The organism is Thiomonas sp., from assembly GCF_034007205.1.
Taxonomy (GTDB): domain Bacteria; phylum Pseudomonadota; class Gammaproteobacteria; order Burkholderiales; family Burkholderiaceae_C; genus Thiomonas.
The window spans coordinates 55,930-110,812 of record NZ_JAVERI010000005.1 but is presented as its reverse complement, the minus strand read 5'-3'; the positions used below and the strand labels follow the sequence as shown (position 1 = coordinate 110,812).

Annotated in this window: 51 protein-coding genes, 2 pseudogenes and 1 riboswitch (2 of these 54 running past the window's edge); of the genes and pseudogenes, 29 read left to right on the top strand and 24 right to left on the bottom strand. The window is 66.5% G+C overall.

The genetic code is table 11. From position 1 onward, the window contains the following. On the top strand, positions 1–575 hold the 3' portion of the coding sequence (gene metK / locus RBR52_RS05875; RefSeq protein WP_320376264.1) for a methionine adenosyltransferase. It extends 619 nt beyond the left edge of the window; 575 of the gene's 1,194 nt are visible here — the last part of the coding sequence; its start codon lies beyond the left edge, outside the window; the stop codon is at positions 573–575. Between the two features lie 18 nt (positions 576–593). Here the strand turns inward: metK and pip are convergent, their stop codons facing one another. Next, entirely contained in the window at positions 594–1,544 is a 951-nt protein-coding gene (gene pip / locus RBR52_RS05870) for a prolyl aminopeptidase (RefSeq protein ID WP_320376263.1), read from the bottom strand. Between the two features lie 48 nt (positions 1,545–1,592). On the opposite strand from pip, the gene RBR52_RS05865 reads away from it, so the two are divergent. From RBR52_RS05865 to RBR52_RS05855, 3 genes and pseudogenes are all read left to right on the top strand, one after another. Further along, positions 1,593–1,919 carry a pyrimidine/purine nucleoside phosphorylase gene (locus tag RBR52_RS05865; protein WP_320376262.1) on the top strand — a complete coding sequence of 109 codons (327 nt, stop codon included), beginning with the start codon at positions 1,593–1,595 and terminating at the stop codon, positions 1,917–1,919. 16 nt (positions 1,920–1,935) lie between these two features. Further along, complete coding sequence (gene argG, locus RBR52_RS05860) at positions 1,936–3,276, top strand: argininosuccinate synthase (protein WP_320376261.1); 1,341 nt, start codon at positions 1,936–1,938, stop codon at positions 3,274–3,276. 59 nt (positions 3,277–3,335) lie between these two features. Continuing rightward, positions 3,336–3,878, top strand: a pseudogene (locus RBR52_RS05855) (aminotransferase class I/II-fold pyridoxal phosphate-dependent enzyme); the annotation flags it as partial. Between the two features lie 70 nt (positions 3,879–3,948). Here RBR52_RS05855 and RBR52_RS05850 read toward each other — a convergent pair. Together RBR52_RS05850 and istA are read right to left on the bottom strand one after the other, a co-directional pair. Next, positions 3,949–4,305, bottom strand: a pseudogene (locus RBR52_RS05850) (ATP-binding protein); the annotation flags it as partial. Then, positions 4,298–5,818 (bottom strand): IS21 family transposase, encoded by a 1,521-nt coding sequence (istA, locus tag RBR52_RS05845; protein ID WP_320376260.1) that lies wholly within the window; start codon positions 5,816–5,818, stop codon positions 4,298–4,300. The gene istA and the pseudogene RBR52_RS05850, both read right to left, overlap by 8 nt. 88 nt (positions 5,819–5,906) lie before the next feature. On the opposite strand from istA, the gene RBR52_RS05840 reads away from it, so the two are divergent. From RBR52_RS05840 to RBR52_RS05830, 3 genes are read left to right on the top strand one after another with little or no spacing between them, the layout of a single operon-like run. After that, on the top strand, positions 5,907–6,275 hold the full coding sequence (locus RBR52_RS05840; protein WP_320376259.1) for a lysophospholipid acyltransferase family protein: 369 nt from the start codon (positions 5,907–5,909) through the stop codon (positions 6,273–6,275). A 51-nt stretch (positions 6,276–6,326) separates the two neighbouring features. After that, positions 6,327–7,313: an aldo/keto reductase gene (locus RBR52_RS05835; protein ID WP_320376258.1), complete on the top strand. Its 987-nt coding sequence runs from the start codon at positions 6,327–6,329 to the stop codon at positions 7,311–7,313. Beyond that, a complete protein-coding gene (locus RBR52_RS05830) occupies positions 7,310–8,119 on the top strand; it encodes an SDR family oxidoreductase (protein WP_320376257.1) in 810 nt (269 codons plus the stop codon). Before RBR52_RS05835 ends, RBR52_RS05830 begins: the two co-directional genes overlap by 4 nt. 484 nt (positions 8,120–8,603) lie before the next feature. Here the strand turns inward: RBR52_RS05830 and RBR52_RS05825 are convergent, their stop codons facing one another. Further along, on the bottom strand, positions 8,604–9,617 hold the full coding sequence (locus tag RBR52_RS05825) for an IS110 family transposase (protein WP_320376256.1): 1,014 nt from the start codon (positions 9,615–9,617) through the stop codon (positions 8,604–8,606). Positions 9,618–9,869: 252 nt separating this feature from the next. Here RBR52_RS05825 and RBR52_RS05820 point away from each other — a divergent pair, with 252 nt between their 5' ends. The 7 genes from RBR52_RS05820 (at position 9,870) to metF (ending at position 17,149) form a co-directional block, all read left to right on the top strand. Beyond that, a complete protein-coding gene (locus RBR52_RS05820) occupies positions 9,870–10,121 on the top strand; it encodes a type II toxin-antitoxin system Phd/YefM family antitoxin (protein WP_320376255.1) in 252 nt (83 codons plus the stop codon). Then, positions 10,111–10,554, top strand: coding sequence for a putative toxin-antitoxin system toxin component, PIN family (locus RBR52_RS05815; protein ID WP_320376254.1), 444 nt, complete (start codon positions 10,111–10,113; stop codon positions 10,552–10,554). The genes RBR52_RS05820 and RBR52_RS05815 overlap by 11 nt, the downstream gene beginning before the upstream one ends. A 154-nt stretch (positions 10,555–10,708) precedes the next feature. Continuing rightward, positions 10,709–11,452 (top strand): trehalose-phosphatase, encoded by a 744-nt coding sequence (otsB, locus tag RBR52_RS05810; protein ID WP_320376253.1) that lies wholly within the window; start codon positions 10,709–10,711, stop codon positions 11,450–11,452. Next, on the top strand, positions 11,449–13,260 hold the full coding sequence (locus tag RBR52_RS05805) for a glycoside hydrolase family 15 protein (protein ID WP_320376252.1): 1,812 nt from the start codon (positions 11,449–11,451) through the stop codon (positions 13,258–13,260). The genes otsB and RBR52_RS05805 overlap by 4 nt, the downstream gene beginning before the upstream one ends. Continuing rightward, positions 13,260–14,639, top strand: a complete 1,380-nt coding sequence (locus RBR52_RS05800) for an alpha,alpha-trehalose-phosphate synthase (UDP-forming) (RefSeq protein ID WP_320376251.1) — start codon at positions 13,260–13,262, stop codon at positions 14,637–14,639. The genes RBR52_RS05805 and RBR52_RS05800 overlap by 1 nt, the downstream gene beginning before the upstream one ends. A gap of 55 nt (positions 14,640–14,694) precedes the next feature. Then, positions 14,695–14,814: riboswitch (S-adenosyl-L-homocysteine riboswitch) on the top strand. Between the two features lie 59 nt (positions 14,815–14,873). After that, positions 14,874–16,292, top strand: a complete 1,419-nt coding sequence (gene ahcY, locus RBR52_RS05795; RefSeq protein WP_320376250.1) for an adenosylhomocysteinase — start codon at positions 14,874–14,876, stop codon at positions 16,290–16,292. Positions 16,293–16,297: 5 nt separating this feature from the next. Continuing rightward, a complete protein-coding gene (gene metF, locus RBR52_RS05790; protein WP_320376249.1) occupies positions 16,298–17,149 on the top strand; it encodes a methylenetetrahydrofolate reductase [NAD(P)H] in 852 nt (283 codons plus the stop codon). On the opposite strand, the gene RBR52_RS05785 is transcribed toward metF, so the two are convergent. Further along, complete coding sequence (locus tag RBR52_RS05785) at positions 17,146–18,366, bottom strand: MFS transporter (protein WP_320376248.1); 1,221 nt, start codon at positions 18,364–18,366, stop codon at positions 17,146–17,148. The genes metF and RBR52_RS05785 overlap by 4 nt on opposite strands. Before the next feature lie 123 nt (positions 18,367–18,489). Between RBR52_RS05785 and apbC the strand changes: the two genes are divergently transcribed. The 3 genes from apbC to RBR52_RS05770 are packed head-to-tail and all read left to right on the top strand — an operon-like array spanning position 18,490 to position 24,206. Then, positions 18,490–19,581 carry an iron-sulfur cluster carrier protein ApbC gene (gene apbC, locus RBR52_RS05780; RefSeq protein ID WP_320376247.1) on the top strand — a complete coding sequence of 364 codons (1,092 nt, stop codon included), beginning with the start codon at positions 18,490–18,492 and terminating at the stop codon, positions 19,579–19,581. A gap of 21 nt (positions 19,582–19,602) precedes the next feature. After that, on the top strand, positions 19,603–23,223 hold the full coding sequence (locus tag RBR52_RS05775) for a hydantoinase B/oxoprolinase family protein (protein ID WP_320376246.1): 3,621 nt from the start codon (positions 19,603–19,605) through the stop codon (positions 23,221–23,223). Positions 23,224–23,252: 29 nt separating this feature from the next. Continuing rightward, complete coding sequence (locus tag RBR52_RS05770) at positions 23,253–24,206, top strand: 1-phosphofructokinase family hexose kinase (RefSeq protein WP_320376245.1); 954 nt, start codon at positions 23,253–23,255, stop codon at positions 24,204–24,206. Positions 24,207–24,257: 51 nt separating this feature from the next. On the opposite strand, the gene purD is transcribed toward RBR52_RS05770, so the two are convergent. Both purD and RBR52_RS05760 read right to left on the bottom strand, forming a co-directional pair. Then, positions 24,258–25,541: a phosphoribosylamine--glycine ligase gene (purD, locus tag RBR52_RS05765; RefSeq protein ID WP_320376244.1), complete on the bottom strand. Its 1,284-nt coding sequence runs from the start codon at positions 25,539–25,541 to the stop codon at positions 24,258–24,260. Positions 25,542–25,555: 14 nt separating this feature from the next. Beyond that, a complete protein-coding gene (locus RBR52_RS05760) occupies positions 25,556–26,278 on the bottom strand; it encodes a YebC/PmpR family DNA-binding transcriptional regulator (RefSeq protein ID WP_320376243.1) in 723 nt (240 codons plus the stop codon). Positions 26,279–26,399: 121 nt separating this feature from the next. On the opposite strand from RBR52_RS05760, the gene RBR52_RS05755 reads away from it, so the two are divergent. Continuing rightward, positions 26,400–27,893 carry a helicase HerA-like domain-containing protein gene (locus RBR52_RS05755; RefSeq protein WP_320376242.1) on the top strand — a complete coding sequence of 498 codons (1,494 nt, stop codon included), beginning with the start codon at positions 26,400–26,402 and terminating at the stop codon, positions 27,891–27,893. A gap of 14 nt (positions 27,894–27,907) precedes the next feature. Here RBR52_RS05755 and RBR52_RS05750 read toward each other — a convergent pair whose 3' ends face one another. Beyond that, complete coding sequence (locus RBR52_RS05750) at positions 27,908–28,273, bottom strand: glutelin (protein ID WP_320376241.1); 366 nt, start codon at positions 28,271–28,273, stop codon at positions 27,908–27,910. 180 nt (positions 28,274–28,453) lie between these two features. On the opposite strand from RBR52_RS05750, the gene RBR52_RS05745 reads away from it, so the two are divergent. Beyond that, positions 28,454–30,223: a glutamine--tRNA ligase/YqeY domain fusion protein gene (locus RBR52_RS05745; RefSeq protein WP_320376240.1), complete on the top strand. Its 1,770-nt coding sequence runs from the start codon at positions 28,454–28,456 to the stop codon at positions 30,221–30,223. 326 nt (positions 30,224–30,549) lie between these two features. Then, a complete protein-coding gene (locus tag RBR52_RS05740) occupies positions 30,550–31,146 on the top strand; it encodes a DUF3365 domain-containing protein (protein ID WP_320376239.1) in 597 nt (198 codons plus the stop codon). 33 nt (positions 31,147–31,179) lie between these two features. Here the strand turns inward: RBR52_RS05740 and RBR52_RS05735 are convergent, their stop codons facing one another. Both RBR52_RS05735 and RBR52_RS05730 read right to left on the bottom strand, forming a co-directional pair. Continuing rightward, positions 31,180–31,584 (bottom strand): hypothetical protein, encoded by a 405-nt coding sequence (locus RBR52_RS05735; protein ID WP_320376238.1) that lies wholly within the window; start codon positions 31,582–31,584, stop codon positions 31,180–31,182. Between the two features lie 154 nt (positions 31,585–31,738). Next, positions 31,739–32,980, bottom strand: a complete 1,242-nt coding sequence (locus RBR52_RS05730) for an MFS transporter (protein ID WP_413818294.1) — start codon at positions 32,978–32,980, stop codon at positions 31,739–31,741. 148 nt (positions 32,981–33,128) lie between these two features. Between RBR52_RS05730 and trhA the strand changes: the two genes are divergently transcribed. The 3 genes from trhA (at position 33,129) to RBR52_RS05715 (ending at position 38,245) form a co-directional block, all read left to right on the top strand. After that, the gene (gene trhA / locus RBR52_RS05725) at positions 33,129–33,791 is read left to right on the top strand and encodes a PAQR family membrane homeostasis protein TrhA (RefSeq protein ID WP_320376237.1); all 663 of its coding nucleotides are present in this window, start codon (positions 33,129–33,131) and stop codon (positions 33,789–33,791) included. Between the two features lie 91 nt (positions 33,792–33,882). After that, positions 33,883–35,724, top strand: coding sequence for an electron transfer flavoprotein-ubiquinone oxidoreductase (locus RBR52_RS05720; protein ID WP_320376236.1), 1,842 nt, complete (start codon positions 33,883–33,885; stop codon positions 35,722–35,724). Positions 35,725–35,968: 244 nt separating this feature from the next. Continuing rightward, the gene (locus RBR52_RS05715; protein ID WP_320376235.1) at positions 35,969–38,245 is read left to right on the top strand and encodes a putative bifunctional diguanylate cyclase/phosphodiesterase; all 2,277 of its coding nucleotides are present in this window, start codon (positions 35,969–35,971) and stop codon (positions 38,243–38,245) included. Positions 38,246–38,272: 27 nt separating this feature from the next. On the opposite strand, the gene RBR52_RS05710 is transcribed toward RBR52_RS05715, so the two are convergent. The 11 genes from RBR52_RS05710 to phnG form a co-directional block, all read right to left on the bottom strand. Beyond that, entirely contained in the window at positions 38,273–38,938 is a 666-nt protein-coding gene (locus RBR52_RS05710) for a DapH/DapD/GlmU-related protein (RefSeq protein ID WP_320376234.1), read from the bottom strand. A gap of 5 nt (positions 38,939–38,943) precedes the next feature. Next, positions 38,944–39,750, bottom strand: a complete 807-nt coding sequence (gene phnE / locus RBR52_RS05705; RefSeq protein WP_320376233.1) for a phosphonate ABC transporter, permease protein PhnE — start codon at positions 39,748–39,750, stop codon at positions 38,944–38,946. A 77-nt stretch (positions 39,751–39,827) separates the two neighbouring features. Next, positions 39,828–40,772, bottom strand: coding sequence for a phosphonate ABC transporter substrate-binding protein (phnD, locus tag RBR52_RS05700; protein ID WP_320376232.1), 945 nt, complete (start codon positions 40,770–40,772; stop codon positions 39,828–39,830). Between the two features lie 41 nt (positions 40,773–40,813). Beyond that, the gene (phnC, locus tag RBR52_RS05695) at positions 40,814–41,686 is read right to left on the bottom strand and encodes a phosphonate ABC transporter ATP-binding protein (protein WP_320376231.1); all 873 of its coding nucleotides are present in this window, start codon (positions 41,684–41,686) and stop codon (positions 40,814–40,816) included. Positions 41,687–41,817: 131 nt separating this feature from the next. Next, a complete protein-coding gene (locus tag RBR52_RS05690) occupies positions 41,818–42,972 on the bottom strand; it encodes an alpha-D-ribose 1-methylphosphonate 5-triphosphate diphosphatase (RefSeq protein WP_320376230.1) in 1,155 nt (384 codons plus the stop codon). After that, positions 42,969–43,685, bottom strand: coding sequence for a phosphonate C-P lyase system protein PhnL (phnL, locus tag RBR52_RS05685; protein ID WP_320376229.1), 717 nt, complete (start codon positions 43,683–43,685; stop codon positions 42,969–42,971). The genes RBR52_RS05690 and phnL overlap by 4 nt, the downstream gene beginning before the upstream one ends. Further along, on the bottom strand, positions 43,682–44,485 hold the full coding sequence (phnK, locus tag RBR52_RS05680) for a phosphonate C-P lyase system protein PhnK (protein WP_320376228.1): 804 nt from the start codon (positions 44,483–44,485) through the stop codon (positions 43,682–43,684). The genes phnL and phnK overlap by 4 nt, the downstream gene beginning before the upstream one ends. Next, positions 44,472–45,365: an alpha-D-ribose 1-methylphosphonate 5-phosphate C-P-lyase PhnJ gene (locus RBR52_RS05675; protein ID WP_320376227.1), complete on the bottom strand. Its 894-nt coding sequence runs from the start codon at positions 45,363–45,365 to the stop codon at positions 44,472–44,474. Before RBR52_RS05675 ends, phnK begins: the two co-directional genes overlap by 14 nt. Then, the gene (locus RBR52_RS05670; protein WP_320376226.1) at positions 45,362–46,483 is read right to left on the bottom strand and encodes a carbon-phosphorus lyase complex subunit PhnI; all 1,122 of its coding nucleotides are present in this window, start codon (positions 46,481–46,483) and stop codon (positions 45,362–45,364) included. The genes RBR52_RS05675 and RBR52_RS05670 overlap by 4 nt, the downstream gene beginning before the upstream one ends. Positions 46,484–46,487: 4 nt before the next feature. Then, positions 46,488–47,117, bottom strand: coding sequence for a phosphonate C-P lyase system protein PhnH (gene phnH / locus RBR52_RS05665; RefSeq protein ID WP_320376225.1), 630 nt, complete (start codon positions 47,115–47,117; stop codon positions 46,488–46,490). Then, the gene (phnG, locus tag RBR52_RS05660) at positions 47,114–47,608 is read right to left on the bottom strand and encodes a phosphonate C-P lyase system protein PhnG (protein ID WP_320376224.1); all 495 of its coding nucleotides are present in this window, start codon (positions 47,606–47,608) and stop codon (positions 47,114–47,116) included. Before phnG ends, phnH begins: the two co-directional genes overlap by 4 nt. A 104-nt stretch (positions 47,609–47,712) precedes the next feature. Between phnG and phnF the strand changes: the two genes are divergently transcribed. The 3 genes from phnF to phnN all read left to right on the top strand — a co-directional run bounded on the left by phnF (position 47,713) and on the right by phnN (position 49,974). Beyond that, a complete protein-coding gene (phnF, locus tag RBR52_RS05655) occupies positions 47,713–48,456 on the top strand; it encodes a phosphonate metabolism transcriptional regulator PhnF (protein WP_320376223.1) in 744 nt (247 codons plus the stop codon). Positions 48,457–48,742: 286 nt separating this feature from the next. Continuing rightward, a complete protein-coding gene (locus RBR52_RS05650; protein ID WP_320376222.1) occupies positions 48,743–49,423 on the top strand; it encodes a DUF1045 domain-containing protein in 681 nt (226 codons plus the stop codon). Next, entirely contained in the window at positions 49,420–49,974 is a 555-nt protein-coding gene (phnN, locus tag RBR52_RS05645; protein WP_320376221.1) for a phosphonate metabolism protein/1,5-bisphosphokinase (PRPP-forming) PhnN, read from the top strand. The genes RBR52_RS05650 and phnN overlap by 4 nt, the downstream gene beginning before the upstream one ends. Before the next feature lie 3 nt (positions 49,975–49,977). Here phnN and RBR52_RS05640 read toward each other — a convergent pair whose 3' ends face one another. Further along, positions 49,978–50,928 carry an alpha/beta hydrolase gene (locus RBR52_RS05640; RefSeq protein ID WP_320376220.1) on the bottom strand — a complete coding sequence of 317 codons (951 nt, stop codon included), beginning with the start codon at positions 50,926–50,928 and terminating at the stop codon, positions 49,978–49,980. 208 nt (positions 50,929–51,136) lie between these two features. Here RBR52_RS05640 and recJ point away from each other — a divergent pair, with 208 nt between their 5' ends. Further along, positions 51,137–52,873: a single-stranded-DNA-specific exonuclease RecJ gene (gene recJ / locus RBR52_RS05635; RefSeq protein ID WP_320376219.1), complete on the top strand. Its 1,737-nt coding sequence runs from the start codon at positions 51,137–51,139 to the stop codon at positions 52,871–52,873. Between the two features lie 2 nt (positions 52,874–52,875). Here recJ and RBR52_RS05630 read toward each other — a convergent pair whose 3' ends face one another. After that, complete coding sequence (locus RBR52_RS05630; protein WP_320376218.1) at positions 52,876–53,304, bottom strand: DUF1841 family protein; 429 nt, start codon at positions 53,302–53,304, stop codon at positions 52,876–52,878. Positions 53,305–53,406: 102 nt separating this feature from the next. Between RBR52_RS05630 and RBR52_RS05625 the strand changes: the two genes are divergently transcribed. Both RBR52_RS05625 and RBR52_RS05620 read left to right on the top strand, forming a co-directional pair. Next, on the top strand, positions 53,407–53,997 hold the full coding sequence (locus tag RBR52_RS05625; protein ID WP_320376217.1) for a malonic semialdehyde reductase: 591 nt from the start codon (positions 53,407–53,409) through the stop codon (positions 53,995–53,997). A 77-nt stretch (positions 53,998–54,074) separates the two neighbouring features. Beyond that, entirely contained in the window at positions 54,075–54,698 is a 624-nt protein-coding gene (locus RBR52_RS05620) for a ParA family protein (protein WP_320376216.1), read from the top strand. 96 nt (positions 54,699–54,794) lie between these two features. Here RBR52_RS05620 and RBR52_RS05615 read toward each other — a convergent pair whose 3' ends face one another. Next, positions 54,795–54,883, bottom strand: the final stretch of a protein-coding gene (locus tag RBR52_RS05615) for a Crp/Fnr family transcriptional regulator (protein WP_320376215.1). The gene runs 727 nt beyond the window's last position; only the last 89 of its 816 coding nucleotides appear in the window; its start codon lies beyond the right edge, outside the window — the gene reads right to left on this strand; the stop codon is at positions 54,795–54,797.

Here is a 54,883-nt window from a genome sequence, read left to right as displayed (position 1 = left end):
TCGAGCACATCATCAAGCCCGTGCTGCCGCCGGTGTTCATGCGCGGCGAGGTGAAATACCTCATCAACCCGACCGGCCGCTTCGTCGTCGGCGGCCCGCAGGGCGATTGCGGCCTGACCGGGCGCAAGATCATCGTCGACACCTATGGCGGCGCGGCGCCACACGGCGGCGGCGCTTTCAGCGGCAAAGACCCGACCAAGGTCGACCGCTCGGCCGCGTATGCCGCGCGCTATGTCGCCAAGAACATCGTCGCCGCCGGGCTGGCCAGGAAGTGCCTGGTGCAGATTTCCTACGCCATCGGCGTGGCCCAGCCCACCAGCATCATGGTGACCACGCAGGGCACCGGGGTGATCGACGATGCCAGGCTCGAACAACTGGTGCGCCGTCACTTCGATCTGCGTCCGCGCGGCATCATCGACATGCTCGATCTGCGTCGCCCCATCTACGCCAAGACCGCCGCCTACGGCCACTTCGGCCGCGACGAGCCCGAGTTCAGTTGGGAGTCCACCGACAAAGCCGCCAGGCTGCGCGACGATGCCGGTCTGGGCGAGCTGCGAGCCGTGGCGACGGCGTAAAAGGGTGGTTTGGCGACGTCAACCGCCGGCGAAGCGGTCCGTCGCCTCGATCAGCCGCGACAGAATGCCCGGCTCGTTGTAGGCGTGCCCGGCGTCGGGCACGAGCTGGAAATCGGCCTGCGGCCAGGCGCGGTGCAGATCCCAGGCGGTGCGCATCGGCGTACACACGTCGTAGCGGCCCTGCACGATCACACCGGGTATGTCGGCCAGCTTGTGCGCATCGCGGATGAGCTGGCCTTCGTCCATCCAGCCCTGGTGCACGAAGTAATGGTTCTCGATGCGCGCGAAGGCGAGTGAGAACGCATCCTGCGCATGCTTTTCGGCACTGCTCGCGTCGGGCAGCAGGCGCAGGGTCTGCCCTTCCCACACGCTCCAGGCGCGGGCGCAGACCAGTTGTTCCTCGGGGTCGGCGCCCGTCAGCCGCCGGCGATAGGCGCCGATCAGATCGCCGCGCTCGGCTTCGGGAATGGGCGCCACAAACCCTTCCCACAGATCGGGAAACAGCCAGGAAGCGCCTTCCTGATAGAACCACAGCAGTTCCGCACGCCGCAGGGTGAAGATGCCGCGCAGGACCAGCGCCGACACCCGCGCGGTGTGCGTTTGCGCATAGGCCAGCGCCAGGGTGCTGCCCCAGGAGCCGCCGAGCACCAGCCAGCGATCCACCCCCAGCAGGGTGCGCAGCCGTTCGATGTCGGCCACCAGATGCCAGGTGGTGTTGTGCTCCAGCGAGGCGTGCGGGGTCGATCGCCCGCAGCCGCGCTGGTCGAACAGCAGCACGCAATAGCGCTGCGGATCGAACAGGCGGCGGTGCTCCAGCGCGCAGCCCGCGCCGGGGCCGCCATGTAGAAAGACGGCAGGCTGGCCCTGCGGATTGCCGCAGAGTTCCCAGTAAATCTGGTGACCTTCGCCGGTGTCGAGCAGGCCAGTTTTGAAGGGTTCGAGGGGCGGATAATAAGTGCGTAAGTTCATGGGAATGGCAGAATAGCGGCTCTCTTTTTCCCCTGCCCGGACCTCCCCATGAGCACCCCCCAGATCGACGGCGCATCCGTCAACCCCAAGGCCAATGTCTATTTCGATGGCAAGTGCGTCAGCCATGGCATCACCCTGGCCGATGGCCGCAAGGCCTCAGTCGGCGTGATCCTGCCCGCCACCCTGACCTTCAACACCGGCGCGCCCGAAATCATGGAATGCGTGGCAGGGGCCTGCGAATACAAACTGCCGGGCAGCGACGTCTGGGTGAAGTCCGGCGTGGGCGAACGGTTCAGCGTTCCCGGCAACACCGCATTCGACATCCGCGTCGCCGCAGGCGAAACCGCCTACCACTACATCTGCCACTTCGGCTGATCGGGGAGCACCGCTTATGGCCACCATCCTGCAGAACCTGCCCACCGGGCAAAAAGTCGGCATCGCCTTCTCCGGCGGCCTGGACACCTCCGCCGCCCTGCTGTGGATGAAGAAAAAAGGCGCCCAGCCCTACGCCTACACCGCCAACCTCGGCCAGCCCGACGAGAGCGACTACGACGACATTCCGCGCAAGGCCATGAGCTTCGGCGCCGAGAAAGCCCGTCTGATCGACTGCCGTGTGCAACTCGCGCTTGAGGGCATCGCCGCCATCCAGTGCAATGCCTTTCACATCAGCACCGGCGGCATCACCTACTTCAACACCACCCCGCTGGGTCGCGCCGTCACCGGCACCATGCTGGTGGCCGCCATGAAGGAAGACGACGTCCACATCTGGGGCGACGGCAGCACCTTCAAGGGCAACGACATCGAGCGCTTCTACCGCTACGGCCTGCTGACCAACCCGGCGCTCAAAATCTACAAGCCCTGGCTCGACCAGACCTTCATCGACGAACTCGGTGGCCGCAAGGAAATGAGCGAGTTCCTCATTGCCAACGGCTTCGACTACAAGATGTCGGTCGAAAAGGCCTACAGCACCGACAGCAATATGCTCGGTGCCACCCACGAAGCGAAAGACCTCGAACACCTGAGCAGCGGCATCCGCATCGTCAACCCCATCATGGGCGTGGCGTTCTGGAAACCGGAAGTGCAAGTGAAGGCCGAAGAAGTGACCATCCGCTTCGAGGAAGGCCGGCCCGTCGCGCTCAACGGCCAGAGCTTCGATTCGCCGGTGGACCTGTTCCTCAAGGCCAATGAAATCGGCGGTCGCCACGGCCTGGGCATGAGCGACCAGATCGAAAACCGCATCATCGAAGCCAAAAGCCGCGGCATCTACGAGGCCCCCGGCATGGCGCTGCTGCACATCGCCTACGAGCGCCTGGTCACCGGCATCCACAACGAAGACACCATCGAGCAGTACCGTATCAACGGCCTCAAGCTCGGCCGCCTGCTCTACCAGGGCCGCTGGTTCGACCCGCAGGCGATGATGCTGCGCGAAACCGCCCAGCGCTGGGTGGCCCGCGCCATCACCGGCGAAGTCACGCTGGAACTGCGCCGCGGCAACGACTATTCAATCCTCGACACCGCAAGCCCCAACCTCACCTACGCGCCCGAGCGCCTGAGCATGGAAAAGGTGGAAGACGCCCCCTTCAGCCCCGCCGACCGCATCGGCCAGCTCACGATGCGCAACCTCGACATCACCGACACCCGCGCCAAGCTGGGCATCTACGCCAGGACTGGGCTGATTTCGCTGGGGGAGGGGGCGAGTATGTTGCGGTTGGAGGGGGAGAAGGGGGATTGAGTGCGGGGTGCATGAGGCATGGGATTGCATCAATGCTAGACCTGACCCCATTGTTTCACGGCGAAGGCATTGCCGAAGACGGCGCGGTCATCCAGCAATTCCTCGCCGCTGGGCTCGACTTTTTCGTCGCCACCTCCTTCTCCAAGAGCTTCTCGCTCTACGGCGAACGCGTGGGCGCCCTGAGCGTGGTGTGCGAAAGCAAGGAAGAAGCCGGGCGCGTAGTGTCGCAACTCAAGCGCGTCATCCGCAGCAACTACTCCAACCCACCCACCCACGGCGCGCAGATCGTTGCCACCGTGCTGTCATCGCCCGAGTTGCGCGCGCAATGGGAGCAAGAGCTAGCCGGCATGCGCGAACGCATCCGCGCCATGCGCAGCACCCTGGTCGAAAAACTCGCCACCGCCGGCGTGAAGGGCGACCTGTCCTTTATTACCCGACAGAAAGGCATGTTCAGCTACTCCGGCCTTTCCGCCGCGCAGATGGAGCGGCTGCGCACCGAATTCGGCGTGTACGGCGTCTCCACCGGCCGCATCTGCGTGGCCGCGATCAATCTGCACAATGTCGACTACGTCGCCAAGTCTATTGCGGCGGTGATGCAGTAAAGAAGAGTCAGTAAACCTGACGGGGCCACGCCGTCAGTCTGGGTCGGGTCTGGATTTGCGGGATTAGATGCATTGATGCTAGACCTGACCCCGTTGTTTGCTTCGTCCCGGGCCCGCCCACCAGCACGATGTTGTGCGCGGCTTCGGTAAAGGCCATGCTGGCGAGTTGCCCCACCAGCTTGCGATCGACCCTTGAGGCGTCAAAGTCAAACCCCGCCAGATCGCGGTGCACCGGGAAGCGGGCCGAAAGGATCTGATGACGCACCGAGCGCACGGTGCGATCTTCCTGCTCGGCCTGCAGCAAATGCTCGACGAGCCACTGCGCGCCTTCCAGTGCGCCATTCTGCCCCAGCCCTTGCAAATCGGCCCAAGCGCCAGCCATGCCGTGCAGCCGCAACGCCTTGAATTCCGCAATGACCTCACGCATGATCACGCTCCTCGTCGCTCACCCGCAAGCGGTCATAGCGTGCCGTGTCGGCGCGGGGTGGATCGGTCATCGTCAAGAGCGTGGCGACCTCGGCAGGCCGGGGGCCGACTTGAAGCCGCCCCATGACGTTGACCACATGCTCCACGCTGATGCGCCCGGACGGGGTCGTGGCCTCCAGCACCAGATCGGCGGCCACCAGCACCGCCTCCAGTCCGCAGGCGGGCACCAGAGCCAGCACCTCGGCCATGAGCCGGTCGCCCCCGTCTTGCCGCAGCAGCGCCTGGCGCAGTTGCTGTAAGGCATGGGGGAGGTCGGCAAACGGTGCGCCGTTGCGCAAGGCTCCCGGTTTGCGTTGGATCAGCGGCACATAGTGCTGCCAGTCGTAGAGGGTCTGCCCGCGATTGGCCAGTCGGGCATGACGGGCAACGCACACGTCGTCATGCACCACGGCCACCTCGGTGGGATACAACCGGGTGCTTACCCGCCGCCCGGCGAACTCACAGGGCACGGAGTAACGATTGCCGACAATGGCCACCAGACAGGTGCTGCTGACCTTGACCGTGTTGTCCACATAGCCGTCGAACGCGGCGGGCATGGGCATGAGGTGGGGCTGCTCGTGCTCGAGCATCTCGGCCACGGTGAACTGACTGAACTCGGGATGGCAGATCTCCTGCCACAAGGCCCGGCAGCGCATGCCCAGCCAGGCATTGAGTTCGGCAAAGGAACGCCAAGGCGTTGACTGGGCCTCAATCCACACGCGCCGCCTGCTGTCCTGGACGTTCTTCTCGACGACCCCTTTCTCCCAACCGGAGGCGACGTTGCAGAAGTCGGGGTCGAACAGATAGTGGCTGCACATCGCGGCAAAGCGGGCGTTGACGTCGCGCTTCTTGCGCGGGTGCACTTTGTCGACGGCCGTCTTCATGTTGTCATAAATGCCGCGATGCGGCACGCCGCCGAAGGCGGCAAACGCCTGGGTATGGGCGTCAAACAGCATCTCGTGACCTTGGCTGGGATAGGCCACCAGCCAGAAGGCACGGCTGGCGCACAGCTTGACGTGGGCGACCTGCACGCGGTACGGAATGCCGCCCACCACCAAGCTCTCTTCGCTCCAGTCGAACTGGAAGGCTTCGCCCAGCGCAAACGTCAAGGGCACGAAGGCGTGCACAGGGATCGTGCCACTGGCCTGTCGCCAGGCGCGCAGAAGATCGGTGACGCGGCTGTAGGCGCCGTCATAGCCTTGTCGTCTCAACTCGGCATGCAACGCCTTGGCTGTGCGTCGCTGCGCTTTGGGACGCCGGGCATCAAGGGCCACGGCCTGCTTGAGCCACTCCACATAGGGCGCGAGCTTGCGCGAGGGTTGTGTTCGCCGCGCAGCATACTGTGGCACGACATCGCCCGGTTGGCGTAGCCAAGTACGGACCGTGTTGCGCGATAGCCCCGTACTGCGGACAATCTCTCGAACGGATTTGTTCTGGCGGAAATGCATCCGCCGGATCTTGCCAATCATGTCCATGGTGATCACTCCTGTTCCCCCGTGCCTAAAAAAGCAGCAGGGTAGGTGAAACACCCGGGTCAATTTTGCGTCGGCATAACCTTCAAAAGTGGGTCAATTTTCGTTCGGCACGAACAGTCTAGGGGTCCTGCGCGAAGGCCGGATCGTGTTGATGCACATGGATCAGAGCACGGCCAACGGCCTGCCGGTGCCGTTCTTCGGCCGACCGGCCTGGACTCCCACAGGACCGGTGGTACTGGCGCGGCGCAGCGGTGCACCCATCCTTCCCATGTTCATGTACCATCGAAACGGTGGTCATCGGTTGGCGATCCAGACGCCATATCCGCTCAGCCAACGGACCGATGACTCGACTCTGAGCGAGGACCTGCAGCGCCTGAGCGGGCTCATCGAGCAAGTCGTGCGAGCCGAACCGCAAGAATGGTATTGGGTGCACCGGCGCTGGAAACAGCCGTCGTGAACTCGGTCGAAAGTCCGTTTGATCAATTTTAAAGAAAGAGGAACCTTACCGATGCACACACGCAAACTTGGCCAAGAGGGTCTCGAGGTTTCCGCACTCGGCCTGGGCTGTATGGGCATGTCGGACTTCTACGCCGACCGCGACGAAGCCGAAGCGCTCGCGACGATCCACCGCGCCATCGACCTGGGTGTCACCTTCCTCGACACCGCCGACATGTACGGCCCGTTTACCAACGAGATCCTGGTCGGCAAGGCGATCGCGGGCCGCCGTGACCGGGTCGTGCTGGCGACCAAGTTCGGCAACGTCCGCAACGAGAAAGGCGAGTTTCTCGGCATTCGCGGCGACGCCGAATACGTGCGGCAGGCCTGCGAGGCGTCGCTCCAGCGCCTGGGCGTCGACCACATCGACCTCTATTACCAGCACCGCGTCGATCCGAACACGCCAATCGAGGAAACGGTGGGCGCGATGGCCGAGCTCGTGAAGGCCGGCAAGGTGCGCTACCTCGGGCTGTCCGAAGCGGCGCCGCAGACCATCCGCCGCGCGCACGCCGTGCACCCGATCAGCGCGCTGCAGACCGAATACTCGCTGTGGAGCCGCGAACCGGAGGAGGAGATCCTGCCCACGGTTCGCGAGCTCGGCATCGGCTATGTCGCCTACAGCCCGCTCGGCCGCGGCTTCCTCACCGGGCAGATCCGCCGCATCGAGGATCTGCCCGAGGACGACTACCGCCGTCACTCGCCGCGCTTCCAGGGCGAGAACTTCCAGAAGAACCTCGACCTGGTGCGCGAGATCGAGACCATGGCGCGGGAGAAGGGCTGCACGCCGGCCCAGCTCGCGCTGGCCTGGCTACTCGCGCAGGGCGAGGACATCGTGCCGATCCCGGGGACCAAGAAGCGCAGCCGGCTGGAAGAGAATGTCGGCGCGCTCGAGGTACGGATCAGCGCCGAGGACCGCGCGCGCATCGACCGCATCCTGCCACCGGGTGCGGCCGCGGGCCTGCGCTACGACGCACCGCAGATGCAGGCGCTGAACCGGTGAGCCCAGGGCGGCTCGAGGGCCAGGTCGCCATCGTCACCGGCGGCGGCCGCGGGCTCGGCCGCGCGATGGTACTGGGCCTCGCCGCGGCGGGCGCACGCGTGATCGCGACCGCCGCGCGTGAGACGACCGAAGTCGAAGCCGTCGCCGCCGAGGATGCCAGCGGTCGCATCATCCCCATGATCGCCGATGTGACCTGCGAGCAGGACTGCCAGCGCGTCGTCGCGCTGGCGCAGGAGCGCTTCGGCCGGCTCGACCTGCTCGTCAACAACGCCGGCCGCGGGATGAAGTACGTCAGCGAGCGCTTTCTGACCGAGCCGACGCGGTTCTGGCAGACCGAGCCCGAGGTCTGGCGCCTGGTGATCGATACCAACGTCAACGGGCCGTTCCTGATGGCGCGCGCGGCGGTGCCGGGCATGATCGCCGCAGGCCGCGGGCGCATCGTCAACATCACCATGAACCACGCCACGATGCGCCGGCGCGGCTTCTCGCCCTACGGCCCGTCGAAGGCGGCGCTGGAGTCGGAGACCATCATCTGGGCGCAGGATCTCGAAGGCACCGGCGTGACGGTCAACGCGCTGCTGCCCGGCGGCGCCACGGCGACGGGCATGATTCCGGACGCATTGCCGCAGGAGGCGCGCGCGAATCTGCTCGATCCGGCCATCATCGTGCCGCCGCTGCTTTGGCTGGCCTCGGATGCCGCGTCCGGGGTCACCGGGCGACGGCTCGATGCCTCCCGCTGGCAGCCTGGCGTTGCGGAGGCCGCGGCCGCCGCGGCGATGGACGATGCCGGCTGGGCCGTTGCCTGATTCGGGGAGGTATCCGCAACATCATGTGCACGAGCGAACAGATGAGGGTCACCATTAGCCCTCTCCGTCACCCATTAGCCCTCTCCGTCAATAGGGGCGAACAAAAATCTGCGCTGTCAGGCGCATTCGTTTTTACTGCGTTTCTCGTAGCAACCGCGAAGCGGCACACTTGGTTCTCGATGTATCGGTTGCGCTCAGGCGCACCAGTCACCCATCAGGATCAAGGCCGGCGCGATGTTTTGCGTGACCCCTGGCGGCATCGCCGCCCCAGAAAACCCTCTGTTCCCCATTGCGTCCAATAGCGGCAGGCCGTGTTCCGACCCGCACAGATCTTTGGCTCGCCTTGCGGCGTCCTACCCAGTCCTGGTTCGCAATGCGGGCACCGTGTTGCATGTTGCTCGGGCGGGGCCGCTGTGCGCGTTCAATCAGGTCTTGTGGTTCTGCCAACCCCATGGCTGACTCGCGCGCAGCGCCCCATGGCTCTTTAACTGAAGGCGCGGACGGTCTCGAAGCGTTCTCCTGTCTTCATGACGTGATAGCAAGCCCGTGCCAGTTTGTGCGCCACTGCCTTGATCGCCACCACCGGCAGGGTCTTCCCGGCTTTCCTCTGGTACCAGCGCTTGATCTGCGCGTCGTAGCGCACTGCAAAGTGCGCCGCTTCGACGAAGGCCCAGGCCAGGTACTTGTTGCCACACTTGGTGTTGCCTTCACCCTTCTTCTTGCCGTTGGACTCATGTCGGCTATTGACGGTACGTGCGTAAGAGGCGAAGTCCCCCGGTGTTTGGAAGCGCCCGATATCCCCGGTTTCGAGCGCGATGGTCAGCGCGAGTACCTCGCCAATCCCGCTGACGGTGCGCAATGCATGGAACGCCGGTTGCAGGCGCGCCTGTTTGAGAATGGCGCCTTCCAGCGTGCCGATCTGCTCGTCCAGGCATTGCATGACCGCGAGGTTGCTCTGCAGGGCCAGCCGTTGTTCGGGCAACAGCGCGAGGGCTTCGATGTTGTCTGATTGCCAGCGCTTGATCTCGTTGCCGCTGGTTTGCACACCGAGGTTGCGGGCAAGCAGATTCTGCATGGAGAGTATCTGGGTGGTGCGTTGGCGCACGAGCTGGCTGCGCTTGCGCAGCAGGTCGCGCACGGCACGCGCATTGCGCGGATAGATGTAGCCGGTCGGCAATATGCCCAGCCGCAACAGGTGCGCGAGTTGCCGCGCATCGCTGAAATCGCCGCTGTGCTTGAGGCCGTCGTATTGCTTGACGGCGGCGGTATTGACGAGCCGCGTGTCATAGCCCGCATCCTGCAAGCCATCGACCAGCCAGTACCAGTTGAAGGTGGATTCCACAGCAACGGCATGGATCGGTCCACACGATTGCAGTGCTTCGACGATCATGCCCAGATCGTTCGGCAGGCGTTTGCGATAGACCTCCCGGTCATTCGCATCCAATACCACGACGACGCTGTTGTTTGAGTGCAAGTCAATCCCCGCGTACAGTTCCATTCCGGTCTCCAGGTTGATGAAGTCTTGTCAAAGGCTCGCACCCTGACGTTACGTCATCTTCGGGAGGCCGGCCACAGGCTAGATGTTTATCAGGTCTAGCTTCATAGCACTCTGTGCTGCAACGCAACCCTGACTGCGCGAACGGCGTTTGGGTGAGGGGACGAAGCCTTCACCACGTTGGCCGCGCGAATCGAGCGAATCGCGCGGTAAAATCTGGTCATTCTTGCATTGGATATGGAACAGGGGCCGCCCATGCAGACCTACACCGCCAACGAAGCCAAGACCCGTTTCGGCGAATTTCTCGACCGGGTGCAACGCGAGCCCGTGCGCGTCATGCGCCACGACCGGGTCGTGGGCGTGATGGTCAGCGCGCAAGACTACGAGGCCATGCGCGTCTTCTACGCCGATCGCCTGCAACACACTCTGGAACAGAGCGCGGCGCTGGCGCAGCGGTCCGGGTTGACCGAACAGGGATTGAACGAACTCCTGGCCGATGAAAGCTGAGCGCGATGTGCGCCGGGTCGTCATCGATACCAACGTCTGGATCAGCGCCGCGCTTTCGCCGTCGGGCGCGCCCGCACAAGTGGTGCACCGCGGCCTGCAGCGCGGGTGGGTCGTGCTGACTGCGCGCACCCATGCCGAACTCGAGGCTCGCCTTTGGAAGCCCAAGTTCGACCCTTACCTGTCCATCGAGATCCGGCAGCAACTCCTGCACGATCTGGGCGCCGCAGCCCTTTGGGTCGATGTTCCGCCCGGACTGGCTGCCCAGACGTTCAGCAGCGATCCCGACGACGACGCTTTCATCCACGCAGCCGAAGCGGCGCAAGCGTTGTGGCTGGTGACGGGCGACCAAGACCTGCTGCGGGTGAATTCGCCTCCCGACGGATTGCGCATCCTCACGCCAGCGCAGGCCGTGCGGCATGCAGAGTTTCCATAGCTCGGGCAAGGGATCGGGGTCAGGTCTGGCTTCATAGCATTCAGCTCGTAAAGTTAGAAGCTGGCCTGCAGCCCCAAGCGGCTCAAGGAGGGACTGTGCGCAGCATATGACGACGGTACGATATGCCGTCGCAGGATCTTTCCCGGAGGAACGGATGGAACTTCCGCAACCGAGCGGCAGACCGGCCTGGCTGTTCGACTTCGACGGCACGCTGGCCGAGATCGCGCCCACGCCCGATGCGGCCCGCGTGCCGCGCGGTTTGATCGACACGGTCGCGCGCCTGCTCGACCTCGAGGTGGCGATTGCCATCGTCTCGGGCCGTCCGCTGGCCGAGATCGATGCGCTGATGGCGCCGCTGCGCCTGCCGGCGGCGGGGGTGCATGGCGCCGAGCGGCGCGACGCTGGCGGGCGGGTGCAGCGCATCGCCGTGCCCGATCTGCGGCCGGCGCTCGACCTGCTCCATTCGTTTGGCGAGCGGCACGACGGGGTGCGCGTCGAGGTCAAGCCGGGCGCGGTGGCGCTGCATTACCGCCTGGCGCCGCAGTTGGAGCGGGACTGCATCGACATCATGGAACGCGCCGCGGCCGAGGTTCCGGCCATGGCGCTGCTGCGCGGCAAAATGGTCGTCGAACTCAAGCCGCAGGCGGTCGACAAGGGGCGCGCGGTGCGCGCCTTTCTCGCCGAGCCGCCGTTTCGCGGCCGGCAGGCGTGGTATTTCGGCGATGACGTCACCGACGAGGCGGCATTCGCCGCAGTCCAGGACGAAGGTGGAATCGCGGTCAAGCTCGGCGAGGGGCCGAGCGTCGCGGCGTACCGGCTGCCGGGGCCGGAGCAGATGCTGCGCTGGCTCGAGCGCGCGGCGGAGGGCTTCGAAGGGCAGCGCGGGGGTGGGCGATGAGCGCGGAAGTTTCGCTGCCCGCGGATCGCGCCAGCCTCGCGCTGGGGGTCGTCGGCAACTGCGCGGCCAGTGCGCTGATCGACCCGCAGGCGCGCATCGTCTGGAGCTGCGTGCCGCGGTTCGACGGCGATCCGGTGTTCTATGCCCTGCTCGGCGGTGACCAGGCCACCGAAGGGATGTTCGCGATCGAACTCGAAGGGCTGGTGCGCAGCGAGCAGTTCTACGAGCCGAACACCGCGGTGCTGCGCACCCGGCTGTTCGATGCCGCCGGCCATGGGGTGGAGGTGACCGACTTTGCGCCGCGGTTTTTTGCGCGCGGCCGGATCTACCGCCCGATCATGCTGGTGCGGCGGCTGCGGGTGCTGTCGGGCGCGCCGCGCATCCGCATCCGTCTGCGTCCGCGCTTTGGCTGGGGGCGCGAAGCGCCGCGCATCACCGAAGGCAGCCATCACCTGCGCTATGTCGGCGGCGACCAGGTGCTGCGACTGACCACCAGCGCGCCGCTGAGCTATATCCTGCAGGAGCGGCCATTCGTGCTGCACGAGACGATCAGCCTGGTGTTCGGGCCGGACGAGTCGCTCACCCAGAATGTCGACGATCTGGCGCAGGCGTTCGAGCGCGACACCATCGACTACTGGCGCGAGTGGTCGCGCCGGCTGGCGGTTCCGCTCGAATGGCAGGACGTGGTGATCCGCGCCGCGATCACCCTCAAGCTGTGCGTGTTCGAGGACACCGGCGCGATCATCGCCGCGATGACCACGAGCATCCCCGAGGCCCCGGGAACGCAACGCAACTGGGACTATCGCTTCTGCTGGCTGCGCGACGCGTTTTTCGTCGTGCGCGCGCTCAACAGCCTGTCCGAGGTCGGGACCATGGAGGAATACCTGCGCTGGCTGGGCGACGTGGTCGTCGACGCCGACGGCGGCAGCATCCAGCCGCTGTACGGCATCGGCCGCGAACGCGACCTCACCGAGCACGTCATCGCCGAACTGCCGGGGTATCGCGGCATGGGGCCGGTGCGCAGCGGCAATCAGGCGTTCGAGCACCTGCAGCACGACGTCTACGGCAATATCGTGCTGGGCGCGGCGCAGGCGTTTTTCGACCGGCGGCTGCTGCGCCAAGCGGGCATCGCCGAATTCCGCAGTCTCGAAGCGGTGGGCAGGCATGCGGTGCGGGTGCATCGCACCCCGGATGCGGGAATGTGGGAGCTGCGCACGCGCAAGCGCGTCCACACCTCGTCGCTGCTGATGTGCTGGGCGGCATGCGACCGGCTGGCGAAAATCGCGCAGCGGCTGAACCTTCCCGAACGCGCGGCGCACTGGCAATCGCAGGCGACGGGAATGCGCGACCTGCTGCTGACGCAGGCTTGGAACGCCAGGCGCGGAGCGTTCGTCGAAAGCCTGGGCGGTGAGTATCTCGACGCCAGCGTGTTGCTGATGGCCGAGGTGGGGATGATCGACCCGCGCGATCCGCGCTTCGTCTCGACGGTCGACGCGCTCGAGGCGACGCTGTGCGACGGCCCGTACATGCGGCGCTACGAGGAGCCCGACGACTTCGGGGCACCGGAGGTGGCGTTCAACGTCTGCAGCTTCTGGCGCATCGACGCGCTGGCGCGGATCGGCCGCAGGGAGCAGGCGCGCGAGATCTTCGAGGCCATGCTCGCGGCGCGCAACCACCTCGGGCTGATGTCCGAGGACACGCATCCGGGCACTGGCGAGGCGTGGGGCAATTTTCCGCAGACGTATTCGATGGCCGGGCTGATCAACGCCGCGGTGCGACTGTCGGACAAGTGGGAGACGGTCATCTGATGCCCAGGCTGGTCGTCGTCTCCAACCGTGTGGCCGATCCGCGCAAGCCCGCCGCCGGCGGGCTCGCTGTCGCCCTCGGAGACGCGTTGCGCGAATCGGGCGGGTTGTGGTTCGGCTGGAGCGGCATTGCCGCCGACGTGCGCGACGGCGCCTCCGACCTGCCGGTGCGCACGCAGCGCCACGGCGGGGTGACGCTCGCCACGGTGGACATCTGCCGCGACGACGTGCAGGCGTACTACTTCGGCTACAGCAACGCGGTGCTGTGGCCAGTGTTCCATTACCGGCTCGATCTCGCCGACTTCGACGCCGGCTACGCCGACCGCTATCGCCGCGTCAACCAGTTGTTCGCGCGCAAGCTGCTGCCGCTGCTGCGCCCCGACGACGTCATCTGGGTGCACGACTATCACCTGATTCCGTTCGCGTCCGAGCTGCGCGCATTGGGAAGCGGCCATCGCATCGGTTTTTTCCTGCACATCCCGCTGCCGCCGCCGCTGATCCTCGCCGCCATCCCCGAGCACGACTGGCTGATGCGCGCCCTGTTTGCCTACGACCTGGTCGGCTTCCAGAGCCAGGCCGACCTGACGCATTTCGAGAGCTATATGCTGCAGGAGGCGCGGGTAGACGTCGCCGGCGACGGCCTGTTCCTGGGCTTCGGACGCCGGCTGCGCGCCGGCGCATTCCCGATCGGCCTGGACGTGCGCGAGTTCCAGGCGCTGGCCGAGGGGCGCGATGCGCGCGAGACGCTGGCGACGCTGCGCGAGCAGTATTCGCGCCGGCAACTGCTCGTCGGCGTCGACCGCCTCGATTATTCCAAGGGACTTCCACAGCGGCTGCGGGCGTTTCGCAGCCTGCTGCTGCGCTACCCGGAAAACCGCAACCGCGCCACGCTGATTCAGGTCGCGGCGCCGTCGCGGGAGGGGGTAGGCGCCTACGCCGACCTCAAAGCCGAGCTCGAAGGGCTGTGCGGGGCGATCAATGGCGACTACGGCGAACTCGACTGGATGCCGGTGCGCTACATCCACCGCACCGTCGCCAGACGCCGCATCCCCGCGCTGTACCGCGCCTCCCGCGTCGCGCTGGTCACGCCGCTGCGTGACGGCATGAACCTGGTGGCCAAGGAATTCCTCGCGGTGCAGGACCCGGCCGACCCCGGTGTGCTGGTGCTGTCGCGCTTCGCCGGCGCGGCCGAGCAGTTGCGCGACGCCGTGCTCGTCAACCCCTACGCGACGCAGCAGACGGCCGACGCCATCCAGTTCGCGCTGCAGATGCCGCTCGATGAGCGCCGCCAGCGCCACGAGCGGCTGATGGCCGAAATCCGCCGGCACGACGTGCACTGGTGGCGCCGGCAGTTCCTCGACACCCTGACGCAGGCCGGTTGAATCCGACGCTTGCGCGCGATGGCGGTCGGGCTTGCCACAGGGCTCTACAATGCTGCGTCCCGAGGAGCGTTGCAACACGGCGTGCCGGTTCGGCAGCGCCGTCGCCAGGCTCGGGGCTTGGATCGCTGGCCGCTTCACCTTGCTGGCGGCTTTCCTTCAACGGCGCTCACCCAACCCGTGCCGGGCGCGGGATGCGGTGTGCATCCGTTCCCGGCCACTTTGTTCGGAGTCTGTATGAACGCTGGGGTCGATTTGAAAAACTTTTCCGATTTTTGCATTGCCGACATCGGCCTGGCCGACTGGGGCCGGCGCGAAATCGCCATTGCCGAGAGCGAGATGCCCGCGCTGATGGCCATCCGCGCGCAATACGCCGCGACGCGGCCGCTGCGCGGCGCGCGCATCAGCGGCAGCCTGCACATGACCATCCAGACCGCGGTGCTGATCGAAACCTTGCAGGCGCTGGGTGCGCAGGTGCGCTGGGCTTCGTGCAATATCTTTTCCACCCAGGACCATGCGGCTGCGGCGATCGCGGCGGGTGGCACGCCGGTGTTCGCGGTCAAGGGCGAGTCGCTCGAAGACTACTGGCAATACACCCACCGCATTTTCGACTGGCCCGACGGCGGCTACTCGAACATGATCCTGGACGACGGCGGCGACGCCACGCTGCTGCTGCATCTGGGCGCGCGGGCCGAGGCCGATGCCGCGGTGCTGGCCAACCCGACCAGCGAGGAAGAGCGCGTGCTGTACGCCGCGATCAAGGCGCGGCTGGCGATCGACCCCAAGTGGTACTCCACCCGCCTGGCGCGCATCTTGGGCGTCACCGAGGAGACCACCACCGGGGTGCATCGCCTCTACCAGATGCACCAGCGCGGCGAGCTCAAGTTCCCCGCGATCAACGTCAACGACAGCGTCACCAAAAGCAAGTTCGACAACCTCTACGGCTGCCGCGAAAGCCTGGTCGACGGCATCAAGCGCGCCACCGATGTGATGGTCGCCGGCAAGATCGCCGTGGTCTGCGGCTACGGCGACGTCGGCAAGGGCAGCGCGCAGGCGCTGCGCGCGCTGCGCGCCAACGTCTGGGTGACCGAGATCGACCCGATCTGCGCGCTGCAGGCGGCAATGGAAGGCTACCGCGTGGTGACCATGGACTACGCCGCCGACAAGGGCGACATTTTCGTCACCGCCACCGGCAACTATCACGTCATCACCCACGACCACATGGCGCGGATGAAGAATCAGGCCATCGTCTGCAATATCGGCCACTTCGACAACGAGATCGACGTGGCGGGTATCGAGCAGTATCAGTGGGAAGAGATCAAGCCGCAGGTCGATCACATCATCTTCCCGGACGGCAAGCGCATCATCCTGCTGGCCAAGGGCCGACTGGTGAACCTGGGCTGTGGCACGGGTCATCCCAGCTATGTGATGAGTTCGAGCTTCGCCAACCAGACCCTGGCGCAGATCGAGCTGTTCACCAAGGCCGGCGAATATCCCGTGGGCGTGTACACCCTGCCCAAGCACCTCGACGAGCATGTCGCGCGGCTGCAGCTCAGCACCCTCGATGTGCAGCTCACCACGCTGACCGATCAACAGGCGGCCTATATCAACGTGCCCAAGGAGGGGCCGTACAAGCCGGCTCACTACCGGTACTGATGCGTATGGTCTGCGCACAATCGGTTTCTCCTCGGCCGTCGATCAGCTTCGAGTTCTTTCCGCCCAAGACACCGGAGGGCGCGGACAAGCTCCGGGCCGTGCGGCTGCGCCTGTACGCGCGCCGGCCCGAGTTCTGCTCGGTGACCTTCGGCGCCGGCGGCTCCACGCAGGAAGGCACGCTGCAGACGGTGCGCGACATCCTCGCCGAAGGCGTGGACGCCGCGCCGCATCTGTCTTGCATCGGCGCCAGCCGCGACTCGGTGCGAGCGCATCTGCAGAGCTTTCGCGCCGCCGGCGTGCGCCGCATCGTCGCGCTGCGCGGCGACCTGCCTTCGGGGTACGGCATGGGCGGCGAGTTCCATCACGCCCGCGATCTGGTGGCGTTCATCCGAGACGAGACGGGCAACGCGTTTCACATCGAAGTGGCCGCCTATCCCGAAATGCATCCGCAGGCCAGGAGCCCGCAGGACGATATGCGCCATTTCGCCGACAAGGTGCGCGCCGGGGCGAACTCGGCCATCACGCAGTATTTCTTTAACGCAGCGGCGTACCGCCGCTTCGTCGACGACGTGCGCGCGCTCGGCCTCGATGTGCCGGTGGTGCCGGGCATCATGCCCATCACCAATTCCAGCCAGCTCCTGCGTTTCTCCGAAGTGTGCGGCGCGGAGATTCCGCGCTGGATCAGGTTGCGTCTGCAGAGCTATGGCGACGACCGAGAGAGCATCCGCGCCTTTGGCCGCGAGGTCGTGAGCAGCCTGTGCGAAGAACTCATCGCCAGCGGCGCCCCAGGGCTGCATTTCTACACCCTGAACCAGGCCGAAGCCACGCTGGCCGTGCTCGACGATCTCGGACGTTAAGCGGTTCTGGGCGGGCCGCTGGCGGCATGCAGCAGCAGCGCCGCCAGCGCGAAGCCTGCGCCCGCTGCGGTCACCGCGAGCCAGCCGCCCGCCGTCCACGCATGGCTGGCGACGAACGATCCCACCGAGCCGCCGATGAAATACAGCGTCATGTACACGGCGTTGATGCGGCTGCGCGCCGCTGCGTCCAGGGCGTAGATGCGGGTCTGGTTGGCGATCTGCGCGCCCTGCACCCCGGCGTCGAGCACCAGCACCCCGGCGATCAGCCACCACAGCCCGTGCGTGCCCGGCGCGAACAAGGCCCATGACAGCACGGTGAGCGCCAGGGCGACGAACAGCACGCGGCGCGGTCCGCCCGGCTTGTCGGAATGGCGGCCGGAGATCGGCGCCACGGTGGCGCCCATGATGCCCAGAATGCCGAATGCGCCCACCGCCGCAGGACCGTAGCCATAGGCCGGGCTCTGCAGCAGCGGCGTGAGCCCCACCCAGAACACGCTGAAGCTGGCGAAAAACAGCCCGCCGGTGATGCCGGCAAGGCGCAGATCGCGGTGCAGGGTGAACTGCTTCAGGGTGGAGCCGAGCAGGGCGGCATAGCTCTGGTTGGTGGCGTGCGCATCGACCGGCAGACGCGGCAGCACGCGCCAGAGCATGATCCCCATGCCGATGTTCACCAGTGTGGCAAAGCCGAACACCGCCTGCCAGTTCAGCAGCGCCGCGATGCCGCCTGCCAGCACCCGCCCGCCCAGAATGCCCACCAGCAGGCCGCTCATCACCAGGCCGATGGCCTTGCCGCGCGCCTGCGGCGGCGCGAGGTGCGCCACCATCGGGATGATCTGCTGCGCAATGCTGGAGAGCATGCCGATGGCGAAAGAGGCCGTGGCCAGGATGGCGACGCTGGGCGCCAGCGCGGCGCCGATCAAGGCCGGAACGAGCAGCGCGGCCATGATCAGAATCACCCGGTGTCGCGCATGCCGGTCGCCCAGCGGGCCGAGGAGCAGCAGCCCGGCGGCGTAACCGATCTGCGTGGCCGAGGGCACCGCCGCCACGCCGGCCACCGTGGTGTGGAACTGCCGCGCGAACTGCTCCAGCAGCGGCTGGGCGTAGTAGATGTTGGCTACCGATATGCCGCAGGCCAGCGCCATGAAGCCGATGAAATGGCGCGAAAGCGGCGGGTGTGCGGTGGTCTGCCGGGGGGAGGGAGATGGGTTTGTCGACATGGAGCTGTTTTTTATATTCGGTATTGTCGCGGTGCATCAAAACGGCTGCTTGCCGGAGGACTTCACCCGGGCCCGCCCGGCCCTACACTGCAATGTCTTCGATTTCATCTTGTTCTCCTGACCATGTCTCAAGCTCTCGATTCCGCGGTTCAAGCCGCGCTGCAAACCCTTCAAGACCCGCAGACCGGCGCTTCGCTGGTCGCGGAAAAGGCCATCAGGAATCTGCGTGTGGATGGCGGCGACGTGTCGCTGGAGGTCGAACTCGGCTACCCGGCGCGCAGCCTGCACGCCGATCTTCAGAAGCAGGTCATCGCCGCGCTGCGCGCCGTGCCCGGAGTGCAGAACGTCTCGGTCACGGTGCGCAGCAACGTGCTGCCGCACGCGGTGCAGCGTGGGCTCAAGCCGCTGCCCGAAGTGAAGAACATCATTGCGGTGGCATCGGGCAAGGGCGGGGTGGGCAAGAGCACCACGGCGGTCAACCTGGCGCTGGCGCTGGCTGCGGAGGGCGCGCGCGTCGGCCTGCTCGATGCCGACATCTACGGCCCGTCGCTGCCGATGATGATGGGCATTTCCGGCCAGCCGCAAAGCGCCGACGGCAAGAGCATGGAGCCGATGGAAAACTATGGCGTGCAGGTCATGTCCATCGGTTTTCTCATCGACCAGGACAATCCGATGATCTGGCGCGGCCCGATGGCCACGCAGGCGCTGGAACAACTGCTGCGCCAGACCACCTGGCAGGACCTCGACTACCTCGTCGTCGACATGCCGCCGGGAACCGGCGACATTCAACTGACCCTGAGCCAGCGCGTGCCGCTGACCGGCGCCGTCATCGTCACCACGCCGCAGGACATCGCCCTGCTCGACGCGCGCAAGGGGTTGAAAATGTTCGAGAAGGTCGGCGTGTCCATTCTGGGCATCGTGGAGAACATGGCCATGCATGTGTGCACGAACTGCGGCCATGTCGAACATGTTTTCGGCGAGGGCGGCGGTCAGCGCATGAGCGCCGACTACGGCGTCGATTATCTGGGCGGCCTGCCGCTGGACATCCGCATCCGCGAACAGGCCGATTCGGGTCGCCCCAGCGTGGTGTCCGATCCGGAAGGCGCAATCGCGCAAAGCTACAAGTCGATCGCCCGCGCCGTTGCCGTGAAAGTGGCGCAGCAAGGCCGCGACTATTCCGCCCGCTTCCCGACCATCAGCGTGCAGAACAGCTGAAGTCGTCCGAGGCGAGCCGCCATGACTGCCCGCTGGCAATTCTGGATCGACCGCGGCGGCACGTTCACCGACATCGTCGCGCGCCGGCCCGATGGGGGCTTGGAGACGCACAAGCTGCTGTCGGAGAACCCGGAGCAGTACCGCGACGCGGCGGTGGCGGGCATGCGCCAATTGCTGGGTTTGCCGCCTGATGGACTGATCACGCCCGAGCTGGTGCACAGCGTGCGCATGGGCACCACGGTGGCGACCAACGCCCTGCTGGAGCGCAAGGGCGAGCCGCTGGTGCTGGTGACCACGCGCGGGTTTGGCGATGCGCTGCGCATCGGCTATCAGAACCGGCCCAGGCTGTTCGATCGCCGCATCGTGCTGCCGGAGATGCTTTATCAGCGGGTCATCGAGGCACAGGAACGCGTGGGCGCGGACGGCACGGTGTTGCAGCCGCTCGATGAAAGCGCGCTGCGGCGCGAACTGCAGGACGCTTTCGGCTCCGGGCTGCGCACGGCGGCCATCGTGTTCATGCACGGCTGGCGCTACACCGCGCATGAACAGGCTGCGGCGCGCATCGCACGCGACATCGGCTTCACGCAGGTGAGCACATCGCACCAGAGCAGCCCGCTGATGAAATTCGTCTCGCGCGGCGACACCACGGTGGTCGACGCCTATCTCTCGCCCATCCTGCAGCGCTACGTCGATCAGGTGGCTGCCGAGATGCCGGGGGTGAAGCTGCTGTTCATGCAGTCCAGCGGGGGCTTGACCGAGGCGCACTCCTTTCATGGGAAGGATGCGATTCTGTCAGGCCCGGCGGGCGGCATCGTCGGCATGGCGCGCACCGCGGAGCAGGCGGGCCATGCCAAGGTCATCGGCTTCGACATGGGCGGCACGTCCACCGACGTGTCGCATTACGCCGGTGAGTTCGAGCGGGTGTTCGATACCGAGGTGGCCGGGGTGCGGGTGCGCGCGCCGATGCTGCACATCCACACCGTTGCGGCGGGGGGTAGTTCCATTCTGCACTTCGACGGCGCCCGGCTGCGCGTGGGGCCCGACTCGGCCGGCGCCAACCCCGGCCCGGCCTGCTACCGCCGCGGCGGGCCGCTGACCATCACCGATGCGAATGTGCTGCTGGGGCGCATTCGCCCCGAGCATTTTCCCTTCGTGTTCGGGCCGCGCGCCGATGAACCGCTGGATGCCCAGGTGGTGCGCCAGCGTTTCACCGAACTGGCCGCGCGCATCGCTCAAGATACCGGCCTGCCGCAGACCCCGGAGGGTGTGGCCGAGGGCTATCTCGCCATTGCGGTGCAGGCCATGGCCGGGGCGATCAAGCGCATTTCGCTGGCGCGCGGACATGACGTGGCGTCTTATGTGCTGCAGTGTTTTGGCGGCGCCGGCGCGCAGCATGCCTGCAGCGTGGCCGCTGCGCTGGGCATGCAGCGGGTGTTCATACACCGCTTCGCCGGGGTGCTTTCCGCCTATGGCATGGGGCTGGCCGAGCAAACCGCGCTGCGGCAGCACAGCGTCGAGGCGCCCTTGCACGACGAGCTGATGCCGCGGCTGCATGCGCTGCGCGATGAACTGGCGGATCAGGCGCTGCAGGAACTGCTGGCGCAGGGGGTGCACGCCGAAAGCATCCGGCTGCGGGTGCAGGCGCTGCTGCGCTATGCGGGCAGCGAGGCCGCGCTGCCGGTGACCTTGCAACACCCGGCGGCGATGCGCGCCGAATTCGAGCGCGGCTATCTGCAACGCTTTGCCCACCTCATGCCCGAGCGCGGCCTGGTGGTCGAAGCGCTGACGGTCGAAGCCGCAGGCGGCGGCACTTCTGTGGCGAACGAGGCGATGCAGCCCGAGACGCCGGGCGAGATGAGCGTGCAGGCCGGACTGCCCGTGTTCATCGGCGGGCGCTGGCAGCATGCCGCGCTGGTACGCCGGGCCGACGCGCTGCCGGGGCAGCACATCGACGGCCCGGCGCTGTTCATCGATGCCCACACCACGGTCCTCGTCGAGCCGGGCTGGCGGGCGCGCATCACCGCAGCCGGTCATGTGGAGCTTCAAAGGCAGTCGGCCCAGGCGCGCGTAGGGCAGGCCGATACCGCGCCCGATCCGGTGCGGCTGGAACTGTTCAACAACCAGTTCATGCACATCGCCGAGCAGATGGGGGTGCAACTGCAGAACACCGCGGTCTCGGTCAACATCAAGGAGCGGCTGGATTTTTCCTGCGCGCTGTTCGACAGCCAGGGCCAGCTCATCGCCAATGCGCCGCACATGCCGGTGCATCTCGGGTCGATGGGCGAGAGCATCCAGACGGTCATCCGCGAGAACCACGCCACCCTGCGTCCCGGCGATGTGTTCATGCTCAACGACCCCTATCACGGCGGCACGCATCTGCCCGATGTCACCGTGGTCACGCCGGTGTTCGACGATGACGGAGCAGAGGTGCTGTTCTACGTGGGTTCGCGCGGCCACCATGCCGACATCGGCGGCATCACGCCCGGCTCGATGCCGCCGTTCTCGCGCAGCATTCTCGAAGAGGGCGTGGTGATCGACAACTTCAGGCTGGTGGAAGCAGGCCGCTTGCGCGAAGCCGAAGTGCTGGCCTTGCTTGCGCAGGGCGCATGGCCGGCGCGTAACCCGCAGCAGAACCTCGCCGACCTCAAGGCGCAGATCGCGGCCAACCAGACCGGCGCGCACGAGCTGCGCAGGCTGGTGGCCGATTATGGCCTGAACGTGGTGCAGGCCTATATGCAGCATGTGCAGGACAACGCCGAGGCAGCGGTACGGCGGGTGATCGGCGCGCTGCACGACGGTGCTTTCAGCCTCGAACTCGACAGCGGCGCGAGAATCCGCGTGGCCATTCGCGTCGACCGCGAGCGGCGCGAGGCCGTGATCGACTTCACCGGCACCTCCCCGCAACAGCCCGACAACTTCAACGCGCCCAGGGCCGTCACGGTGGCGGCGGTGCTGTACGTGTTTCGCTGTCTGGTCGATGACGACATTCCGCTCAACGCCGGCTGCCTCAAGCCCCTGCACCTCATCGTGCCCGAGGGCTCGATGCTCTGCCCGCGCCCGCCGGCCGCCGTGGTCGCGGGCAATGTGGAGGTCAGCATGGCCGTGACCAATGCGCTGTTCGGTGCCCTGGGCGTGCAGGCTGCGAGCCAGTGCACCATGAACAACTTCACCTTCGGCAATGCGCGGCATCAGTATTACGAGACCCTTGCCGGAGGCTCGGGCGCAGGCGGCCTGTTCGACGCGCAAGGCCGGCTCACCGGCGGTTTCGACGGCGCCGACGTGGTGCAGAACCACATGACCAACTCCCGCTTGACCGACCCCGAAGTGCTGGAATGGCGCTACCCGGTGCGGCTGGAGAGTTTCGCCATTCGCCCCGGTACGGGCGGAGCAGGGCGCTGGCGCGGCGGTAATGGCGGCGTGCGGCGCATCCGTTTTTTGGAACCCATGAGCGCGGGCATTCTGTCCAACGGTCGCCGCGTGCCGGCCTTCGGCATGGCGTGCGGCGCGCCCGGCGCGGTGGGCGCCAACCGCATCGAGCGCGCCGATGGCCGCATCGAGCCGCTGCCGGCTTGCGCCAGCGCAGAAATGCAGCCGGGCGATGTGTTCATCATCGAAACGCCGGGCGGCGGCGGTTATGGTTGAGGATTTGAACCGTTGAACCGAGGAACCGCATGACCCCTGTCCTGGCCGATACGCCGCCCATCGTCACCCTCACGCTCAACCCCTGCGTGGACGTGAGCTACGACATCCCGCAACTCATCGAAGACCAGAAAGTCCACGCCATCGCCACCCGGCTCGATCCGGGCGGCAACGGCATCAACGTGGCGCGCGCGCTCAAGCGGCTGCGCGCCCCGGCGTGGGCCTGCGCCACGGTGGCGGGCGAAATCGGGCTGCTGTTCGAGCGTCTGATTCGCGGCCAGATCGACCACCCGCATCTGGTGCGCATCGACGGCGAAACCCGCATCAACACCACCCTGCAGCAGCGCCAGCCGCGCGCCCAGTTCGAGGTCAGCGCCGCCGGCCCGGTGATCGATGAGCCCACGCTGGACCGCATCAGCGCCGAAGTGCTCGCGCTGACGGGCAGGGGTTACGCCGTGCTCACCGGCTCACGCTCGCCGGGTGTGCCGACGTCCTACTACGCCGAACTGTGCACTGCCCTGCGGGCGCAGGGCGCAAGGCCCGTGGTGGACGCGCGGGGCGAGGCGCTGGCGCAGGCCGTGGCCGCGCGGCCCTACCTCATCAAGCCCAACCGCTTCGAACTCGAACAACTGCTGGGCCGACCCCTGCCCACGCGAGACGACGTGCTGCGCGCAGCCGCCACCCTGCATGCGCAGGGCGTGGACTGGGTCTGCGTCTCGATGGGCGGCGAGGGCGCGGTGCTGGTCGGTGCCGAGACTTACATCGGGCAGGCGCCGCAGGTGCAGGTCGTGTCCACCGTCGGCGCGGGCGATTCGATGGTCGGCGGTCTGGTCGCCGCCCTGTCGCGCGGTGAAACGCCTGCCGAAGCGCTGCGCCTCGCCCTGGCCTGCGGCAGCGGCACCTCGGAGCAGCCGGGCACCGAATTGTTCGACCCGCTGCGCCTGGCAGAACTGAAGGGCCGCACCGTGGTGCAGCGGATCGGATGAAGGTGACGAGATTCGCCGGAAATCGCTGGAAATATTCAGCGTTTGATCTGTTCAGCGCTTGATCGCGCGCCAGCCGATGTCGCGGCGGCATTGCATGCCATCGAAATGAATCGTGTGGATGGCTTCGTAAGCGCGTTGTTGCGCGATGCGGGGCGAATCGCCTAAAGCGGTGACCGCCAGCACCCGGCCTCCCGAGGTGCGCAGCACGCCCTGCGCGTCAAGCGTGGTGCCGGCGTGGAAGGTGATGCAATCGGCCGTTTCGGGCGGGATGCCGGTGATGACGTCGCCCTTGCGCGGGTTTTCCGGATAGCCGTGCGCGGCGAGCACCACGGCGAGCGCGGTGCGGCGGTCCCACTCCAGTTCGACCTGGTCGAGCCGGCCGGCCAGCGCCTTGTCGAACACCACCGAGAGGTCGCTCTTGAGGCGCGCCATGATGGGCTGGGTTTCCGGGTCGCCCATGCGGCAGTTGAATTCCAGCGTCTTGGCGCGGCCGTGGGCGTCGATCATCAGTCCGGCGTAGAGAAAGCCGGTGTAGGGAATGCCGTCGGCCGCCATGCCCTTGACCGTGGGCTGGATGATTTCGCGCATCACGCGGGCGTGCACCTCGGGCGTGACCACGGGCGCGGGTGAGTAGGCGCCCATGCCGCCGGTGTTGGGGCCGTTGTCGCCGTCGAGCAGGCGTTTGTGGTCTTGGCTGGAGGCCAGCGCGAGCACATGCAGGCCATCGACCATGACGATGAAGCTGGCTTCCTCGCCCTGCAAAAACTCTTCGATGACCACGCGCGCGCGGCCCGCGTTGTGCTGCACGCCGTAGCGGTTGGCCTGCAGCATGTCGTCGATCGCGGCGTGGGCTTGGTCCGCCGTCTGCGCCACCACCACGCCCTTGCCCGCGGCCAGGCCGTCGGCCTTGACGACGATGGGCGCGCCGTGCTCGTCCACATGGGCATGCGCCGCTGCAGCGTCTTCGAACGTGGCATAGGCCGCAGTGGGGATGCGGTGCCGCGCCATGAAGTCCTTGGAGAACGCCTTGGAGCTCTCCAGTTGGGCCGCGGCGCGTGTCGGGCCGAAAATCTTCAGCCCGCGGGCGCGAAAGCCATCGACGATGCCCGCGGCCAGCGGCGCCTCGGGGCCGACCACGGTGTAGGCGATTTTTTCGCGCGCGCAGAACTCGGCCAGTTCTTCGGCGTTGGCGACCTGCAGGTTCTCCAGCCGGGGATCGAGCGCGGTGCCGCCGTTGCCCGGTGCAACATACACGGTTTGCACCCGTGGCGATTGCGCCAGCTTCCAGGCGATGGCGTGCTCGCGTCCGCCCGAGCCGATGACGAGGAGTTTCATGGGGAGGGCGCGTATCAGGCGAAGGTGGCGTTGTGATAGACCTCTTGCACATCGTCGAGGTCTTCCAGCGCGTCGATGAGCTTTTGCATCTTCTCGGCGTCGTCGCCCGCGAGTTCGACCGTGTTGTCGGCGCGCAGGGTGATGACGGCGAGTTCCGGCTGCAGCCCGGCGGCTTCGAGCGCAGCGCGCACGGCCTCGAACTGCGCTGGCGGGGTGAGCACTTCGATGGCGCCATCGTCATCGGTGATCACGTCGTCGGCGCCGGCTTCGAGCGCGGCTTCCATCACCTGGTCTTCGGAGGTGCCGGGGGCGAAGATCAACTGTCCGCAATGCCTGAACTGGAAAGCCACCGAGCCTTCGGTGCCCAGATTGCCGCCGTGCTTGGACAGCGCATGCCGCACTTCGGCCACGGTGCGCACCCGGTTGTCGGTCAGGCAGTCGATGATCAGCGCCGCTCCGCCGACGCCATAGCCTTCATAGCGGATTTCTTCGTAATGCACGCCTTCGAGCGCGCCGGTGGCCTTGTCGATGTTCTTCTTCACCGTGTCCGCCGGCATGTTGGCGGCCTTGGCCTTGTCGACCGCCAGACGCAGCCGGGGATTGGCGGCTGGGTCGCCGCCGCCCAGGCGGGCCGCGGCAGAGATTTCACGGATGATCTTGGTCCAGACCTTGCCGCGCTTTTCGTCCTGACGGCCTTTGCGGTGCTGGATATTGGCCCATTTGGAATGTCCGGCCATGGTGGTGCGATGCTCCTGATGAAAGCCCTGCGCCGGGGTGAACGTGTCGCAAGGCGTTGATAGACTGCGGATTCTACTTTCGCGCCTTGCGCTCTACCTCCCTCATACCCAGGCTGCAGCCATGTCCGACCCCCTTCTCATCGCCCAGCACGGCAAGGTGCAATGCCATCTGTTGCCGCGGCTGTCCAATCGTCACGGCCTGATCACCGGCGCCACCGGCACCGGCAAGACCGTCAGCCTGCAGGTGCTGGCCGAGGCGTTTTCACGCATCGGCACGCCGGTGTTCATGGCCGATGTGAAGGGCGACCTGACCGGGCTTTCCCAAGCGGGCGCGATGGGCCCCAAACTGGCCGAGCGGCTCAAGACCCTAGTCCTGCCCGAGCCGACCTTCGGCGCCTGCCCGGTGACGCTGTGGGACGTGTTCGGCGAGCAGGGCCACCCCATCCGCGCCACCATTTCCGACATGGGGCCGCTGCTGCTGGCGCGGCTGCTGCAGCTCAATGAAACGCAGGCCGGCGTGCTCAACCTGGTGTTCAAAATCGCCGACGACAACGGCCTGCTGCTGCTCGACCTGAAAGACCTGCGCGCCATGCTGCAGGAAGTGGGCGATAACGCGGCGCGCTTCACCACCGAGTACGGCAATATCAGCGCGGCCAGCGTGGGCGCGATCCAGCGCGGGCTGCTGCAGCTCGAAACCCAGGGCGCCGATCAGTTTTTCGGCGAGCCCATGCTCGATATCGACGACCTGATGCAGACCGACGGCCAGGGGCGTGGCATGGTCAACATCCTCGCCGCCGACAAGCTCTATCAGGCGCCGCGTTTGTATGCCACCTTCCTGCTGTGGCTGCTGTCCGAGCTGTTCGAGCGCCTGCCCGAGATCGGCGATCCCGATCAACCCAGGCTGGTGTTCTTCTTCGACGAGGCGCATCTGCTGTTCGACGATGCGCCCAAGCCGCTGCTGGAGAAGATCGAGCAGGTCGTGCGCCTGATTCGCTCCAAGGGTGTGGGGGTTTTTTTCGTCACGCAGAACCCGCTGGACATTCCCGATACGGTGCTCGGCCAGCTCGGCAACCGCATCCAGCACGCGCTGCGCGCCTTCACCCCGCGTGACCAGAAGGCGGTGAAAACCGCGGCCGACACCATGCGTCCCAATCCCGGTCTGGACGTGGCGCAGGCCATCACCGAACTCGCGGTGGGCGAGGCGCTGGTGTCGCTGCTCGACGAGAAGGGCCGTCCGACCCCGACCGAGCGCGTGTGGATGCTGGCGCCCGGCAGCCGCATCGGCCCCATCACCCCCGAGGAGCGCAAGGCGGTGATGCAGGGTTCTCTGGTGGCGGGGGTGTATGAAAAGGCGGTGGACCGCGAATCGGCCTACGAGTTGCTCAAGGGCCGGGTGGAAGCCGCCCCGCGAGCGCCCGCGCCTGCCGATTCAGGCGGTGGTCTGCTCGATTCGCTCGGGGAGGGGCTGGGCGGTCTGGCGCGCGGGTCGGGCCGCAAGGATTCTCTGCTCGAAACCCTGGCCAAGTCGGCGGCGCGCAGCATCGGCAGCAGCGTTGGCCGCGAAATCATCCGCGGCGTTCTCGGCGGACTGCTGGGGGGGAGCAAGCGGCGCTGAGTCGCCGATGCAGCTTAGCGGTCGTCCCAGTCGCGGTGACCCCCATGGCGGCCGTGATCATGCCGCCAATGATCGCGATCCCAGCGGCGCAGCGGCACGCCATACACCGGGCCGTAGACCGGGGCATAGCCGTAGTAAACCGGGCGCGGCGGAGGCGGCGGCGCGAAATACACCGGAGGCAGCCGCGGCGGCGGGGCATAGACCACCGGCGGCGCGTACACGACGGGCGGCGCCTGATACACCGGATAAGCGTTGGAAAATGTACTCACGACGCCGGGAACCCCGACGTTGAGCGACCAGTACACCCGGTCGGCGTGCGCGGCAGGGGCGGCGACGAGGGCGGCGCTGCCCGCAAGGGCGAAAACGATTTGGCGGAACATGATGCAAACCTCCTGAGCAATCTTGTGGTTCGTGCTGGAGTAACGGCAGATGCCTGGGCTTGCCGACATCGTGCGTGAAGTTTTTTCAGTGCCGCAGGCCATCTGCCTGGCAGGTTTGAGTATTGCACTGCAACACCGCCCCATTCCAGCCTGTCCCAGACCTGTTCAAATAGCGCGGTTATGGATTCCACAGAAAAACCCTCCAATTTCCTGCGTCAGATCATCGAGCGCGATCTGGCGCAAGGCACTTATGCGAACCGGCGCTTCGCCGGTCATCCGGCCGATGCCGCCGGCCACGCCGCAGGGCAGCCCGACGCCGCGCGCATCCGCACCCGCTTTCCGCCCGAGCCCAACGGCTATCTGCACATCGGCCACGCCAAGAGCATCTGCCTGAATTTCGGCTTGGCGCAGGACTACGGCGGCGTCTGCCACCTGCGTTTCGACGACACCAATCCCGAAAAGGAGGAACAGGAATACGTCGATGCGATTGTCGAAATGGTGCGCTGGCTGGGCTTCGACTGGAATGTCGGCGGGGTGTCGCACCTGTTCTACGCCAGCGACGACTTCGACTTCATGTACCGCTGCGCCTGCGCGCTGATCGAGTCCGGCCTGGCCTATGTCGACGAGCAGGGCGCAGACGACATGCGCCGCAACCGCGGCACGCTCACCGAGCCGGGGGTGGACAGCCCGTGGCGCGACCGGCCCGCCGCCGAAAGCCTGAAACGGTTCGAGCAAATGCGCGCGGGCCAACACCCGGAAGGCAGCATGGTGCTGCGGGCGAAGATCGACATGGCCTCGCCCAATATCAATCTGCGTGACCCGGTGATCTACCGCATCCGCTTCGCGCATCATCACCGCACCGGCGACACTTGGTGCATCTACCCCATGTACACCTTCGCGCATCCCATCGAGGACGCGATGGAGTGCATCACCCACAGCATCTGCACGCTGGAGTTCGAGGACCAGCGGCCGTTCTACGACTGGCTGCTCGATCACCTCGTGCGGCTGGGGCTTGTGGCCAGCCCGCGGCCGCACCAGTACGAATTCGCCCGGCTCAACCTCACCTATGTGGTGACGAGCAAGCGCCGGCTGGCGCAACTCGTCGCCGAAGGCCATGTCGACGGCTGGGACGATCCGCGCATGCCCACGCTGGTGGGTCTGCGCCGCCGCGGCTACACCCCCGAGAGCCTGCGGCTGTTTGCCGAGCGCATCGGCGTGAGCAAGGCCGATTCCTGGATCGATTACAGCGTGCTCGAACAGGCGCTGCGCGACGATCTCGACACCCGCGCACCGCGCGCGATGGCGGTGCTCGATTCGCTCGAACTGGAGCTCACCAACTGGGCCGAGGTGTTCGGCAGCACAGCGCACGCCGAGCCTTGCAGTGCACCGGCGCATCCCGCGCATCCCGAGATGGGGCGGCGCAGCTTCGACCTCACCGCGCGGGTGTGGATCGAGCGCGAAGACTTCAAGGAGGCTCCGCCCAAGGGCTATCACCGCCTCACGCCCGGTGGTTTGGTACGGTTGAAATACGGCTATGTGGTGCGCTGCACCGGCTGCGAAAAAGACGCCGAGGGCCGGGTCGTCAAGGTACTGGCCGAGCTGTTGCCCGACACCAAAAGCGGCACCCCGGGCGCTGACGCGGTCAAGGTCAAAGGGGTGATCACCTGGGTGAGCGCCAGTCTGGGCGCGGCCGCGCAGGTGCGACTGTTCGATCGGCTGTTCACCCAGGCGCAGCCCGACGCGGGCGGGCGCGATTTTCTGTCCGCGCTCAACCCGCAGAGCAGACAGACGGTGCAGGCCTATGTCGAGCCTGCGCTTGCGGACGCGCCCGCAGGGGCCTGGTTCCAGTTCGAGCGTCACGGCTATTTCGTCGCCGATCGCATCGACCATGCGCCGGGTCGGCCGGTGTTCAACCGCACCACCACGCTCAAGGACAGTTGGGGCAGGTGATGCGGGCGCTTGATGACACCCCGAGCTTCGGCGCCCCCATGCCTGCGGGCAGCAGCGCGCTGGCCGCCTGCAGCAACAGGGGGTTTTTGCGTGCTCGGTGCGGCCGAGTTGGCGGCTTCCTCGATCCGCAGCCCGGAGTCTGACTCAATCTGCACAACAGATGCGACATGTTGCCGCTTATAGGCGATCTCATGGCCTACTATTGATCTCCATCAATATGAAGTTCGAGCCTTCTGTTTAACGGCAAACTTTGAACGCATCCGGTTACATAATCTTTCCAAGATGTCCGGCAAGTCGTCTGGACGCGATTTTCTGGAGAGATACCCATGCGTGATTTGTCCCACTCCCTGCCTCGATGGATGGCCGCCTTGGCGCTCGCCGCATCCCCGGCGTTTGCTTGGGCGCAAACCGCCCCCACGCCCGAGCAGATGCAGGCCACCCGCGCCGTCACCGGCGAACTGCTCAAGACCCTGAGCGGCAAGCTGCAGGCCAGCATGAAAGAAAACGGCCCGGCGGGTTCGATCACGGTGTGCAAGACCATCGCCCCGGAAATCGCCCTGGGCTTGGCCGACAGGACCGGCTGGAAGATCACCCGCGTGGGCACCCGGGTGCGCAATGTCGACCTGGGCACGCCCAACGTCTGGCAGCGCAAGGCGCTGGCCCATTTGAACGCCGACCTGAAATCGGGCGCCAAGCCGCAAACCCTGGAGTGGAGCGAAGTGGTCACCGAGAACGGCAAGCCCACGCTGCATTACGCCAAGGCCATCGTGCTGCAGCCGCAGTGCATCGCCTGCCACGGCACTGCTGCGCAACTCGCGCCGGGCGTAGCCGACAAGCTCAGAACCGAATATCCGCACGATGCGGCCACCGGCTACGCGCCGGGGCAGTTGCGCGGCGCGGTGGTCGTCAGCCGGCCGCTCTGATCTTCGCGCAGCCGACGACCCTCACCACGGCGCCTACCAGCGCAGGTAGGCGTTCTTGTTGCCGGTCTGTAGGGTGATTCTGCGTTGTTGCTGCTTGTGCGTGCCGACGAGGGTGTAGCGGCCCGCAGGCGCCTTGACATAGCACAAGGGGCCACTGGCTGTGAAACTGGCGACGGTCTTGCCCTGTTTTTCGATGCGGATCGGCACATCGGCCAGATAGGCGCCGCGCGGACCCTCGACCATCCAGAACCCCAGGTTGAACTGCGGCGACATTTTCTTGAGTGCGTTCATCGCGTCTTCTCCCACGCCGCCGCAGACGTAGGAAATATCGCCGACGTGGTGGACCTCTGCGGCCCGACTCAGGGCAGGACTGAGCAGGCAGGCCGCCAATGCGCCGACCAGAGCGCCCCGGCGCAGGGCTCGATGCGGAACAGGCATGATGATTCCTTTCAAGATTCGCAGAAATGCGCCTTGAAATAGACCTTGGTTGACAAGCCGGGTTCGCTTTCGGCTGCCGATCTTCAGCCTCGTTTCATTTTCCGCGATACAAAAAGCCCCGCCGGGGCGGGGCTTGCCAGCGTGCTGCACGCCGTCAGGCGGCTGCAGGTTTGGGTGGCGTTGTCCTCGGTTGATGCAGATTGGGCAGAAACACCGCCAGCAGGCCGATGAGCGGCAGGAAGGAGCAGATTTTGTACACCGCGTCGATGCCCCACAGATCGGCCAACTGCCCCAGCACCGCCGCGCCGACGCCGCCCAGACCGAAGGCCAGGCCGAAGAACAGCCCGGCCACGGTGCCGACCTTGCCGGGAATGAGCTCCTGCGCGTAGACCACCATCGACGGGAAGGCCGAGGCCAGCATGAAGCCGATGATGGCGCTGAGCACGGCCGACATTTCCAGGCTGGCGTAGGGCAACATCAGGGTGAAGGGCGCCACGCCGAGGATGGACACCCAGATCACCGCCTTGCGGCCGACCCGGTCGCCGATGGGGCCGCCCAGCAGGGTTCCCGCCGCGACCGAGGCGAGGAAGACGAACAGGTGATACTGCCCGACTTCCGTGCTGACGTGGAATTTGTGCATCAGGTAGAAGATGAGATAGCTGTTGATGCTCGCCAGATAGAAGAACTTGGAGAAGATCAGCGCCAGCAGCACCGCCAGCGTGCGGCGCACCAGATGCGGCGGCACCGGTGCATGCTTGACGGTCGCGGCCTTCTTCGGCAGGCGATGCTGGTGGCTGTACCAGCGGCCCACGCCGATGAGCACGATGATGGCCAGCAGGGCAGCCAGAGAAAACCACGCGACACTCTTCTGCCCATGCGGCAGCACGATCCACGCGGCCAGCAGCGGCCCGGTGGCCGTGCCCGCATTGCCGCCGACCTGGAAGATGGATTGCGCCAGCCCGTGGCGCCCGCCCGAAGCCATGCGCGCCACGCGCGACGACTCCGGGTGGAAGATCGACGAGCCTGTACCCACCATGGCCGCGGCCAGCAGCAGGATGGGGAAGCTCGGCGCCACCGACAGCGTCAGCAGCCCGGCCAGGGTGCAGCCCATGCCCACGGCCAGCGAGTAGGGCTTGGGATGCTTGTCGGTGTAATGGCCCACCAGCGGCTGCAGCAAAGACGCAGTGAACTGATAGGTGAGGGTGATCAGGCCGATCTGAGCGAAATTGAGGTGGAAATCGGTCTTGAACAATGGATAGATCGCCAGGATCAACGACTGGATCATGTCGTTGAGAAAGTGCGAAAAACTGATCGCGCCGAGGATGCGAAAGCGGGTCTGCTCCGCTGGGGCGCTGTCTGCGGGGGCGAGCGCAGCGGTGGTCGGTGTGGAACTCACGGTCTGGATTTTTGGAGGAGAGCGGAAAACGCAAGACGGGTTTCACTTGCGTGAACGCAAGAATAGTGCGGCGGGAAGATGTTTGCGCAGGCAGGGATTTTTTCGGCAACGGGTGCGCAAGACTTGATGCCGTCCTACCATTGCACACATGGCACAAAACGCAAGTACCTTGGTCGCCCTGCGTCCCCAGAGTCTGGGCGAGGAAATCGCCAACAGCATCAGCCACGGGCTCGGGCTGTTGCTGTCGGTGGCTGCGCTGCCCGTGCTCATCGTCCACGCGGTGGAGCATCAGCCTGTGGCCAGCGTGGTGGGGGCGAGCGTTTTCGGCGTCTCCGCCGTCCTGCTCTATCTGGCCTCCACGCTGTATCACGCCCTGCCGCAGCCGCGGCTCAAGGCGGTGTTGCAGCGCCTGGACCATGCGGCCATCTACCTGCTGATCGCGGGTACCTATACACCGTTCACCCTGGGCGTGCTGCGCGGGGGCTGGGGGTGGACGCTGTTCGGTCTGGTCTGGGGGCTGGCGGCGATGGGGCTGCTGCTCAAGGCGTTTGCCGGGGTGCGCTTTCCGCGCCTGTCCACCGCGCTGTATCTGGGCATGGGCTGGGTGGTGCTGATCGCCATCGAGCCTCTGGCCGAGCGCATTGCACCGATGGGTCTTTTCTGGCTGGTGGCGGGCGGCGTGTCCTACACCCTGGGCGTGGTGTTTTTCGTGTTCGACGCGCGCTGGCGCTACGCGCACTTCGTCTGGCATCTGTTCGTGCTCGCCGGAACCGTTTGTCATTTTTTCGCGGTACTCCATTACGCTGTCTGAAGCCGGACTGAGCGGAAAACGAACGACCGTTCTTTTTTGCGTCGGCCATGCTTAGAATGTCGACCAAAGCAGACAGACCGTGGAGACCGCGATGACCCCGCATCAACTCTTGGAAAAATTCGGCCCGCGCGAGGCCATGGATTACGACGTCGTCGTCGTCGGCGCCGGCCCGGGCGGCCTGGCCACGTCCATCCATCTCAAGCAACTGGCGCAGCAGGCCGGGCGCGAGATTTCGGTCTGCGTGCTGGAAAAAGGCTCGGAGCCGGGGGCGCACATTCTGTCCGGGGCCATCATCGACCCCGGCGCGCTCACCGAACTCTTCCCGGACTGGAAGGCGATGGGCGCGCCGCTGAATCAGCCGGTCACTGCGGATCAGTTTTTGTTTCTGAGTGCCCCCAGGGTCGGCTCGCCGACCCGCCCCCCGAGGGGGATGAGGCCCGCGGCTCCAGACTGCCCTGCGGCAGCCTGGACGGAGCCGAATCCGAGCGGCTTGCAAGCCGCGAGGTGGACAAGGAAACTTGGGGCGGCCCTGCGTTTTCTCATGAACGACGCCAACGCCAGGGCTACGCCCGCGGCATTCTTGCCCGACTGTTTCAAGAATCATGGCAATTACGTCATCAGCCTGGGCAATCTGGTGCGCTGGATGGCGCAGCAGGCTGAAGCGTTGGGGGTGGAGATTTTCCCCGGCTTCGCCGCGGCCGAGGTGCTGTATGACGAGCAGGGCCGGGTGCGCGGCGTGGCCACGGGCAACCAGGGCCTGGGCAAGGACGGCGAGCCGACCGATCACTTCGCGCTGGGCATGGAACTGCGGGCCAAGTACACCGTGTTCGCCGAGGGTTCGCGCGGGCAGTTGGGCCGCGAATTGATTGCCAAATACGCGCTCGACGCCGGGCGCGATCCGCAGAGCTACGGCATCGGCCTGAAGGAAATCTGGGAGGTCGCCGCCGACAAGCATCAGCCCGGGCTGGTGCTGCACACCGCCGGCTGGCCGCTAGACGCCAAGACCTATGGTGGTGGATTTCTCTACCACCTCGAAGACCGCAAGGTGGCGATCGGCTTCGTCGTCGGGCTGGACTACACCAACCCATGGATGAGCCCGTTCGAGGAGTTCCAGCGGCTCAAGACCCATCCGGCGATTCGCGGCCTGTTCGATGGCGCCAGGCGGCTGGGCTACGGCGCGCGCGCCATCACGGCGGGCGGGCTGTTGTCGCTGCCCAAGCTGGTGTTTCCCGGCGGCTGTCTGGTGGGGTGCGAGGCGGGGTTTCTCGACGCCTCGCGCATCAAGGGCAGTCATGCGGCGATCAAGACCGGCATGCTCGCGGCGCAGGCCATCGCCGATGCCCTGGCCGCCGGTCGGGCGCAGGACGAACTCGGCGCTTACCCCCAGGCGTTCGAGCAGTCGTGGCTGCACACCGAACTCAAGACCGCGCGCAATTTCAAGCAATGGTTCAAGAAGGGCCGACTGGTCGGCACGCTGATGACCGGCGTGGAGCGCTGGTTTCTGCCGCGCATCGGCATCCACTCGCCGCCGTGGACGGTGCATCACCATGTGCCCGATCACGCCACGCTCAAGCCCGCAGCGGATTGCCCGCGCATCGACTATCCCAAGCCCGACGGCGTGCTCACTTTCGACCGGCTGAGTTCGGTCTACCTGAGCAATACGAATCACGAGGAAAACCAGCCGCCGCATCTCACCCTCAAGGATGTGTCGGTGCCGGTGCAGATCAACCTCAAGACCTATGCCGGGCCGGAAGCACGCTACTGCCCGGCTGCGGTATACGAATTCGTCAAGGGCTCGGACGGCGGCGACCGGCTGCAGATCAACGCGCAGAACTGCGTGCACTGCAAGACCTGCGATATCAAGGACCCGACGCAGAACATCGTCTGGGTCGCGCCCGAAGGCGGCGGCGGGCCGAATTATGTCGGTATGTGAGGGCGTCCGACCGCTGTGGACGTCACACGCCATTCGGGGGTAGGCGTAAAGGTGTCAAAAGTGTGAACTAATGCTCAAGGTTATTGTGGCAGCGACACATATACACTCCGCAACAAATCAAAGGAGGAGCACCGAAGCCTGAGGCTGCGGCAGCTTTCGGCCCCACACTTCTTTCTGCTGCATGCCCGACTCGACGTCCCAGTTTTCGCCTGCTCCCGTGCCGACGCCGCCAGGCCGGTCACCCATGCATCGTCGGCTCAGGCGTGGCTATTGGGGACTGGTCGTGCTGACGATGGGCTTTGGCCTCTGGCTGGCGTGGATCAACTGGCAGCGCCAGGACGAAACGCTGCGCAGTTCCCTGAGAGTGGAAACCGCCTTTCTCGCGGATGCGACCACGGCCTACCTCCAGCGCTACGAGTCGATCATGTCGGCGCTGGCGGGTGATCTGCTGTTCCGCCCGGAGCTGCTGGGCAGACCCGAGCAGCTCACGCCCCTGCTGCAGCGCTATCGAGCCCTGCTGGGCCACGATCAGGCGTTGGCGATCAACCTGTCGCGACCCGACGGGCAGGTGTTCGCCACCACGATGACCGGGGTGCAGAACCTGCCCAACTTCCGCGCCATGCCCGATATCTGGCCCGGCATCGAGCAGGCGGCGCACATGCAAGGCCTGGAGGTGGGCAAGGCCGTCTACGGCCCCATGCTGCACCGCTGGGTGATTCCGCTGCGGCTGATGGCGAAGGACGCCCAAGGGCAGCCTGTGCTGCTGATCGCCGTGCCGGTCGAGCTCAACGATTTTCTCGATCGCTGGCGCCGCTCGGTGGCCGCGGCAGAGTACGCCATGCCCGGCATGTCGATTGCGCTGATGCGCGCCGACGGCTATCTGCTGGCGCGCTGGCCCGCACCCGAGGCGGACGACCTGCAGCGCTTCTACGGCTCCAAGCGTCAGGGCGAACTGGCCAGGGCTGCGCAGGCCAGGCCGCAGGCGCTGTCGGGCCAATTCGACGGCCGGGTCGATGCGGACGACCTGCCCCGTCTGGGCGCCTGGGTGCGGCTGCCGCGCTACGACGTGCTGGTGAACATGACCGTGCCGCGCGCCTTGCTCTGGCGCGATTTCTGGCGCGCGTACTGGCCCGCGCTGACCATATTGGCGCTGTGGCTGGCCCTGCTGACCCTGACCTATAGGCTGGTGCTGCGGCTGACCGAGCGCGAGAGCGCGCAACTGCGCGACCGCGCCGACATCATGTACCGCCTGGCCAATCAGGACAGCCTCACCGGACTGCTCAACCGCCGCGGCATGGGCGAATACCTGCAGCGCGCCCACGACAACGCGCAGCAGCACGGCATCGGCTACGCGCTGGTGCTGTTCGACCTCGATCACTTCAAGCTCATCAACGACGGTTTCGGCCATGCCGCGGGCGACGCCGTGCTGCAGCAGATCGCCCATCTGCTGCAGACCCGGGTGCGCAAGGAAGACCAGGTGGCGCGCTGGGGAGGAGAGGAGTTTCTGGTGCTGCTGCCCGATTCGTCCATCGAAACCGCGCACGCCGCGGCGGAAAAGCTGCGTGATCTGATCTCGCACACCCGCATGTCCGTGGGCGGCTCGGAATTGCGGCTGACGGCGAGTTTCGGCGTTTCGGCCTGGGAATCCGGCAGCCCGCTCGGCTCCGCCGAACTGCTGGGGCAGTGCGACGCCGCGCTCTACAACGCCAAGGCCGGCGGTCGCAACCGGGTCAAGCAGTTCGAGGGTCAATCGGCACAGGACTATCTGCGCGGCTTCACGCTCAAGCAGGCCATCGAGGACGACCGCATCCGCGTGGCCTATCAGTCGCTGGTGTCGCTGGCCGACGACCGGGTCATGGGCTATGAAGCGCTGGCGCGTCTGGTGCGCGAAGACGGCGAGGTGGTGCCCGCCGGGCAGTTCATCGACGTGGCCAACCGCCTGCGCCTGGAGCATCGCATCGATGCGCGCGTATCCAGGCAGGTGATGTCGCGCTGCTCGCTGCGCATGGAGCCAAACGGCGAGCCGATGAAGTACATGATCAATTGCTCGGCCGACTTTCTCAGCCGCCCGGAGGATGTGCAGACCCTGCTCGAACGCGCCCGGCACTATTGCAACAACTGCGGGGTCGATCTGACCGGCAAGCCCAAGCCGATGGTGATCGAAATCACCGAACGCCAGCTCATCGGCGACGCCGAAGCGGTGCGGCTGCTGGTGCAGCCGCTGATCGACTTCGGCTTTCAATTGGCCGTGGACGATTTCGGCAGCGGCTATTCGTCCTATCTCTATGTGCTCAAGCTGCCGGTGAGCTATCTCAAGATCGAGGCCGAACTGGTGCGCGAAGCCGCGCACAGCGCACGCGCGCAGGCCATGGTGCGCTCGATCAACAACATGGCGCACGAGCTGGGCATGCTGACCATCGCCGAAGGCATCGAAGATGAAGCCACCGCCGAGGCCATGCGCCGCCTCGGGGTGGATTGGGGACAGGGATATTACTGGGGACGGCCGGAAATCGAGGCTTAGCCTGGCGTCGTGCAGCGAGTCGGTAAGTCAGTCGGTTACGGCGTACTTTGCAACGAAGGCGGCCAGATCGAGCGAGCGAAAATCGGGAAGCGCGGCGTTGAGCTGCTCGCGGCTCCAGTTCCACCAGGCGATGCGGCGCATGGCCAGTGCAAGCCCAGGGTCGCAGCGGTAGCGCAGCACCCGCGCCGGAACGCCCACGACGATGGCGTAGGGTGGCACGTCCTTGGTGACCACGGCGCCGCTGCCGATGGCGGCGCCATCGCCGATGCGCACACCGGGCATCACGGTCGCGCCGTGTCCGATCCAGACATCGGCGCCGATGTGTACCGGGTGTTGTTTGCGCCAGTCGAAAAACGCGGCGTCGTCTGCGGCGTCGAAGCCATGCGAGGCGCTGCGATAGGTGAAGTGATGCTGCGCCGCGCGCCAGGTGGGGTGGTTGCCCGGATTGATGCGCACCCCCGTGGCAATGTTGCAGAACCTGCCGATGTGCGCATGGGCGATCTGGTTGTCTCCCATCGCATAGCTGTAGTCGCCCAGCGTGCTGTCGATCATGCTGCTGCGCGGGCCGAGGTAGGTGTAGTCGCCAAAATCGCAGCCGCGCACCCAGGACGTGGGGTCGATCTCGGGCGCCTGGCTCAGCCGCCGACCGGCTGACCAGGGATCGGCGGGGGTGCCGCAGTCGATGCGTTGCATGGTGTTCAGAAATAGCGTTTGCGGATTTGCGCAGAAATCAGATCGATCACGCTGACCGTGACGATGATGATGAGCAGCACCGCTGCGGTCTGGCTGTACTGGAAGGCGCGGACAATTTCCCACAGGATCACGCCGATGCCGCCCGCGCCGACCATGCCAACGACGGAAGCCGAGCGCACATTGGCCTCGAAGCGGTACAGGGTGTAGGAAATCCACAGCGGCAGCACTTGCGGGATGACCCCGTAGATCACTTCATGCAGCGCCGAAGCGCCGGTGGAGCGGATGCCTTCGATGGGCTGCGGATCGACGGCCTCGACCGCCTCGGAGAACAGCTTGGACAGCGTGCCGGTGGTGTGCACCCACAAGGCCAGCACCCCGGCGAACGGCCCCAGGCCGACGGCCACGACGAACAGCATGGCAAACACCATTTCATTGATGGCGCGAAACGCATCCATCAGACGCCGCACTGGCTGATACACCCAGGCGGGCACGATATTCGATGCCGACAGCAAGCCCAGCGGAACCGAGCACAGCACGGCCAGCGCAGTCCCCCAAACGGCGATCTGGAGGGTGACGATCATCTCCTGCACATAGATGCGCCAATCGGTGAAATCGGGCGGAAAAAAACCTTCGGCGAACTGGACCATATTGCCCGAATCGCGCAGCAGATCGAGCGGGCGGATGTCGGCGCCCTGCCAGGAGGCGGCGAGGATGGCGAGGATCAGGCCCCAGCCGATCAGATTGCCCCAGCGCTGCAGACCGCGCGGGGCGAGGTCGGCGGGCAGCGAAGCGGCATGAGAGGGTTCGGTCATGGCGGCAAAAGCGGGTATGGTGAAAAGGAAAAGCCGGGCGGACGATGGGCCGACCGCCCGGCTGGGCGGACAACGGCTTATTTCTTCAGCGCGGCGAGCTGTTCATCGATCTTGGCGATCTGCGATTTTTTCTCTTCGGCGCTCAACTGGGCGTTGGCCTCGATCTTGGTGCGCTTGGTGAACAGGCTGATTTCACGAATCGGCACGAGCTGGGCGTTGGTCGAGGGCTTGAAGCCCGCCAGACCCAGACGCTTGAGCGCGGCCTTCTGCTCAGGCGTTTTGCCGTAGTTGTAGAAAAAATCGGCGATCTTGGTCTTCTCGGCCTGCGGCAGATCCTTGCGATACACCAGCGGGTCGGAAGGAATCAGCGGCGACTTCCAGATCACCTTGATCTTGTCGAACTCGGCGGGATGGACCAGCTTGAGGCGGTCCAGGCTTTCGGTGTTGTTGGTCGCCACATCCACCTGCCCGTTGGCCACGGCCATGGCGTTGGACTCATGGTTGGCGCTGCGCGTGACCTTGAAAAAGGTCTTCGGGTCGATGTGGTTCTTGGCGAAGACGTAGTAAGTGGGAACGAGGAAGCCCGAAGTCGAGTTGGGATCGCCGATGCTGAAGCTCAGCGACTTGCCCTCCTTGAGCATGTCGTCGAGGGTGTTGATCGGGCTCTTCTTGTTGACGATGAGCAGCGAGTAATAGCCTGCGGAGCCATCGGCGGCGATGGTCTGGGCGAAGATTTCGCCATCGGCGCGGTCGACTGCTTCCATCGCCGACTTGTTGCCGAACCAGGCCACCTGCACCTTGTTGAAGCGCATGCCTTCGATCACCCCGGCGTAGTCGGGGGCGAAGAAGGGCTTGACTTCATAGCCGGTCTGCCTGGCCATTTCCGCCAGCACCGGCTCCCAATCCTTCTTCAGGTTGGTGCTCGATTCGGTGGAAATGATGCCGAAGTTGAGGGTGGTGGCCTGTGCTGCGGTGGTCAAGCCGAAAGCGCAAACAGCGGAGATGAGGACTTTTTTTAGCATGATGAAACTCCCTGGGGTTGAAAAACAAATGAGCGGCCGGCTCAGGCGGCCTGCGCCATGGCCAGCTCTGGGGTGGCCGAATCCCGGCGTTGTGCGTCTTCGCCGATTTCCAGCCCGGAAAACTCGTCGGTCTGCGTGCCGTAGAGCGCGCGCAGCAGTTCGGGAGTCAGCGCGGCCGAGGGGCCGTCGTACACCACGCGGCCGGCGCTGAGGGCGATGGTGCGCGGGCAATAGCGCAGCGCCATTTCGACCTGATGCAGCGAGACCAGCACGGTGACGCCGTCTTCGCGGTTGATGCGGGTGAGGATTTCCATCACGCGGCGTGAGGATTCCGGGTCGAGCGAGGCGATGGGCTCGTCCGCGAGAACGACTCGCGCCTGCTGCACCAGGGTGCGGGCGATGGCGGCGCGCTGCTGCTGGCCGCCCGACAGGGTGGAGGCGCGCTGATGCGCCTGCTGCGCGATGCCCACGCGAGCCAGTGCCTGGATGGCGTGCGCGCGCTCCTCGCGGGTGAACCAGCCGGTCAGGCTGCGCAGCCAGTGGGTGCGGTGCAACTGCCCGACCAGTACATTGGTGAGCACCGGCAGGCGCCCGACCAGGTTGAACTGCTGAAACACCATGCCCACCCCGGCGCGCACGCGGCGCACGTCGCGGGCGATGCGTCCGCGGCTTTGCACCGTGTTGCCGTTGATGTGGATTTCCGAGGCGGAATTCCTGTCGGCCGCGATCAGGCCGGCCAGATGACGCATCAGGGTGGACTTGCCCGATCCCGAGGCGCCGATGAGGGCGACCATTTCGCCCTGGTCGATCTGCAGATCGATGTCGCACAGGGCGTGGCGGCCGTTGGCGAAATGCTTGTTCAACCGGGTGACGCGGATGGCGTGAGGGGCGGAGGCGGGGATGGAGACAGACATGGCGGCGGACATGGCGGAGAAAATTTGTCTATACAAGTCGGCAGTCTGAAGCCCTTGTATGACGCGGGTTTGACGCTTTTTGGAATTTTTTGTTACACCTGCGGCAAATCGTCGCGCAGCCGCCTTGCGCTTCAGAGCACGCGCCGCCCTTCGCGCCACACCGCACGCACTACCGGGTGCACCGAGCCGTCGTGCAGTGTGATGGGATGAACCTGCACCAGGTCGGCGCGCAAGCCCGGCGCGATTTGGCCGCGGTCGTTCAGGTTCAGTGCAGTGGCGGGCTGATGCGTCACCATGCCCACGGCCTGCGGCAGGGCGATGCCCTGCTGCCGGTGCAGCGTGAACACGGCGCTGAGCAGGCTGCCGGGGACGTAATCCGACGACAGGATGTCGAGCAGCCCCAGTCGCGCGAGTTCGGCCGCCGCGACATTGCCCGAATGCGAGCCGCCGCGCACCACATTGGGCCCGCCCATCACGGTGGACAGGCCCATGTCGCGCGCCGCCTGCGCGGCAGCGACGGTGGTGGGAAATTCGGAAATGCGCACCCCTTCGTCGCAGGCCTGCGCGACGTGGTCGGGGGTGGTGTCGTCGTGGCTCGCCAGGGTGATGCCGTGGGCCTTGGCATAGTCGACGAAGTAGGCGCGGTGCGGCCGGGCGTAGCGGTCTTGCAGTTCGGAGGCCTGCGCTACCTTGGCCTGGAACTTGGTTTCGCTCCAGCCCTTCTTGCCGGTGTAGTAGATGCGGGCGTGGTCGATGTTTTCCCATTGCCGCTGACCGGGGGTGTGATCCATCAGCGAGATCAGCTTGAGCAGCGGGTGATTGTGAAACGGGGTGAACAGGCCGATGGTGTTGGGCGCGGGCAGTTCGCAGCGCACATGCAGCAGATGGTCGGCGCGCAGCACGCCGCGCGCGCGGCAATCGCTCAGGCAGGACAGCAGCGGGTTCCAGTCCTGGCCGCGCAGGCTGTCGGTGTCGGCCTCGCCCACGCCGATGGCGTCGAGCACGGTGGTGATGCCCGCTGCGGCGATTTCGGCATCGTGCGCCAGCAGCGCCGGCAGCAGCGCCCAGTGCACGCCGGGGCGCGGCATGAGATGGCGCTCCAGGTTGTCGGTATGCAGTTCGATGAGGCCGGCAATGAGCAGATCGCCGCCCAGATCGATGGCCTGCGGCGACGCGGCCGGTTCGGTGTCGATGCCGCGGATCAGGCCGTCCTCGGCGTAGAGGCTGCCCAGAGCGATGTCGTCGCGGGTGACGAGGTGGGCATTGGTCAGCAGCAGGCGGTTCATGCGGCGCTCCGGAAGGCTTGCATGGCCATGCGGCGAGTCGCCACGGCGGCGGCCACGGCGGGGTCGTGGAACACGCCGACGATGGCCGCGCCGCGCGCGCGCGCCTCGGCGACGAGCTCGATCACGGTCTGGGTGTTGGCGGCGTCGAGCGAGGCGGTGGGTTCGTCGAGCAGCAGCAGGGCGCGCGGCTTGATCAGGCTGCGCGCGATGTTGACGCGCTGCTGCTCGCCGCCGGAAAACGTCGCCGGGGGCAGGGCCCAGAGCGGTTCGGGAATGCGCAGGCGCTTGAGCCAGCGCCCGGCTTGCTCGCGCGCGGACTGCACGGCGGCTTCGTCGGGCACCCTGCCTTCGAGAAGAGACTCGGCCACCACATCGAGGGCAGACACGCGCGGAATGACGCGCAGGAACTGGCTGACATAGCCGATGGTCTGGTGGCGCAGCGCGAGCAGTTCGCGCGGCGACGCCTGGGCGAGGTCGATGGCCTCAGGCGTGCCGGGATGCAGCCACACCCGGCCTCCATGCGCGCGGTAATTGCCGTAAATGAGCTTGAGCAGGGTGCTCTTGCCCATGCCCGAAGGTCCATCGAGCACCACGCATTCGCCGGGATAAACCTGCAGATCGACGTGCTGGAGCACGTCGATCACGGCGCCGTGTTGTTGATGCAGCACGAAGCGTTTGCTCAGGCCTTCGATGTGCAGAATGGGCAGGGTCATGGCGTCAGGACGGAGGAGACGAGAAGTTGGGTGTAGGCGTGTTCGGGGTCGTCGAGCACCTGGTCGGTCAGGCCGGATTCGACGACCTGCCCGCGCCGCATGACCAGCGTTCGGTGCGCCAGCAGCCGCGCCACGGCGAGGTCGTGCGTGACCAGAATGGCCGCGAGCCCGAGCTGACGGGTGAGGTGGCGCAGCAGGTCGAGCAGCCGCGCCTGCACCGAGACGTCCAGCCCGGACGTGGGCTCGTCGAGGAACATCAGCCGGGGCAGGGTGATGAGGTTGCGCGCGATCTGCAGCCGCTGCTGCATGCCGCCGGAGAAGGTGTCGGGCGTGTCGTCGATGCGCGTCGGATCGATTTCCACCCGCTCCAGCCACAGCAGCGCCTGACGCCGCAGCTCGGCATAGTTGCGCTGGCCCAGCGCCATGAGCCGCTCGGCCACGTTGGCGCCGGCCGAGACGTTCATGCGCAGGCCGTCGGCGGCGCGCTGGTGCACGAAGCCCAGATCGGTGCGCGCCAGCGCGCGGCGCTCGCCTTCGGGCAGGGCGTAAAGATCGCTTAAACCCTGTTCGCGGCGGTTGAACAGCACGCGCCCGGCATCGGGCGGCGCATGGCCTGCCAGGGCGTGCAGCAGGGTGCTTTTGCCCGAGCCGGATTCGCCGACGATGGCCAGCACCTCGCCGGGCCAGAGATCGAAAGACACGTCATCGACCGCGCGCAGGGCGCCGAAGCGGCGCTGCAGATGCTGCACCCGCAGCAGCGGACCTGTCGTGCCGGGGATTTGCGTTTCAGCGCGGGACATGGCGTGTCTCCTCTGCTTGGCTCTGCTGCGCGGCCTGGCGACTGGCGCAATAGTGCGTGTCGGAGCAGACGAACATCCGCCCGCCTTGGTCGTCGGTGATGATTTCGTCGAGATAGCTGTCGGTGGCGCCGCACAGCGCGCAGGGCTGCGACCAGCGCGGCACGGTGAAGGGATGGTCTTCGAACGCCAGGCTTTCGACCGAGGTGTATGGCGGCACGGCGTAGAGGCGCTTTTCGCGGCCCGCGCCGAACAGATGCAGCGCCGGGCTCCTGTGCAGTTTGGGGTTGTCGAACTTGGGGATGGGCGAAGGCGCCATCACAAAGCGGCCGTTCACCAGCACGGGATAGTCGTAAGTGGTGGCGATGTGGCCGTAGCGCGAGATGTCCTCGAACAGCTTGACGTGCATCAGTCCGTATTCGGCCAGGCCGTGCATCTTGCGGGTTTCGGCCTCGCGCGGCTCCAGGCGCTGCATCGGCTCGGGCACGGGCACCTGATAGACCATGATCTGCCCTTCTCGCAGCGGGGTTTCGGGAATGCGGTGGCGGGTCTGGATGAGGGTGGCCCGTGCCGTGTCGGTGGTGACCTCCACGCCCGCGGTGCGCTGGAAGAAGCGGCGAATGTTGACCGCATTCACCGTGTCGTCCGAGCCCTGGTCGATGACCTTGAGCACATCGTGCGCGCCGAGTACCGAGGCCGTGACCTGAATGCCGCCGGTGCCCCAGCCATAGGGCAGGGGCATTTCGCGCGAGCCGAAGGCCACCTGATAGCCGGGGATGCACACCGCCTTGAGCAGGGCGCGGCGGATCATGCGCTTGGTGCGTTCGTCGAGATAGGCGAAGTGGATCGGCGGGTCGTTTTCGACGGTCGTGGAATGCGTCATGGCGCGTCTTCCTCCGGGTTGGGCTGCGACTGTGCCGCGCGCATCCGGCGCACCAGATCGAGCTCGGACTGGAAATCGACGTAATGCGGCAGCTTGAGGTGTTGCACGAAGCCCGAGGCTTCGAGGTTGTCGCTGTGCGAGAGCACGAATTCCTCCCTCTGCGCGGGCGACTGCACGGCTTCGCCCAGCTCTTCGGCGCGCAGCGCGCGATCGACCAGGCTCATCGCCATGGCCTTGCGCTCGGCGTGACCGAAGGCCAGGCCATAGCCGCGGGTGAACTGCGGCGGCTCGGTCTTGCTGCCGGCGAACTGGTTGACCATCTGGCATTCGGTGACTTCGATCTCGCCGATGGACAGCGCAAAACCGAGTTCCTCGGGTTCGAGCACCACGTCGACCAGGCCATAGCGGATTTCGCCGACAAAGGGATGGCTGTGGCTGTAGCCGCGCTGGGTGGAATAGCCCATGCCCAGCAGAAAACCCTCGTCGCCGCGCGCCAGATTCTGCAGCCGCGTGGCGCGGTCGGCGGGGAAGCGCAATGGCTCGCGCGTGAGGTCGTGCGGCTCGGGGTCGCCTTCGGGGATGGGGTGGGTTTCCACCAGGCCTTCCTGGTCGAGCAGATCGACCACGCTGGCGACAGGCTCCTGCGGCGTGTCGTCTTGACCGCCAGGCGACGCTGCGGCCTGCGCCGGGCCGCTGGCGGCAGCGCCGTCTGTTCTGGCCAGATCGAAGTCGAGCAGGCGCTGGGTATAGTCGTAGGTCGGCCCCAGAATCTGGCCGCCGGGCAGGTCCTTGAAGGTGGCGGAGATGCGGCGCAACACCGTCATGTCCGCCGTGTCCAGCGGCAGGCTGTAGCCCAGTCGCGGCAGGGTGGTGCGGTGCGCACGCAGCAGAAAGATCGCCTCCACCACATCGCCCGCGGCCTGCTTGATGGCCAGCGCGGCCAGATCGGGGTCGTAGAGCGAGCCCTCGGTCATCACCCGGGCCACGGCCAGGCGCAGTTGCTGGCGGATTTGCGCCAGGCTGAGCTCGGGCACGGCTGGGTCGCCGCGGCGTTCTTCGGCCAGCAGTTTGTAGCTGTTGAGTATGGCGGTTTCACCGCCCTTGACGGCAACGTACATGGCTTTAGCTCTCGATGCGGGAGGTGCGCGGCAGACCGGCGATCTGCTCGCCAGCGCACAGCAGCAGGTCGATGCCGCGCGGAAAGCGGGCATGGTTCTCGGCCCATTGCGCGGCGAAGTCGGCGGGCAGGCCCTCAACCTGCAGCGTCTGCGTGTCGGCGATGCCGGGGCCGTGCAGCATCCAGCCGGAGGTGTGGGTGAAGGCTTCGACCTGCACCAGACAGGTCGCACCGAATTCCGGTTCGTACTCGCTGCCGCAGGCCAGGGTGGAAAGAGCGGGCAATTCGGCGCCGCTGGCGGCCCAGACGAACTGCGCCTGCGCGGCATCTTCCACGATCCGGCAGCCGGTGTGAAAGCGCAGATTGGCGATGACGGCCTCCTGCCGCAACACGGGCGCGAGCCACAGGGTGCAGTCCTGGTCGAGCAGGGCCAGCAGGATGTTGAGCGCCGCGGGCGCAGCCTGCGCGACGGGCAGGCGGGCGCTGCAGCGCACGGTCTGAATGCGACCGGGGCGGGCGAAGGCGTCGAGCACGGCGCGAAACACCGCCTGACTGTCGTGCACCGGGTCGGCCAGGCCGGGGGCGAGGGCGGTCATGTCGGAGAAATGACCGGGATTCATGCGGCCGGGGTTCATGCTTCGCCCTCCTCGCTGTCGGCGCTCCGGCCTTCGCGCGCCAGGGTGAAAAACTCCACCTTGGTCGTCTGCGCGCGGGCGATGCGGGCAAGGCGGGCTTCGATCAGGCTGGCTTCGATGTGGTCGAGCAGATCGGCAGGCACCCTGGACTGGCAGGCCGGGTCTTGCAGCAGGGCGTCGGCGGTGGCGGCGAGTTCGGCGTGGCGTTGATTGCGACCCAGCACATACGCCACCCCCACGGACTCGCAGGCGACGACGGCGGGGTCGGGGCGCAGCGCGCAGCGTGTGACCGAGGCCTCGCCCAGATTGAAGCGCGCACCCGTGCCGCCAGCGCGGGCGCGCAGCATCACCAGCCCGGTTTCCGGTGCGCGCAGCCATTGTGGCTGCGCGCCGCACAGCGGCGCCAGCGCGGGCTCCAGCAGATCGAGCGGCGCGCGGGCGAGCAGCGCCATCCAGCGCTGGCGCGCAGCAGTCGCCGGGGAAGAAGACATGCCATGAAAGTGCAACATCCGTGTGCTAGCCTCAAAGTTGTCTAGACAAATTGATGTGGTGAAGCGTAATCGCCCTGCATGACTTTCTTGTGACAATTCCCTTCATGCCTACCGTAGACAAAGATCCGCCGCAGATCGAACGCGAAAGCCTGTGGTCTTCCATTGCCGAGCGGCTCACACAGGACATCGCCCGAGGCGAGCATCCGCCCGGCACGCGGCTGCCGACCGAACACAGTCTGGCGCAGCGCTTCGGCGCCAACCGGCATACGGTGCGTCGCGCCCTGTCCAGCCTGGCCGCGCAGGGCCTGGTGCGCATGGTGCAGGGCAGCGGCACCTATGTGGAAGACTTTGCCGTGGATATGGCGCTCGGGCGGCGCACGCGCCACAGCGAGAACATGCGGGCCGCCGGCATGCAGGGAGAACTGCAGGTGGTGAGATGGCTGCATCTGCGCGCCAACGCCGAAATCACGCGCGCGCTGCAGTTGCCGCCGCGCAGCCGCGTGCTGCAGATCGACGTGCTCGGCCTGGCCGACGATCGCCCCGTGCATTTCAGCCAGCGCTGGTTTCCGCTGCCGCGCTTTACGGGACTGGCCGAAGGGGTGGCGCAGACCGGCTCGATCACCCAGGCTTTTGCCATGCGCGGCGTGGCCGACTACCAGCGGCGCGAGAGCCGCATCACCGCCATCCTGCCCGATGCGCTGGTCGCACAGTTTCTGCGCCAGCCCGCGCAGCGGCCGGTGCTGCAGGTGCAAAGTGTCAACGTCGATCTGCAGGGCGTGCCCATCGAATACGCGAGGGCCTGGTTCGCCGGCGACCGCGTCACCCTCAAGGTGTCTCACGATGAATGAGGGCCTGTCAACGCCATTTCTGCACCCGCGTTGCCCCCAGACGGGGAGGGATGCAAGGCGGAGGCCACAGGCAAGGCTGGACGCCTTGCCTGTGGCCGACAACGCTGCAGGCGCCCCGTCTGGGGGCAACCCTTCGGGCCGGGGGTCTGGGCGGCGCACTGCCACGTTGCAGTCCGCTTGTGGTGGAGACCACCACGGCGCGGCCTGCGCCTCGCATTGCCTCCGCCCAGACCCCCGGCGCGGGTGCAGAAATGGCGTTGACAGGCCCGAAGCGGCACGCTACGCGGTGTATTTCACCCCCCTTCCGGGTTCCGTATGGGCGCAGGCCGGCGCGCGCTGGCTGGGGCGGGGGTACGACGGCGGCTCTGCACAGATGCCGGATTTGCTGCAAGGATTCAGCGGTTCAGCCTTTGCGGCCATCACCCGCGCGCCGCGCCGCTATGGCTGGCATGCCACCCTCAAGGCGCCTTTTCGTCTGGCGGCGGGCCGCACCGAGGCCGAGCTCCTCGACGCCTTGCTGTCGCTGGCGGCGCAGATTTCGCGGTTCGACCTGCCCGCGCTGGCGGTGCAGCGCATGGGGAATTTTCTGGCGCTGGTTCCGCAACAGCCCAGCGCCGAGCTGCAGGCGCTGGCCCAGCGCTGCGTCGTCGAACTGCATGACTTCGCCGCCCCGCTGGACGAAGCCGACATCGCCGCGCGCGTCAAACAAGGGCGGCTCGATGAAGAGCAGCAGGCCCTGCTGCGTCGCTGGGGTTATCCGCATGTGATGCACCGCTTTCGCTTCCACATGACCCTGACCGGAGACCTCGGCGATCTGAGCGCTGCACAGCAGACCGAAGTCGAAGCGATGGCGCATGCGCAGTTCGACGACCTGCCGCAGCCGCTGACCCTCGACGCCCTCTCCCTGCTGCTCGAACCGGACAAGGGGGCGGATTTTCGCCTCATCGCACGGGCGCCGCTGCGATGAGTGCGGGGCGCCTGATCTATGTCATCGGACCTTCCGGCGCCGGCAAGGACAGCGTGCTCGCCTGGCTGATGCAGCACGCCGAGCCGCAGGACAGGCTGCATCTGGCGCGCCGCAGCATTTCCCGCCCCGGGCATGAGGCGAGCGAAGCGCACGAGGCGCTCACCCCGCAGCAATTCGCCGCGCTGCGCGATGCAGGCGCGTTCGCCATGCACTGGTCGGCCAACGGCCTCGATTACGGCGTGCGCCACGCCGAACTGGCGCCCTTGCGGGAAGGCGGCACGGTGCTGGTCAACGGCTCGCGCGGCTGGCTGGAACAGGCGCGCAGGCGGTTTCCCGAGTTGATCGTGGCGCAGATCGTGGCTTCTGCCGAAGTGCTCGCCCAGCGCCTGCAAGAACGCGGACGCGAAACGCCCGAGGCCATCGCCGCGCGGCTGCAACGCGCGCGCCAGCTCGCGCTCGCGCCGCATGAAGTGGACATCAGCGTGGTGAACGACACCACGCTCGACGCAGCCGGAGCCGAATTGCTGCGCCGCATCGGGCGGCTTGGCTGACGTTTACATCTGCGACAAGAGCGCCTGGGACAGAAACCCCACGACCCGCGGCATTTCCTGCAGAAAGGCATCCATCGAATCATGCCCGCCGGGGCCGATGTGCAGTTGCACGGGGGCGTTCGTTGCGGCTGCGGCCAGAAGACGGCGGGCGTCTTCCACCGGCACCACGGTGTCGTGTTCGCCGTGCATCAGCAGCACGGGGCAGCGCAGTTGCGGCAGGGTGTGGATCGGGGCGATGGCGTCGAAGCGATAGCCGATGGTGCGCTGCACATAGTCGAGGATGTAGGGGCCGATGGCGGCATCGGGCAGGGCTTGTTCGACCATCCAGCGCCGCATCATGTCGGCGGGATGGGCGAAGGCGGCCAGGCTGACGACGGCGGCGATCTGCGGCCGCCAGGTGGCCGCCAGCAGCACCGCGCCCGCGCCGACCGAGTGGCCGAGCAGGGCGATGCGCTGCGGGTCGATGCCGGGTTGGGCGGCCAGCCAGTCCGCCGCATGCACCGTGTCTTCGGCGAAGCGCGGCAATGAGGTGAAGGGCTCGTCATCGCTGGCGCCGTGGCAGCGGGTGTCGATGAACAGCAGCGCCAGCCCTGCGGCATGCAGCGCCGGGGCCAGCGGCAGCATGAGATCGGCATTGCCGCCCCAGCCGTGCACGATGACCAGGGCGGGCGAGGGCCGCGGCGCGGTCTGGGGTGAGCTCGGCGGCGCGGGCAGATGCCAGGCGTGCAGCGTCTTGCCGCGGGCGGTGGGGATGCGCACCGTGGCATGTTCCAGGCCGAAGTCCGTCGGACTGCGCGTGTGCGCCACGCGCGGCGCGCGCAGGCTGCGCCGCAAGCCCCAGTCGAACAAGGGACGCAGCGGTGGCGTGATCATCCACGGCAGCACCGTGGGCAGCAGAGCGGAGACTATTTTTGCGCGCGGCATGGACAGAGAGGGTGTGAACAAATCCGCCATGACCGCTCATCGCGCCCAAAGCGTCCCCCTGCAGCGCTGCAAATGCGCGCCGTGCCTACGGGCACGGCTGTGCTTTGCGCCTTGATGGGAACCCTTTGGGCGCGCTGCTCGGCCACGCCGGATTCATTCACACCCTCAGCAGTGTAGGGGCGACGGCTCACCCGCGCGGCATGGGTTCAAATAGCGTTTTGATTCTCGACACGACCCCATGCAATTCGTTCTGCGACAAGCCGATCCTCGCGCCCAGCACCGGCTGCAAGAGGCCGGCACGCACCCTTTGCTGGCGCAGTTGTTCGCCGCACGCGGGGTGAAAGAGGCGGACGAGCTGGAGCTGGCCTTGCCGCATCTGCTGCCGCCCAGTCAGCTCAAGGGCGCGGAAGACGCCGCGCGCACGCTGGCCGATGCGATTGCGCGCGGCGAGCGGCTGCTCATCGTCGCCGATTACGACTGCGATGGCGCCACGGCCTGCGCCGTGGGGCTGCGCGGCCTGCGGGCGATGGGCGCGAAAGTCTCCTACCTCGTGCCCAATCGCTTCACCACCGGCTACGGCCTGTCGCCCGCGGTGGTGGAACTGGCCTTGCAGCACGAAGGCGGCAAGCCCGACTGGATCATCACCGTGGACAACGGCATCGCCAGCGTGGAAGGCGTGGCACGGGCGCGCGAGCACGGCATCCGCGTGATCGTCACCGATCATCATCTGCCGGGCGACACCCTGCCCGAGGCCGAGGTCATCGTCAACCCGAATCAGCCGGGTTGCGACTTTCCGAGCAAATCCATCGCCGGCGTGGGGGTGATGTTCTATGTGTTGCTGGCGCTGCGCTCCGAACTGCGCCAACGCGGCGCGTTCGACGCCGAGCGCCAGCCGCGGCTGGACGCCCTGCTCGACCTCGTGGCGCTGGGCACCGTGGCCGACGTGGTGCGGCTCGATGCCAACAACCGGCTGCTGGTGGCGCAGGGTCTCAAGCGCATCCGCGCGGGCCGCGTCCAGCCCGGCATCGCGGCGCTGCTGCAGGTGGCCGGGCGCGAGGCGGCGCGGGTGAACAGCGCCGATCTGGGCTTCGCGCTGGGGCCGCGCATCAACGCCGCGGGGCGGCTGGCCGACATGACCGTGGGCATCGAATGCCTCGCCACCGACGATCCGGCGCGCGCGCTGGAGCTCGCGCAATTGCTCGACACCCTCAATCGCGAGCGGCGCGGCATCGAAGACGGCATCAAGGCCGAGGCGTTGGCCATGCTGGAGGAACTGGATCTCGGCGCGGGGCAGGGCGCAGACGGCGGCGCGCCGGCCATCAGCCTGTTCGCGCCCAACTGGCACGAAGGCGTGATCGGCATCGTCGCCGGGCGCATCAAAGACCGCGAGCATCGTCCGACCTTCGTCTTCGCCCCGGCCGAAGACGGCACGCTGCGCGGCTCGGGGCGGTCGATCGCCGGGTTTCACCTGCGCGACGCGCTCGATCTCGTCTCCAAGCGCGAGCCCGGTCTGCTGCTGCGCTTCGGCGGCCATGCGATGGCGGCGGGCTGCTCGCTGGTTGACGAGGGCTTCGAGCGCTTTCGCGCCGCGTTTGCCCGGGTGGCCGCCGAATGGCTGACCCCGGCGCAGTTGCAGCGCCGCATCGAGGTCGACGGGCCGCTGCCCGCGCAATGGCTGCTGCCCGAGATGGCAGCCCTGCTCGGCGCGCAGGTGTGGGGGCAGGGCTTTGCCGCGCCCCTGTTCAGCGCCCGCGTGCAGGTGCGCCAGCAGCGTCTGCTGGGCGAACGCCATCTGAAGGCCAAGGTGCGTCTGCTCGACAGCGAGGGCGTGCCCGGCAATGCGCTGTTCGATCTGCTGGCCTGGGGCCGCACCGATTTTCTGCCCGACGAGGCGCGCATCGCCTACCGGCTGGAGAGCAACACCTGGCAGGGCCTCACCCAGGTGCAACTCGTGCTCGAAGCCATCGAAGGGTAGTTTTATCGCCGTGTGGTGCGGCGCCGCACGCAGTCCACATACGCCGCGCCATCGGGCGGCAGACCGCTGCGCTGCGCCGTCCAGAGCATCTCGCCCAGGCATTCCATGATGGCGTGGTGCGCCTCGTGTTCGCCCAGCCTGTTGCGCAGCAGCTCGAAGGCCTGACGGATGCCCGGCGGCTGGTCGATGGAGACCTGCTCGGCGATCGACAGATGCATCGAGAGGTGCAAAAAGGGATTGGTGCGCCCTTGCTCCACCGCATAGTCGCGGCCGGTGCTGTGCGGGTCGGAGAGTTCGGCGTGGTATTCGGGGTGCTGTTCCATCCAGTCCGCGGCGATCATCTCCAGCGGGGTGAGCACGCCGCCCGCGCGATGCCGCTGCCAGGCGGAAAGGAAAAACTGCCGAACCTCGTCCTTGCTGGGATTGAACATGGTGGGCATATTGTCCCGCAGCGGGCGGCCCTGCGGTTAGCAAGCGCTTACAAAACGGTTTTGAGCGATCATTCCAGTCCGTTCACGTTCACGAGAATCATCATGCCCATGATCGACCCCAGCGCCCTGCACCAACTCTTCGACGAAGCCCGCACCCACAACGCCTGGCGGGATCAGCCCGTGCCCGAGCACCTGCTGCGCCAGCTCTACGACCTGATGAAATGGGGCCCGACCTCGGCCAACTGTTCCCCGGCGCGCATCGTGTTCGTGCAGTCTCAGGCGGCCAAGGCGAAACTGGCGCCCTGCATGAGCGAGGGCAACCGCGACAAGACGCTCAAGGCGCCGGTGACCGCCCTCATCGGCATGGACATGGCGTTTTACGAGCATCTGCCCGAGCTGTTTCCACACAATCCCGATGCGCGCAACTGGTTTGCGGGCAAACCCGAGGTCATCGCCGCCACGGCGATGCGCAATTCCAGCCTGCAAGGCGGCTACTTCATCCTGGCCGCGCGCGCCCTGGGGCTGGACTGCGGCCCGATGAGCGGCTTCGACGCCGATGCGGTCAACGCCGCGTTCTTCGCCGGCACCGAGGTCCAGGTGAACTTTCTGTGCAACCTCGGCTATGGCGACCCGGCAGGGTTGTTTGCGCGCAGCCCGCGGCTGAGTTTCGAGCAGGCCTGCAAGATCGTGTGATGGGCGCCCGGCATGGAGTCGGCCGGTCGGTTCTGTTAATTTCGCATGAACACGAACACACACAGAAAGGACGCGCCATGCCGGTCATCGTTGTTGCCAATCCCAAGGGTGGGGTGGGCAAATCCACCCTGTCCACGCAGATTGCCGGGTATTTCGCCAGCCAGGGCCATGCGGTCATGCTGGGCGACTCCGACCGCCAGGAGTCGGCCCGGTTGTGGCTGTCGCTGCGCGACCCGGCGCTGCCGCGCATCGACACCTGGGAGATGAGCCATGACTACATCGCCAAACCGCCCAAGAGCGCGACGCATGCCGTGATCGATACTTCGGCGGGACTGCACGGCTGGCGGCTGACCGATGTGATGAAACAGGCCGACAAGGTGCTGGTGCCGCTGACGGCATCGATTTTCGACATCTACGCCACAGAGGAATTTCTGGAGAAATTGCGCGATGCGCGCGAGAAACACGGCTTCGACCTGGCGCTGGCGGGCGTGCGCATCGACCCGCGCACCCACGCCGCCGAGCAATTGCAGGCTTTCGTGACGCAAAGCGGCCTGCCCATGCTGACCACGCTGCGCCAGACCACGCTGTACCCGCAGATGGCCGCCCACGGCCTCACGCTGTGGGATCTGCCGCTCAGCCAGGCGGCCAGGGATCTGGAGCAATGGCAGCCCATCCTCCGCTGGTTGCAGCGACCGATCTGATCGGGCGGTGAAAAAACAAGGCACATCCCGGAATCGCTCCGCTGGATGTGCCCAAGCTGCAAGGAAAAGGGGCGGCGGGTGGTTTTGGGGCGCTCGTCAGACCGCACGCTCGGGCTGTGCCACCAGACTGAGCGCCGGGCGGTTGACGCGGAACAACCTCGGGCCGACATGTTCGAGCAGCTTGT

What these genes read in the sequence shown, in the direction of transcription:
- pip (WP_320376263.1), bottom strand. Translation starts at nt 1,544, where the DNA reads ATGAACTTACGCACTTATTATCCGCCCCTCGAACCCTTCAAAACTGGC.
- RBR52_RS05865 (WP_320376262.1), top strand. Translation starts at nt 1,593, where the DNA reads ATGAGCACCCCCCAGATCGACGGCGCATCCGTCAACCCCAAGGCCAAT.
- argG (WP_320376261.1), top strand. Translation starts at nt 1,936, where the DNA reads ATGGCCACCATCCTGCAGAACCTGCCCACCGGGCAAAAAGTCGGCATC.
- istA (WP_320376260.1), bottom strand. Translation starts at nt 5,818, where the DNA reads ATGGACATGATTGGCAAGATCCGGCGGATGCATTTCCGCCAGAACAAA.
- RBR52_RS05835 (WP_320376258.1), top strand. Translation starts at nt 6,327, where the DNA reads ATGCACACACGCAAACTTGGCCAAGAGGGTCTCGAGGTTTCCGCACTC.
- RBR52_RS05825 (WP_320376256.1), bottom strand. Translation starts at nt 9,617, where the DNA reads ATGGAACTGTACGCGGGGATTGACTTGCACTCAAACAACAGCGTCGTC.
- RBR52_RS05820 (WP_320376255.1), top strand. Translation starts at nt 9,870, where the DNA reads ATGCAGACCTACACCGCCAACGAAGCCAAGACCCGTTTCGGCGAATTT.
- RBR52_RS05815 (WP_320376254.1), top strand. Translation starts at nt 10,111, where the DNA reads ATGAAAGCTGAGCGCGATGTGCGCCGGGTCGTCATCGATACCAACGTC.
- otsB (WP_320376253.1), top strand. Translation starts at nt 10,709, where the DNA reads ATGGAACTTCCGCAACCGAGCGGCAGACCGGCCTGGCTGTTCGACTTC.
- RBR52_RS05805 (WP_320376252.1), top strand. Translation starts at nt 11,449, where the DNA reads ATGAGCGCGGAAGTTTCGCTGCCCGCGGATCGCGCCAGCCTCGCGCTG.
- RBR52_RS05800 (WP_320376251.1), top strand. Translation starts at nt 13,260, where the DNA reads ATGCCCAGGCTGGTCGTCGTCTCCAACCGTGTGGCCGATCCGCGCAAG.
- ahcY (WP_320376250.1), top strand. Translation starts at nt 14,874, where the DNA reads ATGAACGCTGGGGTCGATTTGAAAAACTTTTCCGATTTTTGCATTGCC.
- metF (WP_320376249.1), top strand. Translation starts at nt 16,298, where the DNA reads ATGGTCTGCGCACAATCGGTTTCTCCTCGGCCGTCGATCAGCTTCGAG.
- RBR52_RS05785 (WP_320376248.1), bottom strand. Translation starts at nt 18,366, where the DNA reads ATGTCGACAAACCCATCTCCCTCCCCCCGGCAGACCACCGCACACCCG.
- apbC (WP_320376247.1), top strand. Translation starts at nt 18,490, where the DNA reads ATGTCTCAAGCTCTCGATTCCGCGGTTCAAGCCGCGCTGCAAACCCTT.
- RBR52_RS05775 (WP_320376246.1), top strand. Translation starts at nt 19,603, where the DNA reads ATGACTGCCCGCTGGCAATTCTGGATCGACCGCGGCGGCACGTTCACC.
- RBR52_RS05770 (WP_320376245.1), top strand. Translation starts at nt 23,253, where the DNA reads ATGACCCCTGTCCTGGCCGATACGCCGCCCATCGTCACCCTCACGCTC.
- purD (WP_320376244.1), bottom strand. Translation starts at nt 25,541, where the DNA reads ATGAAACTCCTCGTCATCGGCTCGGGCGGACGCGAGCACGCCATCGCC.
- RBR52_RS05760 (WP_320376243.1), bottom strand. Translation starts at nt 26,278, where the DNA reads ATGGCCGGACATTCCAAATGGGCCAATATCCAGCACCGCAAAGGCCGT.
- RBR52_RS05755 (WP_320376242.1), top strand. Translation starts at nt 26,400, where the DNA reads ATGTCCGACCCCCTTCTCATCGCCCAGCACGGCAAGGTGCAATGCCAT.
- RBR52_RS05750 (WP_320376241.1), bottom strand. Translation starts at nt 28,273, where the DNA reads ATGTTCCGCCAAATCGTTTTCGCCCTTGCGGGCAGCGCCGCCCTCGTC.
- RBR52_RS05745 (WP_320376240.1), top strand. Translation starts at nt 28,454, where the DNA reads ATGGATTCCACAGAAAAACCCTCCAATTTCCTGCGTCAGATCATCGAG.
- RBR52_RS05740 (WP_320376239.1), top strand. Translation starts at nt 30,550, where the DNA reads ATGCGTGATTTGTCCCACTCCCTGCCTCGATGGATGGCCGCCTTGGCG.
- RBR52_RS05735 (WP_320376238.1), bottom strand. Translation starts at nt 31,584, where the DNA reads ATGCCTGTTCCGCATCGAGCCCTGCGCCGGGGCGCTCTGGTCGGCGCA.
- trhA (WP_320376237.1), top strand. Translation starts at nt 33,129, where the DNA reads ATGGCACAAAACGCAAGTACCTTGGTCGCCCTGCGTCCCCAGAGTCTG.
- RBR52_RS05720 (WP_320376236.1), top strand. Translation starts at nt 33,883, where the DNA reads ATGACCCCGCATCAACTCTTGGAAAAATTCGGCCCGCGCGAGGCCATG.
- RBR52_RS05715 (WP_320376235.1), top strand. Translation starts at nt 35,969, where the DNA reads ATGCATCGTCGGCTCAGGCGTGGCTATTGGGGACTGGTCGTGCTGACG.
- RBR52_RS05710 (WP_320376234.1), bottom strand. Translation starts at nt 38,938, where the DNA reads ATGCAACGCATCGACTGCGGCACCCCCGCCGATCCCTGGTCAGCCGGT.
- phnE (WP_320376233.1), bottom strand. Translation starts at nt 39,750, where the DNA reads ATGACCGAACCCTCTCATGCCGCTTCGCTGCCCGCCGACCTCGCCCCG.
- phnD (WP_320376232.1), bottom strand. Translation starts at nt 40,772, where the DNA reads ATGCTAAAAAAAGTCCTCATCTCCGCTGTTTGCGCTTTCGGCTTGACC.
- phnC (WP_320376231.1), bottom strand. Translation starts at nt 41,686, where the DNA reads ATGTCTGTCTCCATCCCCGCCTCCGCCCCTCACGCCATCCGCGTCACC.
- RBR52_RS05690 (WP_320376230.1), bottom strand. Translation starts at nt 42,972, where the DNA reads ATGAACCGCCTGCTGCTGACCAATGCCCACCTCGTCACCCGCGACGAC.
- phnL (WP_320376229.1), bottom strand. Translation starts at nt 43,685, where the DNA reads ATGACCCTGCCCATTCTGCACATCGAAGGCCTGAGCAAACGCTTCGTG.
- phnK (WP_320376228.1), bottom strand. Translation starts at nt 44,485, where the DNA reads ATGTCCCGCGCTGAAACGCAAATCCCCGGCACGACAGGTCCGCTGCTG.
- RBR52_RS05675 (WP_320376227.1), bottom strand. Translation starts at nt 45,365, where the DNA reads ATGACGCATTCCACGACCGTCGAAAACGACCCGCCGATCCACTTCGCC.
- RBR52_RS05670 (WP_320376226.1), bottom strand. Translation starts at nt 46,483, where the DNA reads ATGTACGTTGCCGTCAAGGGCGGTGAAACCGCCATACTCAACAGCTAC.
- phnH (WP_320376225.1), bottom strand. Translation starts at nt 47,117, where the DNA reads ATGAACCCCGGCCGCATGAATCCCGGTCATTTCTCCGACATGACCGCC.
- phnG (WP_320376224.1), bottom strand. Translation starts at nt 47,608, where the DNA reads ATGTCTTCTTCCCCGGCGACTGCTGCGCGCCAGCGCTGGATGGCGCTG.
- phnF (WP_320376223.1), top strand. Translation starts at nt 47,713, where the DNA reads ATGCCTACCGTAGACAAAGATCCGCCGCAGATCGAACGCGAAAGCCTG.
- phnN (WP_320376221.1), top strand. Translation starts at nt 49,420, where the DNA reads ATGAGTGCGGGGCGCCTGATCTATGTCATCGGACCTTCCGGCGCCGGC.
- RBR52_RS05640 (WP_320376220.1), bottom strand. Translation starts at nt 50,928, where the DNA reads ATGGCGGATTTGTTCACACCCTCTCTGTCCATGCCGCGCGCAAAAATA.
- recJ (WP_320376219.1), top strand. Translation starts at nt 51,137, where the DNA reads ATGCAATTCGTTCTGCGACAAGCCGATCCTCGCGCCCAGCACCGGCTG.
- RBR52_RS05630 (WP_320376218.1), bottom strand. Translation starts at nt 53,304, where the DNA reads ATGTTCAATCCCAGCAAGGACGAGGTTCGGCAGTTTTTCCTTTCCGCC.
- RBR52_RS05625 (WP_320376217.1), top strand. Translation starts at nt 53,407, where the DNA reads ATGCCCATGATCGACCCCAGCGCCCTGCACCAACTCTTCGACGAAGCC.
- RBR52_RS05620 (WP_320376216.1), top strand. Translation starts at nt 54,075, where the DNA reads ATGCCGGTCATCGTTGTTGCCAATCCCAAGGGTGGGGTGGGCAAATCC.